Genomic DNA, 56,130 nt, shown 5'->3' with positions numbered 1-56,130 from the left:
TCCGCCGGCACCCCGGCCATCATCAGGCCGAGCACCTCGCGCGAGGTGTCCGGCTCGACGATGCCGACGACCCGGCCGCGATACATGACCGCGATCCGGTCGGCCAGCGCCGCCACTTCGTCCAGCTCGCTGGAGACGATGATCACCGCGGTGCCGCGGTCCCGTTCGGCGACCAGCCGCTGGTGCAGGAACTCGATCGCGCCGACGTCGACGCCACGGGTCGGCTGGGACGCGATCAGCACCGACAGCGGCCGGGACAATTCGCGCGCCAGCACCAGCTTCTGCTGGTTGCCGCCGGACAGCGATGCCACCGACTCCTTGATCGACTGGGTCCTGATGTCGAACTCGCCGACCCGTTCGGTGGCGTTCTCGTCGATCCGTTTCAGGTTCAGCGACAGGCCGTTGGCGTACGGCGGCTCGTCGAAGCTGTTCAGGACCAGGTTCTCGGCGACGCTGAACGTACCGACGAAGCCGTCGTGCTGCCGGTCCTCCGGGACGTAGCCGAGGCCGGCGTCGATCCGCCGCCGCGGCGACAACTGCTGGATCGGCTTGCCGTCCAAGATCACCGTGCCGCCGGCCAGCGGCGCGACGCCGATCAGGGCCTCGACCAGTTCGCTCTGCCCGTTGCCCTGGACGCCGGCGATGCAGAGGATCTCGCCGCCGCGGGCGGCCAGCGCAAGATCATCGACGACGACTGTGCCGTTCGGCGCGACGACCGTGGCGCCTTCGATGACCAGCCGGTCCGGCCCGACCTCGGGCTCCTCCTTGGCCACCTGCAGGCTGACCGCGCGGCCGACCATCAGCTCGGCCAGCCGGGCCTCGGACTCGGTCGGGTCGGCCTGGCCGACCACCTTGCCGCGCCGGATCACGGTGATCTTGTCCGCGATCGCCCGTACCTCGCGCAGCTTGTGGGTGATGAACACGATCGCCTTGCCCTCGTCCCGGAGCGACCGCATCACGGTGATCAACTCGTCGGTCTCCTGCGGGGTGAGCACCGCGGTCGGTTCGTCGAAGATCAGGAACCGGGCGTCGTTGGCGAGCGCCTTGAGGATCTCGACCCGCTGCTGGATCCCGACCGGCAGGTCCTCCACCTTGGCGTCCGGGTCGACGTCGAGGCCGTACCGGTCGGACAGCTGCCGGACCAGGCGGCGGGCTCGCCCGAGATCGAGCAGGGCCGACCGTTCCCGGCCCAGGATCAGGTTCTCGGCGACCGAGAACACGTCGACCAGCATGAAGTGCTGATGCACCATGCCGATCCCGGCGGCCATCGCCTGCTTCGGGTTGCGCGAGACCAGCGGTACGCCGTCGACCTCGATCGAACCCCCGTCGGGCTGCAGCAGCCCGTACAGGACGTTCATCAGGGTCGACTTCCCGGCCCCGTTCTCGCCCAGCAGGCAATGGATCTCACCCGGAACGATGTCCAGGCTGATCGCGTCGTTGGCCACCAGCGAACCGAACCGCTTGGTGATCTCGATCAGCCGGAGCCCGTGACCGGGCTCCGGCACGGCAGTGCTCGTCATCTGCCCTCCGGCTGGGACGGGAACGCGACTACTGCTTCGGCTGGGCCTTGGATTCGATCTTGATCGTGCCGGCCTGGATGTCCGCCTTGAGCTTGTCCAGTTCGGCCTTCAGCTCGGCCGGCACCTTGCCGTCGAACTCGTGGAACGGGGACAGCCCGGTGCCGTCGTTGGCCAGCGTTCCGACGTACGGCTCGTTGTTGAAGGAACCGTCGGCGGCCGCGGCGATCGAATCCTTCACCGCGACGTCCATCGCCTTGTAGACGCTGGAGAGCAGGTTCGGGCAGTAGGCCTCGGCGCTGATGCAGCCGTCGGTGTCGACCCAGATCGCGTTCACCTTGCCGCCGCTGGCCTTGGCCACCTGCAGCGCGCCCTCACCGGACGGGCCGGCGACCGGGAAGACGATGTCGGCACCCTGGCTGGACAGGTTCTCGGCGATCTGCTTGCCGCCGGCGACGTTCTCGAACGGCTTGTCGCCGGGCACGAACTGGCCGTCCTGCTTGGCCGCGTCCCAGCCGATCACCTGGACCGACGCCTTCTTCTGCTCGTTGTAGTAGGCCACGCCCTGGGCGTAGCCGTCCATGAAGATCGTCACGGTCGGGATGTTGGCGCCGCCGAACGTCCCGACCTTCTTGGTCTGGGACATCCCGGCCGCCAGGTAGCCGGCCAGGAAGCTCGACTCGGCCGTGTTGAACTCGAGCGGCTTCAGGTTCTTCACCTCGGCGAACTTGGCCGGGTCGTTGAAGTCGACGATGGCGAACTCGACGTCGGGGTTCTGCTTGGCCGCGGCCAGAGTGGCATCGCCGAGCAGGAAGCCGACGGTGACGACCATGTTGCAGTCGGCGTCGACCATCGACTGGATGTTCTTGGCGAAGTCGGCCGTGTTGGTCGACTCGACCTGGCCGGTCTCGATGCCCAGCTCGGTCTTCGCGTCGGTCAGCCCCTTGTACGAGGTCTGGTTGAACGACTTGTCGTCGAAGCCTCCGGCGTCGGACACCATGCAGGCCTTGAACCCGCTGGCGCCCGCCGAGCTGGACGTACCGCCACCCGGTGCCGCGGATGAGGGCGTCGCCCCCGGCGGCTCGGCGCAGCCGGCGATCGTCAGGATGACCGCCGCCGCAAGGGCGGGACCGGCAATGAGAGACTTCTTCACGTACTGCCTCCTCGGCGCGCTGAAACGTCCTCCCGAGCTCAGGATCAACGCCTCATCCTTGCCCTGGCAATCGGGTCATTCCGCACTGTAATGGCAGATCGGTGGGGCCGAGAAACCCGCACGGGGTGGATACCCAGTTGTAACCATGTGCCGGATGATCAGCGATCGACCCCTGCGGCGAGGCCGGTCAGCAGCTTGACGCCGGCATTGATGCAGTCCTCGTCCACGTCGAACAGCGGGGTGTGGATGTCGGGTACCCGACCGCGCCCGACCGGCCGGACCCCGAGCCGGGCCAGCGCGCCGGGCACCTCACGGAGCATCCAGGCGAAGTCCTCGCCGCCGAGCGACTGCTCGGTCGGCTGCACGCTGTCCGGGCCGAGCAGGGACCGGGCCACTGCGGCCATCCGGCTCACCTGTTCGGTGTGGTTCACCGTCGGCGGCACTCCCTGGCTGATCACGATCTCGCTGGAGACGCCGAACGGTTCGACGATCTGGGCCAGCAGCGCCGGCAGCAGCCCCTCCGCCTCCTGCCAGGCGGCCAGCTGCAGCGCCCGCAGCGTGCCCTCGATCTGACCGGACTGCGGGATCGCGTTCGCCGCGCTGCCCGCGTGGATCCGGCCCCAGACCAGTGACACGCCGCCGCGCGGGTCGATCCGGCGGGACAGCAGCAGCGGCGCCTGGGTGGCCAGGGCTCCGATGGCGCCGACCAGATCCGCGGTCAGGTGCGGCCGCGACGTGTGGCCGCCGGAACCGGTCAGGGTGACCTGGACCTTGTCCACGGCCGAGGTGATCGGGCCCGGCGACAGGCCGACCTGGCCGACGTCGGTGCGCGGGTCACAATGCAGCGCGTACACCTCGCTCAGGTCCTTGCAGGCGCCGTCCGCGATCGCGTCCAGGGCGCCGCCGGGCGTCGTTTCCTCGGCGGGCTGGAAGATCAGGCGGACCCCGTGCCGGAGCAGGCCGTCGCGGCGCAGCCGGGCCAGCACCAGCGCGGTGCCGAGCAGCACCGTGGTGTGCACGTCGTGGCCGCAGGCGTGGCAGGCGCCGGGAACGGTCGACGCGTAGGGCGTCTGCTTGCCGTCCGAGATCGGCAGCGCGTCGATGTCGGCGCGGAGCCCGATCACCGGGGCGTCGCCGATCGGCTCGAGGTCGCAGATCCCGCCGGTGCCGACCGCGAGCACCCGGAAGTCGAGGCCGGCCTCGGCCAGCACTGCGCCGATCTTGGCCGTCGTCCGGTGCTCGGCCCGGCCGATCTCGGGGTGCGCGTGCAGGTCCCGCCGGATCTCGACCAGCCGATCCCGCAGAGCATCGGCAGCCGCACTGATGGTTTGTTCCACCGGCCCAGTCTGGCATGACCGAAATCGACGGCGATCCCACGAAATGCCTCGCCATCGGGCCAATTTGGCTCAATCCGCGTCGATTTCGGTCACTATCCCCAACCACCGACCGCCGAATCGCGCTATCCACAGATTTTCCGCGCCCCGGCTGAACGCACGCCTCCTGCCGCATAACCCAGGTGTGAACCCGATCGAAGACTCGGCCGACGGGCTGCTCGCGCCCCGAACCCCGGCCCTGCAGCGACGGCTGCGACGCCTGACCGAGCGTGGCGAGGTGGTCCGGCTGTTCCCGGGCGTCTACTGTCATCCGGCCCTCGAGGCGGACGTCCCGACCCGGATTCGCGGCGCCGCGTTGTGGTCCGGTGCCGGAGTCCTGCTCGGTGCGGCGGCGGCACGACTCACCTTCTGGCCGGAGCTCGAGGTCAGGACCATCGCACTCGCGCTCGGGTCCAAACGGAGGCAACCGCGCGGCCTGCGGATCTCCGAACAACGGCTCCCGACCGAGTTGATCATGGAGCATCGCGGCGTACGGCTCACCGTGCCGTCGCTGACTGCGCTGGACCTCGGCGGCCCGGGCATCGATCGGGCCTTGCTCCGGCGGGCCGCCAATTTGGACGAGATGCGGGAGGCCTTGGCACGGTGTCCGGGCCGAGCCGGCAACCGGGCACGGAGGCTGCTCCTGGACGACTCGCGGGACGAGCCATGGTCGGAGGCAGAACGCCTGCTGCACCGGCAGCTGCGCGGCGCGAAGATCACCGGGTGGCGGACCAACGTCGAGGTCTGGTGCGGCCCGCAGCAGTACTTCATCGACGCGGCGTTCGCCCGGCTCCTGATCGGGATCGAGGTGGACGGCTACGCGGTGCATGGCCAGCGGGGCCAGTTCGAGCGCGATCGGCAGAAGTGGAGCGACCTCACCGCCGCCGGCTGGACCCTGCTCCACTTCACCTGGCGCCAGCTCGACGAACGACCGGACTGGGTGATCGCGACGATCCAGCAGACCCTGCGCCGTAAGTCCCGCTGACCGAAAGACAGCGCACTTGGGCCAGAAGGAGCGAATCCGAACGGATTCCGCCCGAGTGCGCTGGATTTCGGTCATCGAAAGCCCGTTGCCCCGCCGAGAGGGCCCGATTAGCGTCGCCTGCATGGCCGCACTTCGCGAGATCGTCTTCGACTGCCGGCACGCCCCGTCGCTGGCCCGGTTCTGGGCGGAGGTGCTGGACGGCTACGCGGTGCTGCCGTACGACGACGCGGAGATCGCTCGGCTGGCCGGCCTGGGCCTGACCCCGGAGACCGACCCGACGGTCGGAGTCGGCGGGCCGGGCCCGACGCTCTTCTTCCAGCAGGTGCCGGACCCCAAGACCACCAAGAACCGGGTCCATCTGGATGTCGAGGCGCCGGACCGGTCCGCGGAGGTGGACCGGCTGCTCGGACTCGGCGCCCGCGTGCATCAGGTGCAGGAGCACTTGACCACCCTGCTCGACCCGGAGGGCAACGAGTTCTGCGTGGCCGATCCGGACTGATCAGCGGTACGCCCGCGACTGCAGCTCGTAGAGCTCGGCGTAGAGATCACCGTGCTTGATCAGCGTTTCATGATCACCGATCTCGCGGATCCGGCCCTGGTCGAGGACGATGATCAGGTCGGCCATCCGTACCGTGGAGAAGCGGTGCGAGACGAGCAGGGTCACCCCGCCCCGGCTCCGGGCGTCGCCGGCCGCCGCGGTGAAGCGCTCGAAGAGGGCGTGCTCGGTCTGCGGGTCGAGAGCGGCGGTCGGCTCGTCCAAGATCACCAACAGCGGATCGGGCCGGATCAGGCCGCGGGCCAGGGCCAGCCGCTGCCATTGCCCGCCGGACAGGTCGATGCCACCCCAGGCCGTGCCGAGCTGGGTGTCCAGCCGGTCCGGCAAATCGGCCACGACCGGTCCGGCGGCGGCCCGGGCGACGGCCTCCGCGACGGCGTCCCGGTCGTCGATCCGGTCCAGATCGCCGATGCCGACGGCCTCCCGGGCCAGGAACTCGAAGGCCACGAAGTCCTGGAAGGTCGCGCTGACCCGGCGCCGCCACCCGGCCGGGTCGATCGCGTCCAGGTCCGTGTCGTCGATCCTGATCTTGCCGGCATCCGGCCGGTAGAAGCCGGACAGCAGCTTGACCAGCGTCGTCTTCCCGGCGCCGTTCTCGCCGACCAGCGCGACCACGGCGCCGGCGGGCAGCCGGAGCGACACCCGGTCCAGGACACCCCGACCGCCCGGTGCGCCCGGGTAGCCGAACGACACGTCGGTCAGGGTGATCCCGTCGCCTAGCCGGTCCGGCACCGGCACCGGATCGGCCGGCCGGTGCCGGGCCGTCGCGGCGTAGTCCTCCAACCAGAGCAGGCGATCCGCCGTCTTCAGGCCGCGTACGAGACTCGTCCCGTACGCCACGCCGACCATCACCATCCCGCCCAACTGGGTGGCCAGCCCGACGGCGAGGACGACGTCGCCCGGCGTGGCCCGGCCGGCCAGCGCGAGCATGATCACGACCGTCACCGCGGCGACGTAGCCGAGCGCCGAGATCGCCGCGTCGAGCAGCCGGAGCCTGGTCGCCCGCCAGCCGGCGGCGTTGCGGATCCCGTTCACCTGGGCCGCGGCCGCCCGGTGCCGCCGGACCAGATCGTCCACCGAGCCGAAGATCCGCAGTTCCTTGCCGGTCTCGGACTCGGTGCCGACGGCGAACAGGTGCCGGCGCCGGCGCTCCGGCTCGCTGGTCAGCTCGTCGGCGGCGATCTCCAGGTCCGTACTGCGCCGGCCGACCAGCACCGACACCACCGCGATGATCAACAACCCGAGCAGCACCGGATGGATCGCGGCGAGCAGGATCGCCGACGCGACCAGGCTGGTCAGCGCGCGGACGATGCCGGTGGTGGCGTTGACCATCGTGCCGAGGCCGTCCCGGTCCTCCCGGATCCGCTGCATCTGGTCCAGGTAGTCGGACCGCTCGTAGTGGGCGATCCCGTCGGTGCCGCCGGCCAGCTCCATCAGGCGCCGGTCGGCGAGTTCGCGGGCCCGTTCCAGGACGACGAAGACGAAGCTCACGTACACGAAGACGTTGAGCAGCGACAGGCCGATCAGCACCGCGAGCACCAGGCCGGTGATCAGGCCGAGCCAGAGGTTGGCGGCCGCCACGGCGTCGATGATCAACTTCCCGCCGTACGCCAGCACCGGCCCCTCCACCGCCATCAGCACGCCGGTGATCAACTGCCCGGCCGCGGCACCCGGAGCGGCCCGGAAGCCGAACCCCAGCGAGATCCGGTACGCCCGCCACATCCGCCGGGCCTTGCTGCCCCATTCCTTGATCATGATCAACTCCGTTCGGCGAAGCGTTCGGCCTGCAGCGTGAACATCCGGGCGTAAGCGCCGCCGGCGGCGAGCAGCTGGTCGTGATCACCGTCCTCGACGATCCCGGATCCGCCCGCATCGGGATCGAGCACGACGATCCGGTCGGCCCGGCGGACGGTGGAGAACCGGTGTGAGATGAGCCAGGTGGTGAGGCCCTCGGTCAGTTCCAGGAACCGGTCGTAGAGCGCCGCCTCGGCCCGGACGTCCAGCGCCGCGGTGGGCTCGTCGAGCACCAGCACCCGCGCGCCGGCCTGCACCGCGAACATGGCCCGGGCCAGTGCGACCCGCTGCCACTGGCCGCCGGACAGGTCGATGCCGCCGGTGTACTCGCGGGACAGCACGGTGTCCCAGCCGTCCGGCAGCACCTCGATCACCGACTCCAGCCCGGCCCGTTGCGCCGCCAGCTCCAGCCGATCCCGGTCGCCGGCGAACTGCGGCGCTCCGAGGGCGATGTTGTCGGCGATGGTCAGGTGGTAGCGCGCGAAGTCCTGGAACAGCACCGCCAGCCGGGACCGCCACCCGTCCGGATCCAGGTCGGCGAGATCGGTCCCGTCCACCGTGATCCGGCCCGCGGTCGGCCGGTAGAGCCCGCAGAGCAGCTTCACCAGCGAGGTCTTGCCGGCCCCGTTGCGCCCGACCACGGCGAGCGAGCGGCCGGCCGGGACCACCAGGTCGAGCCCGTCGATCGCCGCCTTCTCCGCGTTCGGGTAACGGAAGGTCAGGCCCTCGAACCGCAGTTCCTCGCGGGGCAGCTCCGGCGGCACCTCCCGGCGCCGGGTCAGTGCCGGCGCCCGGCCCGCCGCGGGCAGCGCGTCGGCGGCGTCCAGCCGGTCCGACATCGCCAGCACCTTCGGCACCAGCAGCGCGCCGGCAGCCAGGTGGGCGTTGTCGTCGTCGAAGGCCATGAACGAGTTCACGCCGGCGAGCGCCTGGACGAAGACCGCGACGGCCGCCAGGGACAGTTGGGCCGGTCCGGGCCCGACGCCGAGGCCGGCCGCCACCAGCAGCCCGAACGAGAACGTGTCGAGGACGATGATCGCGAGTACGGAGCCGCCGACGGACACCGGGTCCGGCCGCCGGGACCGCCAGACCGGACGCATCGCGGCCAGCCAGGACTCCTCGAACCGGCCGATCAGCCAGTCCCGCAGCCCGAAGATCCGCAGCTCCTTCGCCGGGCCCGCCTCGAGCGCGAGATCCCGCAGGTACTCGGAACGCCGCAGCGCGCTGCTCTGGCCGTAGACGACGGCGCCGATCTTGACGTACTCGCGCTGCATCAGCACCAGCGTCAGCGGCCAGACGATCAGCCAGATCACCCCGAGCCACCAGTGCAGCGCGAACAGCACACCGGCCGAGCCGAGCGCCCGGAGCCAGGACGGCAGGGCCCGCGGCAGCGCCTCGACCGCGCGGCCGGCCCGGTTCAGGTCGCTGCCGAGGCCGCGGGCGATCCGGATCTCGTCCAGCGTCTCCGGGTCCTCGAGATGGGCGATGCCCTCCGGCCGGCCGACCGCCACCATCACCCGTTCGGCGAGATGGCTGTCCAGTTCGCGCCCGAGCGCCCGGCCCGCGGTGGTCGCGACCGGCGCCACCATCCGGTCGACCAGCACCAGGACGCCGACCACGACCAGCAGTCGAAGGGTCTCGGTCATCGCGGCGGAGCCGGACCCGCCGGCGATCGCCGCCGGGATCGACCCGATCAGCAGGCCGGTCAGCACCGCCGCCGCGACCGGCAGGGCCGCGGTCACGAGCACGGAGCCGGCCAGGATCGCCGCCAGCCGGCGGTCCAGCCGGGGCAGCAGCCGGAGCAGGGTGAGCACGCCGCGGCTGGACGAGGCCAGCCGCTCCAGCCGAGTTCGCACCATCATGGCGCCATGATGACATCATTATGACGCCGCTGACAAGCCTTCTATGCGTCAGCATCTCCGACCCGGGTCAGCCAGTCGACCAGTGCGCGACGGACCGGAGTGGCCGTCGCGCCCAGAGCGGCGATGGCCGATCCGTCGACGACGAAGTCCTCGGCGAACTCGTACTCCATCTCCACCAGTTCCCGCGCTGTCCGGTCGACCAAACCGGCCGCCCGGACCATGATCATCGGGATCCGGCGGATCCGCGGCCGGTGCCCGGCCAGCCGGAACAGCTCAGTCACCATGGCCCGCGTGGTCCACGGCTCCGGGTCGGCCGGCAGGTGCCAGACCCGACCGGGCGCAGCCGGATGATCACCGAGCAGCACCAGGCCGGCGGCCAGGTCGGGCAGGTAGCCGAAGCTGTGCCGGGTGTCCGGATCACCAAGCAGTCTTGCCGTCCGGCCCGAACGTACGGCCGTGATCACCGGATCGCCGAGCACCGTTCCGAGGCCGGCGTCCGGACCGAAGTAGTCGGCGGCCCGGCCGGCCACGGCCTCCACCCGGCCGGCCCGGTGAGCCGCCCAGAGCTCGCTGTTCATGATCATCCGGGCCCGGCCCTTGCGGGTGTGCGGCCGCTCCGGCGTCGCCTCGGTCAACGGCCGGCCGTACGACCGGCCGTAGGCATAGACGTTGTCCACGACCACCAGCCGGGCACCGGCCCGTTCGGCGATCCGGATCGCTGCCCGCTGCAGGCCCGGGAAGTCCTCGGCCCACCGGTGGTAGGCCGGATTGAGCGCCTGGAACACGACCCGGACGCCGTCGATGAGCCGTCGGTCCGTGACGTCGCGGGTGACATCAATTGCGATCGACTCGGCCCCTTGCGGCAGCCCGACCGGACCGGAGCGGCTGACCACGCGCCCCGGTCGCCCCGTTCGACGAGGCGGCGCGCGAGCGCCCGGCCGACCGGACCGCTGCCGAGCACCAGGGCGGTCACCGCCCCGGCTCCCGCCGGACCAGACCGAAGAGCAACAACCCGTGACCGGCGGTGGCCAGCAGCGCCCCGGCGGCCCCGAAGGTGGCGTACTGCCGCTCGACGTCGACGCCGATCGCGCTGGTGACCAGCCAGCCGGCCGCCATGATCACCGCGCTCGCACCGACCCAGACCGCCCGGACCCTGACCGGCGCGGGCAGCGCGAGAGCCTGGGCCACGCCGAGCACGGCACCGGTGATCGCGCCCTGGCCGACCAGCTCGGCGATCGAGGTCCGGTAGCCGATGGCCGCCGACCCGAGGACGAGCCCGGTCGCGGTGCCGATCATGGTGGCGAGCGGCCAGCGCAGCAAGGGCAGCCGGTCGCGCACCGCCAGAGCCTGCGCGGCGCCGACCAGCAGCCCGACGACCGCACCGCCGACGACCGCACGCCCCGGCCCGTCGACGGGCCCGATCAGGCCGGCCACCAGCGCCCCGCCGACCGGATAGCCGAGGAAGGTGGCGCCCCAGCCGGCCACCCGGGCCAGCCTGCGCCGCAGTGGAGAGTTTTTCATGATCGTTCCCCCGTGAGATAACTCTGCACACCGTGCAGAGTAAGCATCACTGTACAGTGTGCAGCAATAGCGAACAGCAAGGAGAGGACAGCACCGTGCCGGGACCCCGACGAGCCTTGACCGAGCCCGAAGTGCTGGCGGCTGCGTTCGAGGTGCTCTCGTCCGGCGGGCCGGCAGCGGTCTCGATCCGGTCGGTGGCGGCCGGCCTCGGCATCTCTCCGAACTCCGTGTACACGTACTTCCCGAGCAAGGCAGCCCTGCTCCAAGGCATGGCCGAGGAGCTCCTGGCCGAGCTCCGGCCACCGCAGCGGGGCCGGCCGGCGGCGCCGCGGCAACAGCTGATCACCCTCGCCGACCGGGTCCGCCGGCGGCTGCTGGCCCGGCCCGGCGCGATCGCGGTGATCATGAGCGCGCCGCTGACCGGACCGAACGCCCTCCGACTCGGCGAGGACCTGATCGCGATCTTCGTCGAGGCCGGACTGAGCGTCGCCGACGCGGCGCGGGCGAGTTACGCCTTCCAGGTGCAGGTGCTGGGCTCGATCGCGCTGGCCGAGGCCGGTCCGGCCGAGCGCTCCGTACCCGAGCTGACCGGGTTCCCGCTCACCGAGCAGGGCTGGCCGGTGATCGCGGGCTACGACTCGGCGGCCCAGTTCCGCTGGACCGTACGACAGCTGCTGAACGGGCTGATCGGACCGGCGGCCGGCGCTACCGTGGCGTCATGACGACCTGGAAGGACTTCGCCGAGGAAGCGCCGAGGGTGTCCGGGCTGTTCGCCCGCCGGCAGGCCGCGACCGGCCAGTTGTGCCTGCTCGGCACGCTGCGCTCGGACGGCTACCCGCGGATCAGCCCGGTCGAGCCGCGGATCTTCGAAGATCATCTCGTGATCGTCGGGATGCCGGGGACCACGAAGTTCCGTGACCTCGGCCGCGATCCGCGGTTCACCCTGCACACGGCCACGGTCGATCCGCAGGTAGCCGAGGGCGACGCCAAGCTGTGGGGCGTGGTGCACGACCTGCAGGACGAGGCGCTGCACCGGCGGTTCGCCGACTGGCTGTTCGCCGACAGCGGTTTCGACCTGCGCGGTCGGCGGTTCGAACCCTTCTACGTGGCCGACATCGAGGGCGCGTCCTCGGTCGAGCTCGACGACGAAGGGCTGTTGATCACGGTCTGGCGGCCCGGACAGCCCGAGCGGGCGGTCCGGAAATGAGCCTGCCCGCGGCCTACCAGTTCCGGATCGGCGTTCCGCCGGTGCCCGACTATCTGCGCCTGCGCAGCGAATCCGGCCTCACCCCGCGCACCCAGGAGCAGGCCGAGCTGGCCCTGCCCGGCAGCTGGCGCGCCTGCCACGTCGTCCACGACGGCGGCGAGACGGTCGGCATGGGGCGCGTGATCGGCGACGGCGGCTGGTATTTCCACATCGTCGACATGGCCGTCCTGCCCGGCCACCAGCGCCAGGGCATCGGCGACACCGTGCTGACCTGGCTGGTCGACGAGATCCGTACCGCGGCGCCGCCGAAGGCGTTCGTCTCCCTGATGGCCGACCCACCCGGCCGTCGCCTGTACGCCAAGCACGGCTTCACCGAGGACCGCGACCGCTCCATCGGCATGGCCCTCTGGACCTAGGGCCCTCGCCGGAGTTCAGCCGATGCTGCGGATCAGCCGCTCGGCGGCGTCGATGATCATGGTCGTCTCGTGCTCCCAGGCCGGCTCCTGCCCGCGGTACGGGCCGGTGGCCAGCGAGATCGCGACGGCGGCGGCGCGCAGCCGCAGCTCGACCGGGTCGACCCGGGTGTCGAAGACGGGTACCCAGTCCCGGATCAGCCGGCTCACCCGCGCGGCCTGCTCGGCGTTCATCCGCTGCACCGAGGACAGGTGGGCCAGCAGGCAGGCCAGGTCGTCGGCGCGCCGGCCCGGGCCGATCGTGTCGATGTCGAGGATGCCGCTCACCCCGTTGCCGGAAACGAACAGCTGGCCCTCGTGGAAGTCGCCGTGGGTGGGCTCGGTGCCGAGCGGGATCCCGGCCAGACCGGTCCGGATCTGCTCGGTCAGCCAGTCCAGCCGCGGCCGCAGCGAGGGCAGCGCGGCGGCAACCATGGTCGCGTACTGCTCCACCGCGTCGGACCACGGGTTGCGCCGGCTCAGCGCCGCCACCTCGACCGGCATCGCGTCGAGCACGCCGATCAGCTGCTCGGCGGTGCACGGCGGTTCGGCGTCGAAGATCGCCTGGGCCAGCGGCCGGCCGGGCAGCTGCCGCAGCACCAGCAGGAAGTCCGGCGTCACGGCGGCGATCGGCGGCGCCGGCACCCCGGCCGCGAGCAGCAGCTGGTGCCGCCGCACGGTCGGCTCGAACAGCCGCTCCCGGAGCACCTTGATGAAGAACGTCTCCGGCCCGGCCGTCGTGGTCACGGTCGCCCGCAGCACGGCCCGCCGGCGCGGCCGGTACCCGATCATCTCCAGCTCGACCTGGCCCGGCAGCACCGGCGCCGACAGCACCTGGTGCGCGGTCAGCAGCTCGGCGACATCGTCGGCGAACGCGGCCCGGACCAGGCCGGGCAGCTCCGGATCCCGCGGATAGAGCCAGACCGCGACCTCGCGCTCGCCGTCGGCGAAGATCACCGCGTTCTCGTCGCTGGTGGAACGGCCGCCGGCCCGGGCGCTGGCCCCGAGCAGCTCGGTCCGCCGGCCGAACGGCCAGTCCACCGTCGCCGTGTACGTGGCCGTGGTCGACCGGCGCGGGTTGGCGTCGACGTGATCCAGCTGCCAGGAGACCAGCCGGCCGCCACCGTGCGCGACCGCGGCGGTCAACAGGTCGGCGACCTCGGGCGAGGTGAGCAGGCTCGAGCCGTCGGGGTCGCGGGTGACGCTACTCATCACGGATCGATCTTTGCATGCCGGTGCGGGAGCGGGGCGCCTCAGCGAGGCAGCAGGCCGACCTTGTCGTAGACCTCGGCCACGGTGGCGGCCGCGATGGACCGGGCGCGCTCCGCGCCGGCGGCCAGGATGCCCTCCAGTTCGGTGCGCTCCTCGACCAGTCCGAGCGTCCGTTCCCGGTACGCCCCGCCGACCTCGCCCACGACGTCGGCCACGGCACCCTTCAGGTCCCCGTACCCCTTGCCGGCGAAGGATTCCACCAGCTCGTCGATCGGCGTACCGGTCAGTGCGGAGAGGATCGTCAGCAGGTTGGCCACGCCGGGCTTGGCCTCGAGGTCGTAGCGGATCTCCCGCTCCGAGTCGGTGACCGCCGACTTGATCTTCTTGATGTTGATCTTGGGCTCGTCGAGCAGTTCGATCAGGCCGGCCGGCGAGGAGGCGGACTTGCTCATCTTCCCGGCCGGGTCGGACAGGTCGGCGATCCGGCCGACGGACGCGACGATGTGCGGTTCCGGCACCACGAAGGTCCGGCCGTAGCGGTGGTTGAACCGCGCCGCCAGGTCCCGGGTCAGCTCCAGGTGCTGCCGCTGATCTTCGCCGACCGGAACCCGATCGGCCTTGTAGATCAGGATGTCCGCCGCCATCAGGATCGGGTACGTGAACAGGCCGACGCTCGCCTGATCACCCAGACCACGGGCCGACTTGTCCTTGAACTGGGTCATCCGGTTGGCCTGGCCGAAGCCGGTCAGGCAGCCGAGGATCCAGCTCAGCTGGGTGTGCTCGGGCACGTGCGACTGGATGAAGATCGTCGACTTCTCGGGATCGACGCCGGCCGCGATCAACTGCGCCGCGCTGCGCAGCGTCCGCTCCCGCAGCTCCTTGGGGTCCTGCTCGACGGTCAGCGCGTGCAGGTCGGCGACCCCGTAGAACGCGTCATGATCATCTTGCAGCGGCACCCACTGGCGCAGCGCGCCCAGGTAGTTGCCGAGGTGCAGCGAGGCCGCGGTCGGCTGGACCAGCGAGAGCACCCGTGGCTTCGTGGTCCGGCTGTCCCGGCCCTGCGCGCCGGCCGTCGCGGCCGGATCTGCGGTCGTCGTGTCTGCAGACATGGGCGACATTGTTACGCACCCGCCGCCGGACCCGGAGCACCGGGCTCGGACCCGTCCGGCTCGGCGGGTTCGCCCGGCTCCCGGTCCGCACCCGGCTGGAGCTCGGTGGCGAGCTCCGGCGCGTCGAGTCGGCGCACCCCGACCGCCGTCACCCGGCGGCCGCTCAGCTCGGCGACCCGGAGCTCGAACCGGACCGGGACCACGTCCTCGTCCTCCGACTCGACCGGCCCGACCACCTCGATCAGCTGGTCGCCGACCTTGGCCAGCCGGCCGAGCCGGGCCACCACGAACCCGGCCACCGTGTTGTACGGACCGTCGGGCAGGGGCAGCCCGAACCGGTCGGCGAAGTCGTCCAGCGTGGTCAGCCCGTCCATGATCACCTCGCCGCCGTTGTCGGCCGGGCGTTCGGTGACGATGTCGTACTCGTCGGTGATGTCGCCGACCAGCTCCTCGACCAGGTCCTCCATCGTGACGATGCCGGCGGTGCCGCCGTACTCGTCGGCGACGATCGCCAGATGCGCCGACTCCCGCCGCATCATGGTCAGCGCGTGCAGCACCCGTACCGTCTCCGGCAGCGAGAGCACCGGCCGGACCAGTTCCCGGACCGGCACCGTGCTGCGCGACGGATCGGTGTGGAACAGGTCGCGGACGTGGATGAAGCCGAGGATGTCGTCGGCCGACCGGCCGGTCACCGGATAGCGGGACCGCGGCGCGTCGGCGGTCTCCCGGACCGCGCGGTGCACCGGCATCTCGCCGGGCAGGAAGTCCACCTCGGTCCGCGGCACCATCACCTCGCGCAGCCCGCGGTCACCGGCGGCGAAGACGTCCTCGACGATCTGCCGCTCCTCCGCGCCGAGCGTCGAGGAGGTGCTGACCAGGGACCGGATCTCCTCGTCGCTGACCTCTTCGCGGGAGGCCTTCGGGTCGCCGCCGAGCAACCGGACCAGGCCGTCGGTGGAGACGCCGAGCAGCCAGATCACCGGCCGGGCCAGCCGGGCGATGAAGTCGACCAGCGGCCCGAGCGCCAGCGCGAACGACTCCGCCCGCTGCAGGGCCAGCCGCTTCGCGGTCAGCTCGCCGACCACGATCGAGACGTACGAGATGATGATCGTCACCACGACCAGGGCGATCGTGCTCCCGACGCTCTCCGAGATCGGCAGCACCTGGGCCAGCAGCGGCCCGAGGTCGTCGGCCAGCGTCGCGCCGCCGAACGCCGCGGACAGGAAGCCGGCCAGGGTGACGCCGATCTGCACCGCGGAGAGGAACCGGTTCGGGTTCTCGCTCAGCCGGGCGACGGTGCGGCCGCTCTTGCTCCGCTGGGCGAGTTGTTTGACCTGGCTGTCCCGCAACGAGACCAGGGCCATCTCGGCGGCGGCGAAGACGCCGCCGATCGTGATGAAGACGAAGATGACGAGGATGTTCAGCAGGGTGTCGTTCACGAACACTCCTGCTTCGTACTGTGACTTTCCCCGTCGTCGGCCGGCGCGGCCTCGGAGTCCGGGACCAGGCCCGGATCCGGCGCGTGTTCGCTGATCACCGGCCACACTTTAGTGGTGTTGGATGGGCGCATGGCGACCGATCGACCGAGTGCCGGTGACCGGCGCGGCCGCGTGTTCCCCGACGAGGTTCCGATCCTGACCGACCCGTCCGGCCGGGTACGGCTGCGGGCCCACACCGAGGCCGACCTGCCGGCGATCGTCGAGCAGAGCAACGACCCGGACGCGCAGCGCTGGACCCCGGTACCGATCCCCGCCGGCGGGTACGGGCTCGCCGAGGCCCGGGACTTCGCGCTCGGCATCATCCCGGCCGGCTGGCGGGACGGCACCGGGTTCGGCTGGGCGATCGACGCCGACCTCGGCCACGGCCACCGCTACGCCGGGGCGATCGACCTCGGGCTGCGCCACGACGGCAGCGCCGAGATTGGGTTCAGCCTGCATCCGGCCGCCCGCGGGCACGGCGTGATGAGCACCGCGGTCCGGCTGGTCCGTGATCACGGCTTCGACCAACTCGGGGTACGGGTGCTCCGCTGGCGCGCCCGGGTCGGCAACTGGCCGTCCCGCCGGGTCGCCGCCGCGGCCGGGTTCCGGTACGACGGCCGGATCCGGCGGTCGCTGGAGATCCGCGGCGAACTGGTCGACGGCTGGGTCGCCACGATCGCCTCCGACGATCCGCGGCAGCCGATCCGGCTGCCGGAGAACCCGGTGCTGACGGGTGAGCGTTCCGCGTCCGATCCCGCGGTCCAGGTGCGCCCGTACACCGAGGACGACGCGGAGCGGCTGGTCCAGATCTGCTCCGACCCGGCCACCCGCCGGTACGCGCCCCGGCTGCCGTACCCGTACACGACGCGGGATGCGGTGGAGTTCGTCGAGTCGCTGCGCGAGGCCGCCGCGACCGGCCGCGGCTTCGGCTGGTGCTACACGGATCCGGCGGACGGCGTCGCCGCCGGCACGATCACGGTCGGGCTGTCCGACGCCGGCCGCGCCGAACTCGGCTACTCGGCCCATCCGGACTCGCGGGGCCGCGGGCTGACCACCGCCGCCGTCCGGACGGTGGCCGAGTTCCTCGGCGGCCGCTCGACAGGGCTGCCGGTCCCGGTCCGCTCGGTGCTGATCCGGTGCGCGGCGAGCAACGCCGGCTCCCGCCGCGTCGCCGAGCGAGCCGGCTTCGTCCTGATCGGGACCCAGCCGGCCGCCGAGGTGCTGGCCGACGGCACGGTGGACGATCTCCTGTTGTTCCATCGCGTGTGCCACACTCGCTGAGTGACTTTGCGGATCAGCGTCATCGGGACGGGCTATCTGGGCTCGACGCTCGCCGCCGGGCTCGCCGAGTTCGGCCACGAGGTGTTCGGCGTCGACGTCGTGCCCGAGGTGGTGAAGAAGCTCAACGCCGGCCAGCCGCACATCTTCGAGAACGGCCTGGAACACCTGCTGGAGCAGCACACCAGGTCCGGCCGGCTCCGCTTCACCCTCGATTACGACGACATCGCCGACTGGGCCGACGTGCACTTCCTGGCGCTCGGCACTCCCGAGCTGCCGGACGGTTCGGCCGACCTGAGCCAGTTGCACGCGACGATCGACGCGCTGGCGCCCAAGCTCACCAAGCCGGCCCTGGTGGTCGGCCGGTCGACGGTCCCGGTCGGCACCGCGCCGGCCCTGCAGGAACGGCTCCGCCGGCTGGCCCCGGCGGGCGACGGGATCGAACTGGCCTGGCAGCCGGAGTTCCTCCGCGAGGGCTTCGCGGTGGGCGACACGCTGCGCCCGGACCGGCTGGTCTTCGGCGTCCAGTCCGACCACGCGCTGCGGCTGTTGGAACAGGTGTACGCGATCCCGCTGTCCGAGGAGACGCCGGTGATCACCTGCGACCTGGCGACCGCGGAGTTGATCAAGCAGGCGGCGAACACGTTCCTGGCGACCAAGATCAGCTTCATCAACGCGATGGCCCAGCTGTGCCAGGTGGCCGGCGGTGACGTGACCGTGCTGGCGGACGCGCTCGGCCTGGACGCGCGGATCGGCCGCGGCCACCTGAGCCCGGGCCTCGGGTTCGGCGGCGGCTGTTTCCCCAAGGACATCAGGGCTCTGGCGGTACGGGCCGACGAGCTCGGGGTGAACGTGCTCAGCGATCTGATCAAGAGCGTCGAGGTGATCAACTCCGCCCAGCGGATCGAGCTGGCCGAGCTGGCGATCGACCAGGTCGGCGGCGACGTCGCAGGGAAGAAGGTCGCCGTGCTCGGCGCCGCCTTCAAGGAGGGCACCGACGACACCCGGGACTCCCCCTCGCTCACCGTGGCCGACTATCTCCATGATCGCGGCGCGTTCGTCGAGGTGTACGACCCGCAGGCCCACCTCGCGCCGCGGGACGGGTTCACCCAGGTCGGCAGCGTCACCGAGGCGGTCCGGGATGCCGACATCGTGCTGCACCTGACCGCCTGGCCCGAGTTCCGCTACCTCGACCCGGCCGAGCTGGCCCCACTGGTCAAGTCCAAGATCATCATCGACGGCCGGCTCAAGCTGCACGCCCCCACCTGGCGGGACGCCGGCTGGAAGCTGGTCCAGATCGGCCGCGCCGCCACCCTCTGACCCGCAGTCCGGTCACCACCGCTCGACTCCCGCTCCGCTGCCGTCGACCGCTGCCCCCTGCCCGGAGCGGCCGGTCCGGCCGCGATGATCAACACGGCGAGCAAGATCATTCCGTACGGCCCGAGCCGCGATCCGGCCCCGATTCGCTTCCGCGCGCCGACGTGTTCTACGGTCGTCGGATCGCCACCAGGGAAGGAGAAACGGTTCAATCGCCGCGGCGCGGAAACCTGAGCCGAGTCCGCTCACCACGTCGTGGGTGTGGACCGCCGACGCGTCCCCGGACCCCCGAACACCCGGTCAGTTCCTCGCCTCCGCCGCACCGCGGGGAAGATCAACGAGGCAGCCGCCCGCCGGACATTCGACCCACGCGAAATCGGTTAAACGACTGCTGCAAAGCTGTGCCGCGGCGCCGTGTTGCGATCCCGTATCAGCCTGGTCAATGATCGGATACGGTTGCTGCGGTTCGTCAGCGAACACGAATGCGCAGGGTTACTCTTCCGGCGAACGAAAGCCAGAAGCCGGCGCCCGGCCCGACTCAGACAAGGATGTGATGTGACGACCACAGTCGCTGCCCCAGCCGCTGCCGGTCGCCAGTCCGATCGCACCACTCCACTGCTGCAACGGATCTGGCACAACTACGTACTCCGCCGCGTGCTGCGCGCGATCTTCGTCATCTGGATCGTCGCGACCGGCGTCTTCTTCCTGGTCCGGCTGTTGCCGGGCAACCCGGTCGACGTCTACATCAACACCCAGATCGCGATGTACGGCCTCTCCTACGAGGCGGCCGCGGCCCAGGCCGCCGCGCTCTTCACGTTCGACCCGAACACCCCGCTGCCGCTGCAGTACCTGAACTACCTGGCCGGCATCCTGCGCGGCGACTTCGGGATGTCGATCCTGTCCCCCGGCACGACGGTGCTGGACAAGATCGCGCTGCACCTGCCGTGGACGCTGTTCAGCGTCGGCCTGGCCCTGCTGATCTCGGTCGCGGGCGGCCTGCTGCTCGGCATGGTGATGGCGTACCGGCGCAGCGGTGTGATCGACCACACGGTGAGCACCCTGGGCAGCGTCTTCCACGCGATCCCCAACTACCTGCTGGCGATCATGATCGTGCTGGTTCTGGTGGCCATCCAGCCGGAAGACCCCCGCTCCCCGCTGAACTTCGCCCGGATGCGCGGACACAGCTCACCCGGCGTCGAGCCGCAGTTCACCCTCGCGTTCTTCTCCGACGCGATGTATCACGCGACGCTGCCGATGCTGACCTACATCCTCACCACGGTCGGCACCTGGGCCCTGGTGATGAAGTCCTCGACCACCCAGATCCTCGGCGAGGACTACGTCATGGTGGCCCGGGCCCGCGGCCTGTCCGGCTTCCGGATCGGCAGCCAGTACGTGGGCCGCAACGCCGTGCTGCCGCTGGTCGCGCAGATCGCGACCCAGGCCGGCTTCGTCGTCGGCGGCGCGATCTTCGTCGAGAAGACGTTCCAGTACGACGGCATCGGCGTCACCCTGTTCGAGTCGGTGAACTCCCGCGACTATCCCGTGATCCAAGGGATCCTGCTCGTGGTGACGATCACCGTGGTGCTGGCCAACCTGGCCGCCGACCTGATCTACAGCGTGCTCGACCCACGCATCCGTACCGGCGAAGAAGGGGGGAACTGATGTCGGCCGCGACCACGCCCGTTGCGCTGCCGCGCGCCAACGCGGCCAAGGGCTTCCTCCGCGAACTGACCCGGAGCAAGGCCGGCTTCGCCGGCTTCGTCCTGGTCGCGCTGATCGTCGGCATGACGATCGTCGCGCCGTTCGTGGTGAGCCCGGACAACCCGACGGATCTGGAACGGATCTGGGGGCTGCCGTCACCGGAGCATCCGCTCGGCACCGACGCCAGCGGCAAGGACACCCTCAAGCAGATCCTGCTCGGCGGCCAGACGGTGATCTTCGTCGGCTTCGCGGCGGCGGCGATCACCACGGTGATCGCGGTCGTGGTCGGTGCCCTGGCCGCCTACTTCCGCGGGCGGTTCGACGCGGTCATGCTGCAGATCACCGACATCGTCATGACGATCCCGCAGATCGTCCTGCTGGCGGTGATGGGGGCGTTCTTCCGGCTCGATTCGCCGGCCGCGCTCGCGGTGCTGATCGGCGTGCTGTCCTGGCCGGTGCTGATGCGCTCGATCCGCGCCCAGGTGCTGACCCTGAAGGAACGCGAGTTCGTCGAGGCGGCCCGGCTGCTCGACCTCGGCACGCTCCGGGTCGTGTTCGTCGAGATCGTGCCCAACATGGCCTCGTACATCCTGATCAACTTCATCATCGCCGTGACCAACGCGATCTACGCCCTGGTCGGCCTCTACCTGCTCGGCCTGGCGCCGCTGGCCGGGGCCAACTGGGGAATCATGATCAACAGCGCCTGGATCCAGGGGGCCATGTTCAACCAGGACGCGGTCCTCTACATCGTGGCGCCGGTGACGATGATCGTGCTGCTGCAGCTCGGGTTGATCATGCTGACCCGCTCCCTTGAGGAGATCCTCAACCCCAGGCTGAGAGACCGGTGATCACCTTGTCCGAACCCGTACAGGACGACGCACCGATCCTGTCCGTCCGTGATCTCGTGGTCCGCTACCGGACCGGTGCCGGGACCGAGGTGGACGCGGTCCGCGGGGTCTCGTTCGACCTCTACCCGGACCAGTCGCTGGCCCTGGTCGGCGAGTCCGGCTGCGGCAAGACGACGCTCGGCCTCGGCCTGCTCCGGCTGCTGCCCCGGCTCGGCACCATCCCCTCCGGCAGCGTGATCTACCGGACCGCCGAGGGTCGCGAGATCGACGTGGTGAAGCTTGACCGCGGGCCGTTGCGGCGCTGGCGCTGGCGGCAGGCCGCGATGGTCTTCCAGGGCGCGATGAACTCGTTCAACCCGGTGCTCCGGATCGTCGAGCAGATCGGCGACACGCTCCGGGCCCACGCCGACGGCGCCAAGCCGAGCCGGAACGAGATCGTCGAGCGTGGCTCGGAGCTGCTCCGGGCCGTCCGGCTGGAGCCGGCCCGGGTGCTGTCCAGCTACCCGCACGAGCTGTCCGGCGGCATGCGGCAGCGGGTGTTGATCGCGATGAGCCTGCTGCTGGAGCCGCGGCTGCTGGTGCTGGACGAGCCGACGACGGCGCTGGACATCCTGACCCAGCGCTCGATCGTCGACGTGCTGGCCGAGCTCCGGGAACGGCACAAGTTCGCGATGATCTTCATCTCGCACGACCTCGGTGTCGCCGCGGAGCTGGCGGACCGGGTGGCCACCATGTACGCCGGCCAGATCATCGAGACCGGGACCAGCCGGGACATCTTCTACACCCCGCGGCATCCGTACACCTCGGGCTTGATCAACGCGGTCCCGCCGGTGGCCGGCGACCTGCCCGAGCTGGCGTCGATCGGCGGCTCGCCGCCGAGCCTCACCTCGCTGCCGGCCGGCTGTTCGTTCCAGCCCCGCTGCAGCTACGCAGTGGAGCAGTGCGAACTCGCCCAGCCGCCGCTGCTGTCGATCGAGGCCCGCGGTCGCGGACGTGATCATGAGGCGGCCTGCATCCGCTGGCAGGACGTCACGCACGAGCGAAAGGTGGTCGGCCGTGTCTGAGCCCCGTGAAGGGGGACGACCCCCTTCAGATCCCCCGACCGCTCCGCGAACGGACCGGACTGTTCTCTCCGGGTCGGCCCCGTTGATCAAGCTCAACGAGGCCTCCCAGGTCTTCAAGACCAAGCGCGGCGACGTGCCCGCGGTGGACCAGATCAGCTTCCAGGTCAACCCGGGCGAGGTGCTCTGCCTGGTCGGCGAGTCCGGCTGCGGCAAGACCACCAGCGCCCGGATGGCGGCCGGGTTGAACCGGCCGACCGGCGGCACGGTCGAGTTCGGCGGCAAGGACATCTGGTCCATGGACAAGGCGGAGTTCGTCGCCTTCCGGCGCGCCGTCCAGTACGTCCACCAGGATCCGTACGCCTCGCTCAACCCGATCCGGTCGATCGGCAAGACGCTGACCGCCCCGCTGCTCAAGCACAAGATCGCCAAGAATGCGGCCCACGCCGTGCAACTGGCCAGTGAGCTGCTGGAACGGGTCGATCTGAATCCCGCGGACTCCTACCTGGGCAAGTTCCCGCACCAGTTGTCCGGCGGCCAGCGGCAGCGGGTCGCGGTGGCGCGGGCGCTCACCCTCGACCCGAAGTTGATCATCGCCGACGAGTCGACCTCGATGCTCGACGTGTCCATCCGGGTCGGCATGCTCAACATGCTGGGCCGGCTCCGCGACGACCTGGACGTCGGCTTCCTGTTCATCACCCACGATCTCGCGATCGCCAAGTATTTCGGGTGGTCCGGCCGGATCGCCGTCATGTACCTGGGCCGGATCGTCGAGTTCGGCCGGACCCCGGACGTGATCAACAACCCGCGGCACCCATACACCAAGGCGCTGCTCAACGCGGTGCCGGAGCCGGACCCCGAGCTGGCCCGGACCAAGCTGCCCGATGGCGGGCTGCGGTCCGCCGACATCCCGAGCCTGCGTGATCTTCCCGCCGGCTGCCCGTTCCACCCGCGCTGTCCCCAGTTCGAGCCGGGCACCTGCGACACCGACCGGCCGGAACTGCTGCTCACCGAGGGCGTGTCGACTGCAGGGGGGCGCAGCGTCGCCTGCATCGTCGAGCAGCGGGAACGAGCCGGGCATGCCTGAACTCAGCAGAGCGATTCTCGTGATCGCCTGCTTCATCACCATCGGCGCGTTGCTGATGCTGCTCGTCGTGCGGCCCGGTACCGGGGCGTTCGTGATCAGCGTGGCGACCGTCGGCGTCGGGGTCGGCATCGGGGCCGTCGCCGTCGTCCTGCATTCCCTGACCCATCGCAATGCGACGAAACAGAGCAGTGTTCGTCCCGAGGAGGATAAGAAATGACCGAACCAAAGCGATCGCTGTCGCGGCGGACGCTGCTGCAGGCAACCGGCCTGGGCACCGTCGTCGCCGGCACCGGTGGCCTGGCCACGGCTTGCGCACCGGCCGAGCCGAACACGCCCGAGGGTTCCGGCCCCGCCGGCGCCGGCGGCGAGTTCCACGGCGGCTGGCCGTACAAGCAGCCGCCGGAAGGCAACTACAACAATGCGGGCGTCCCGTTCGCCGGCCTTCCGTACCGGGTCCTGACCGACTCCCCCTACGGCGACCTGATCTGCCTCCCGTCCGGCATGTACTACTGGGCCGACAAGAAGTGGGAGCTCTATCTGGCGGAGTCCTTCGATCTCGACGAGAAGGCCGGGACGTTCACGGTCAAGATCAAGCCGAACCTCAAGTGGAGCGACGGCAGCGCGGTCAGCTCGAAGGACTACCTGACGACGTTCTGGTGCCAGTTCATCCAGCGCACGTCGCTGTGGAACTACGTCAGCAAGCTGGACGCCCCGGACGACCAGACGTTCGTGATCACGATGAACCAGCCGTCGACGGTGGTGGAGCGCTACATCCTGCGCAGCAACATCATCGCCACCTCCGTGTTCGGCGAGTGGGCCGACAAGGCCGCCGCGCTGCACGCCGCCGGCAAGGACATGACGTCGCCCGAGGGCGAGAAGCTGGGCACCGAGTTCCAGAAGTTCCTGCCCAAGGAGTACGTGGCCAGCGGCCCGTTCAACATCGACTACAAGGCCGTGTCGAACACCCAGATCAACATGGCCAAGAACCCGACCGGGTTCGCCGCCGACGCGGTCAAGTTCGACAAGATCGTGATCTACAACGGTGAGACCCCGGAGATCACGCCGCTGCTGCAGCAGAAGGAGGTCGACTACGCGACCCACGGCTTCCCGACCGCGTCGGAGAAGTCCTTCCAGTCGTCCGGCTTCCGGATCCTCCGGCCGCCGGTCTACTCCGGCCCGGCGCTGCTGTTCAACCTGGACAAGCTGAAGGAGTTCAGCGATCCCCGGGCCCGGCAGGCGGTCGCCCACATCATCGACCGCAAGGCCAACGGCACGGTCGCGCTCGGCGAGTCGGGCAAGGGCGTCGAGTTCATGGCCGGCTTCTCCGACAACCAGGTCCCGGACTGGCTGTCCACCGAGGACCAGGGCAAGCTCAACAAGTACGAGCTCGACCTGGACAAGGCGGCCCAGTTGCTCACCGAGGCGGGCTGGAAGAAGAACGGCAACGCCTGGAACACCCCGCAGGGCAAGGCGGCCGAGTACGAGATCCAGTTCCCGCAGACCTACGCCGACTGGTCGGCGGCCGCCACCAACGCGGCCGAGCAGCTGTCCGCGTTCGGGATCAAGGTGGTGCCGCGCGGCGTCGACGACAAGCAGGCCCCGGTCGACATCGACAAGGGCGCCTTCCAGCTGGCCATCCAGTCCTGGGGCGCGTCCAACCACCCGCACCCGCACTTCGCCTTCGTCCAGGACCTCTTCACCCACAACATCCCGATCGCCAAGAACCAGGGCGGCAAGGGGATGGCGTTCGAACTGAAGACGACCACCAAGGCGTTCGGTGCGATCGATCTCCAGGCGGCCGTGACCGAGGCCGGTTCCGGCCTGGACGAGGCGGCTCAGAAGGCGAACGTGACCAAGATCGCGATCGCGTTCAACGAACTGCTGCCGATGATCCCGCTGTTCGAGCGGTACGGCAACAACCCTGCCCTGGAAGGGACCCGGATCAAGGCGTTCCCGCCGGACGGCGACCCGATCCTGGAGAACGCCCCGTACGCGGACAACTTCGTGATCATGTGGATGCTGGCCGGCAAGCTGGAGCCCGGCGCCTGATCAGGGAACGCGCTAGCGGTTGATCAACAACGGCGCGACGGCGGCTTCCAGCCGATCGGTCATCCGGAAGAATCCGAGATCGGTCGGGTGGGAGCCGTCGACCGTGTCGTCACGGTCCTCGCCGAGCAGCGTCTCGCCCTCGACATAGTGCAGGTCCGGCGTCCCGTCGGCGATCAACTTCTCGTAGCCGGTCCGGAACGCGGCCCGCTTCGCCGCGGACATGTCGGCCTGGGAGGACTTGGCCCAGGAACCGGTCCAGGTACGGTCCTCGACCAGCACGATCGGTCCCTCCGGGCGCTTCGCCCGCAACTCCTGCACGAACGGGACGGCCCGCTCGGCGACCAGGTCGGCATCCATGTTCGGCAGGCAGTCGACGATCCACAGGGCCGCGTCGATCTCGCCGATCAGCTCGGCCAGCTCGAGCTCCATCTTGCCCCGGCCGGAGAAGCCGAGCCCGATCACCGGGCGGCCCAGCCGGCGGCCGAGCTGCGCCGGCAGCGTCATCCCCGCCCGCGACGCGGCGGCGCCGTGCACGATCGAGGTGCCGTAGTAGACCACCGGCGGCGTCGGGTCGGCCGGCACCAGCTCGAAGGTCGCCCCCTCCGGTACGCCGATCTCGATGTCCTCGAGCCGGTTGAACAGGCCGAAATAGACCGTATAGCGGCGATCCGCCGGGTCCAGGCCGGTCACCAGCACGTTCTCCGACTCCGGGTATCCGGTGGCGGCCGCGCAGCCGACCCAGCGCCAGGAGCCGGGGCTCTGCTCGCCGTAGAGGTCGAGTCCGCTGACCGCGACGTTCGCCATGTGCCACATGGCCAGCGTCTCGAGGCCGAGCCGCCAGCGGGCCCGGATCTCCGTCGCGTCGGTACGGAAGCGCGAGTAGAGCGAGCTGGAATGCCGGCTCAACCCCCAGACCTCCTCCGGCACCCGTCCCTCGGCATGCCGCGGCAGCCGGTCGTATCTGCGTTCCGTTGCCTCGTCGGGCCAGCCCTTGCCCTCCGGCGTCGCGAGCGGATGCCATGCGAACGCTGCGTCGTCCACGCTCCCCAGTCCTCCCCTGTGAACCCAGGCCTCCCCTGGAACCGCCTCCCCGCTGTCCGCGGAAACGGCCGGGGCATAGCCTACGGTCAGTCAGCAGTTCGTCGAGAAGGAGACCACCGTGCCCGCCAGCTCCCCCGTCAAGATCGCCGTCACCGGTGCCGCCGGTCAGATCGGCTACAGCCTGTTGTTCCGGATCGCCAGCGGTGCGATCTTCGGTCCCGACCGGCCGGTCGAGCTGCGTCTGCTGGAGATCACGCCGGCGCTGAAGGCGTTGGAGGGCGTCGTGATGGAGCTGGAGGACTGCGCGTTCGACCTGCTCAGCGACGTCCAGACCGGCGACGACCCGGCCAAGATCTTCGACGGCGTGAACCTGGCCCTGCTGGTCGGCGCCCGGCCGCGCTCGAAGGGCATGGAGCGGGGCGACCTGCTGGAGGCCAACGGCGCGATCTTCAGCGCCCAGGGCAAGGCCCTCAATGATCATGCGGCCGACGACGTACGGGTGTTGATCACCGGCAACCCGGCGAACACCAACGCCTTGATCGCCCGGCACAACGCCCCGGACATCCCGGCCGAGCGGTTCAACGCGCTGACCCGCCTCGACCACAACCGGGCCAAGGCGCAGGTCGCGGCCAAGGCCGGCGTCGCCGTCAGCGATGTCAGCCACCTGACCATCTGGGGCAACCACTCGGCGACCCAGTACCCGGACCTCTACAACACCCTGATCGCCGGCCAGAACGCGGCGAAGGTGATCAACGACCAGGACTGGCTGGAGCAGGACTTCCTGCCCACCGTGCAGAAGCGCGGCGCGGCGATCATCGAGGCCCGCGGCGCCAGCTCGGCGGCCAGCGCGGCCAACGCCACCGTCGAGCACGCCCGCGACTGGCTGCTCGGAACGCCGTCCGGCGACTGGGTCTCCCAGGCGGTCCCCTCGGACGGTTCGTACGGCGTGCCGGAGGGCCTGATCAGCTCCTTCCCGGTGACCACCTCCGGCGGCGAGTACACGATCGTCCCCGGCCTCGAGATCAACGAGTTCTCCCGCGCCAAGATCGACGCCAGCGTGGCCGAGCTGGCCGAGGAACGCGACGCCGTGAAGGCGCTCGGCCTGATCGGCTGACCCCGAGCCGCGACTCCCGTACGCCCTAAGCTGGGGCCCATGAGTCAGCAGTATTCCGGGGGTCCCGACGACGAGTCGGGCCGGCCGCCCGCACCGGGTGCCGCGCCGAACCCGTTCAGCCGTGAGGCGGCCGGGGACGGTGCGGGGCTCGGGTCGGACGGCCCGGCCCCGAACTCGGTCCCGGAGGACGACACCGAGCCGGACGGCATCGTCGGTGCGCCCGGCGGGCCGTCGGGCTACCCGTCCCCGGACCCGTACGGCGGCCCGGGTGGCTACTCGGCGAACACCGGCTACCCGCCGGAGCAGACCCAGCCGTACCCCTCGAGCCAGCCCTACCCGCAGGACTCGACCTATCCTTCGCAGCCGTCCTCGCCGGCCCCGGACGCGCCCTACGCATCGCCGGCCGGCGCGGCCGCCCCGACCGACCCGTACTCGGCGCCCTCCGCGTCCGAGCCGGCACCGTCCGGCTACGGCGCCAGCTACGGCCAGTCCACCGGCTACCCGCCGAACCCGTACGACACCGGCGGCTATCAGTACAGCACCGTGAATCCGTACGGCTACTCCCAGCAGCAGCACCCGAAGGGCACGACGGCCCTGGTGCTCGGGATCCTCGGCATCGTGCTCTGCCCGTTCGTCGGCGTGGTCGGCTTCACCATCTCGTCCAGGGCCCGCAAGGAGGTCCAGGCCGAGCCGATGCGCTACAGCAACGGCGGGATGATCACGGCCGGTTGGGTGCTCGGCATCGTCTCGATCGTGTACGCCTCGTTCGCCGCGATCTACCTCGTGATCGTCATGATCGCGGTCATTTCCGAGCTGTGAACGGGCTCAGCAAAGACCTAAGGCGAGCCTAAGACCGACCTCCGTGGCCAACCTGGCCCCGTTTACGCAAGAATGTCCGCCATGAGCAACCCATACGACCAGAATCCCTACGGTGGTGGGGGCGGCGCCGTGCCGCAGCCCCACCCCAAGGGCACCATGATCCTCGTCCTCGGCATCCTCTCGATCGTGCTCGGCTGTGGCGTGGTCGGCCTCGTTCTCGGCATCGTCACGATGGTGCAGTCGAAGCCGGTCCTGGCCGAGATCGACGCCAACCCGGCGGCGTACAACAACCGTCAGCAGGTCAACATCGGCCGCATCTGCGGCATCGTCGGCCTGATCATCGGCATCGTCGCGATCGTCTTCTGGATCATCTACATCATCGCGATCGCCGCCGCTGTCGGCTCGGGCGCTTTGAACTGACCTTCCTGCCGAGGGGAACCGAGGCGCGACTGGGGACGTCCGGATTACCGGACGTCCCCATTGACCTTTTCCGGCCGAAACGGAGCCCTCGATGAGCCAGCCCCAGTACCACCAGCCGTATGGCTACGGGCAGCAGAGCCCGTACCCGCCGCAGCCGTACCCGTACCAGCAGCCGTCCCCCTACGGCTACCTGCCCGCGGAGCACCCGCAGGGCACCACCATCCTCGTCCTCGGCATCGTCGGCTTCTTCGTGTTCCCCTGCGGGATCGTCGCCTGGTACATGGGCAACAAGGCGATGAAGGAGATCCAGGCGAGCGGCATCCGATACGGCAACGAGTCGAACGTCAACATCGGCAGGATCTTGGGCATGGTGACGACAATCCTGGGTATTGTCGGAGTGGCGCTCGCCCTCGCCTACGTCGTCTTCTGGTTCGTCCTGATGTTCGGCATGATGGCGTCCGTCACCGCCACCTACTGAGCACCGGGACCCCGGACTCCACGCGAATGGAAGAACAGTGACCCAGAACCCGCCACCGTACGGCCAGGAACCCTACGGTCAGTCCGAACCACAGGGTCAGCCGCCCCAGTACGGGCAGCAGCCTTACGGGCAGCAGCCGCAATACGGCCAGCAGCCCCAATACGGACAGCAGCAGCCCTACGGCCAGCCCGCTCCGTACCAGCAGCCGTCGCCGTACGCGCAGCAGCCGTACCAGATGATGCAGGAACACCCGCAGGGCACGGTCATCCTGGTGCTCGGCATCCTCGGCTTCGTGACCGGCATCTGCGGGGCGATCGCCTGGTACATGGGCAACAAGGCGCAGAAGGAGATGCAGGCCAGCGGGGTCCGCTACTCCAACGAGTCGAACATCAACATCGGCAAGATCCTCGGCATGGTCACCACGATCCTGATGGGCATCGGCCTCATCTTCCTGGTGATCTACATCATCTTCATCGTCGTGATGATCGCCTCGGTCGGCGCGGCGTCCTACTGAAGCAGCACCGCTGAGCGCGCCCCGACCGTGATCGGTCGGGGCGTGATCAGTTTCGCCTCCCGCCAGACCGAGGTCTCGATCGGGTACGGGGCGACGTTGATCAACTGCACCAGCTCGTCGGTGCCCTCGGGATTGATCATGCCGGCGACCACGAGCCCCGGATCCTCGGCGTCGGTACGGTAACGAGGGCGGACGCCGAGCCGCTCCAGCAGAGCCTGGTAGACGGCGAGGTCGCACGGATAGTCCGTGGTCAGCAGGATCGCCGTACCGGCCCCGTGCCGCACCTCCAGCCCCACCGCGTCGCCGCCGGTGGTCCGCACCAGCACCGTCGCGTCGGGATGCCGCAACGGCTGCGCGAACCCGACCCGCACCTCCGGCCGGATCAGCCCGGTCGAGTCCGGGTCGAGCCGGACCGTCGGATGGTTGCTCCGGGACCGGCCCAGCCGATCGACGACCTGATCCGGCAGCGGCTCCCCCACCATGATCGCGAACGCGTCCGCCAGCAGCCGGCAGTCCCGGCCAAGCTCGTCCTGGACGGGGACCGCGCCGGCCAGCAACAGCCGGCCGCCGGCGGCCACGTAGTCGGCCAGCAGCCGCTGGGTGGCGGCGGCCAGCGAACGCCCGGAAGCCAACGCCAGAACGGGATGCGCGGCCGGGTCGAGGGTCGCCGGCAGTTCGGATCGGTCGATCGGGCGCGGGTCGGTCCGGTCAAGATCATCGTGCGGGCTCAGGTCGACGCCGGCGAGGCCGTACCCGCCGAGAACGAGGGCCCGGGCCAGGATCTGCCGCGGCCCGAAGCCGCGGAACCGGGCCAGCTCGTCGTGCAGTTCCCGGGTGGCCGGGTCGTCCGGCACCGCGTACTCGGTGAGGTAGTGATCGGCGACGAAGCCGTACGCCAGGTCGGTGTGCGGGATCATCCCGGCGGCCCGCTGTTCGACCCGGTTCAGGTCGGTGATCACCTCGGTCAGAACCGGCCAGGTACGGTTCGGGCGGCCGGTCGGGCCGAGCGGGGCGGCGAAGCCGTGTTCCTCGCCGGTGAAGGCGATCCGGTCGATCCCGTCGCCGCCGGGCAGCTCGGGATCGGCGTCCAGCGGCGGGTTGATCCCGCCGGCCAGCAGATAGAAGTTGATCATGCGGTTGCCGAGCGCGTGCGCCAGGCGGGTCTTCAGCGCGGTCGCCTCGGGCGGCACCAGGGCGCCCAGATCCTGGCCGTAGTTGCCGTCGCCGGCCTCGAACTCGAGCGCCGTCAGCGGCTGGTTCGGGCCGGCGGTCGCGGCCGCGAACACGTTGCCCAGAACGAAATCCGCGACGTTGCCGACCGTGAGATCGCCCAGGTACATGTCGGAGCCGGCCACCGTGCCGGGCCGGTTCCGCCAGGTGCCGAGCAGCTGCGAGATCCCGATCGGGTAGGTCAGCCCGCGGCCGCCGCCGGTGCCGTGGATGTTGATCAAGAGCGGCAGCGTGCCGAGGCCGTGCTCGGCCACCCAGCCGGCCAGCGTGTCGGTGTAGCGACGGAACCGGGCCCGGCAGAACCGCATCAGGTCGTCGGCGACCGCCACCGCGGCGTCGGCCGGCGGGTCGGCCAGGTAGCGCCGCACCTGTGCGGGCTCCGACCCTTCGAGTCCGGGATGCCGGTCCAGCCGGTCCTGGGCGGTCAGCCAGTCCCGCCAGTCGGCGGCGACCGCCTCGGTCAGCGCCGGGCTGTTGGAGACCCAGGCCAGCATGCCGATCTCGTTGTCCAGCTGGACCGCGATCACCGGGCCACCGTGATCATGGTGCCGCTGGGCCAGCACCGGCAGCACCGCGTCGTACCAGCGGCGGGTCTCGGCCAGGAACGCCGGCGCCAGGTAGTCCAGGTCCCGGGTCGGCGGCGGGGCGCCGCGCCAGCCGGGGGCGACCACGCCGGGCAACCCGTACACCCGGTGCGGGATGCCCTCGTTCTTCAGCTCCGCCATGCAGAACGGGCCGGGACGTGCGACGACCAGCAGTCCCAGTTCGGCGGCCAGGTCGCAGAACGCGCCGAGGTCGCGCCAGTCCGCGGTCTCGCCGGTGACGTCGATCCGGCCGTCCGGCAGCTCGTGGACGACCCACGGGATGTACGTCGCGACGGCCTGTGCCCCGGTGTCCCGCAGCGCGACCAGCCGGTCCCGCCACTGATCCCGGGCCAGCCGGAAGTAGTGCACCTCGCCCGCGAAGATCACCCGCGGTTCCCCGTCGATGATCAACTGCCGACCCCGTGTGGTGATCATGCCTACACCCTAGGCCTCAGGGCACGGAGGTCAGCGACCGCCCGGGATGACCAGGGACAGGACGACGACGGCGGCGCCGGCCAGGATCAGCATGGTCACGTCGAAGCCGCGGGCCCGGACGGCGAGCAGGCCGGCGCTCGCCTTCGGCAGGAACAGCCGGAGCAGGCCGCCGACGCCGAGGGCGGCACCGATGATCATGCAGCCGATCCGCCAGCCGCCGGCCCCGCCGATCACGGCGTAGCCGAGACCGGCCAGCACTCCGGCCAGCACGACCAGCAGGGCCCACGGGCTCAGGCCCCGGTCCGGCGACAGCCGGCGCTCCGGTTCCGGCTCCGGCTGGTCCATGATCAACTCACCCGTCATGTCGCATCAGTGGAAGAAGTGCCGGGCCCCGGTGAGATACATGGTCACCCCGGCCGCCTTCGCCGCTTCGATCACCTCGGCGTCGCGGACCGAGCCGCCCGGCTGGACGATCGCCGAGACGCCTGCGTCGATGAGGATCTGCGCCCCGTCCGCGAACGGGAAGAAGGCGTCCGACGCCGCCACCGAGCCGGCGGCCCGGTCGCCCGCCCGGCTGACCGCCAGCCGGGCCGAGTCGACCCGGTTCACCTGGCCCATGCCGACGCCGACCGAGGCGCCGTCCTTGGCCAGCAGGATCGCGTTCGACTTGACCGACCGGGACGCCTTCCAGGCGAACTCCAGGTCGGCCAGCACGGCCTCGTCGGCGGGCTCGCCGGTCGCCAGCTGCCAGTTCGCCGCGTGATCATGGTCGGCGTCGGTGACGTCGACGGTCTGCATCAGCAGACCGCCGGAGACCGGCCTGATCTCCGCCCCGCCGGACGGCACCGGCTCGACGATCAGGATCCGGATGTTCTTCTTGCCCTGCAGCACTTCCACGGCGCCGTCGTCGTACCCGGGGGCCATGATCACCTCGGTGAAGACCTCGGCCACCTGCCGCGCCATCTCGACGCTGACCGGACGGTTCGCGGCGATCACGCCGCCGAACGCCGAGACCGGATCGCAGGCGTGCGCCTTCCGGTGCGCCTCCGCGATGTCCGTACCGACCGCGATGCCACACGGGTTGGTGTGCTTGATGATCGCGACCGCCGGAGCCTCGAAGTCGGCCGCAGCACGACGGGCCGCGTCCGCGTCGACGTAGTTGTTGTACGACATCTCCTTGCCGTGCAGCTGGGTCGCTCCGGCCAGCCCGGCCGGCCCGTGCCCACTGCGGTAGAGCGCCGCCTTCTGGTGCGGGTTCTCGCCGTAGCGCAGCGTCGCCTGCTTGGTCCAGGTGGCGCCGACCCAGGCCGGGAAGCCGGTGCCCTCGCTGGTGTCGGTGAGCACGTTGCCCAGCCAGCTCGCCACCGCCACGTCGTAGGTCGCCGTGTGGGTGAACGCGGCGGCGGCCAGGGCCTGCCGCTCGGCCAGCGTGAACCCGCCGGCGGTCAGGGCCGCGGCGAGCTGCTCGTACTGGGCGGGCGAGGTGATCACCGCGACCGACGGGTGGTTCTTGGCCGCGGCCCGGACCATCGCCGGACCGCCGATGTCGATCTGCTCGATGCACTCGTCCGGGGTCGCGCCGGCCGCGACGGTCTCGGTGAACGGGTACAGGTTGCTGATCAACAACTGGAACGGCGCCACCCCGAGCTCGTCCAGCTGGCTGCGGTGATCATCGAGCCGGAGGTCGGCCAGCAGGCCGGCGTGGATCTTCGGGTGCAGCGTCTTCACCCGGCCGTCCAGGCACTCCGGGAAGCCGGTCAGCTGTTCGACCTGGGTGACCGGCAGGCCCGCGTCGGCGATCCGGCCCGCCGTCGAGCCGGTGGAGACGAGCTCCACGCCGGCGTCGACGAGTTGCTGCGCGATCACCAGCAGGTCGGTCTTGTCGTAGACCGAGATCAGCGCGCGCTTGATCTGGATCCGGTCGGGGTTCTGTTCGGTCATCGGTCCCAGCAGACCTTTCTGTCGATCACTTGCCACGATTGGGTGACGAGCCGGTGGGTCGTCTCGACGAGCAGTGTGCGCTCGGTGATCTTGATGCGTTCGTGCAGGGTTTCCTCGGTGTCGTCGTCGAGCACCGGTACGGCGTCCTGGGCGATGATCACGCCGTCGTCGACACCGTGGTCGACCAGGAAGATCGTCGCCCCGGTCACCTTCACCCCGTACGCCAGCGCGTCCCGCGGCCCGTGCATCCCCGGGAAGGAGGGCAGCAGCGCCGGATGGGTGTTGATCATGCGACCGGCGAACGCGTCCAGGAAGGCCGGCCCGACCAGCTTCATGAAGCCGGCGCTGATCACCAGGTCCGGCCGGAAGGCGGCCACCCGCTCGGTCAGCTCGCGGTCCCAGGCGGACCGGTCCGAGCCCTTCTTGTACGGCAGCGCGAACGTCTCGATCCCGGCGGTGCGGGCCCGGTCGAGTCCGGCGATCTTGGACCGGTCGGCGCCGACGCCGACCACCTCCGCACCGAACTCCGGGTCGGCCGAGGCGTCGATCAGGGACTGCAGCAGGGTGCCGCTGCCGGAGATCAGCACGACAAGGCGTTTCCGGTCGGGTCGGTCACCTTCAAGGGGGGCGACCCCCTTGAGATCCCCTGCCACGCTCCGCGGACGGACAGGTTCTGTGTCACTCACGGGCGCAGCCTACCGGCGTAGTTGCCGGACCAGCCCGTACCCCAGCCCGACCAGCAGGCCGGACAGGCCGAGCGTGCTCACCGCGAGCACGGCGAGCTCCGGCAACCGCGGGCCGATCCCGGACAGCCGGGCCTGGCCGAGGTCGCCGCTGCAGGCCCAGGCGATCGCGACGAAGACCAGCCCGGCCAGGGCTCCGGCCAGCCCGCCGACCAGGCAGGTCTGGTCCGGTCGTGCCTCCGGCCGGGCCCGGTTGACCAGCCAGGCGGCGACGGCGCCCGCGACGATCCCGACGGCGAGCCAGGCCAGCTGCTCCGGCCGGCCCGGACCCTCGTCCGGCAGCCCGGCCAGCACCGGGATCGCCGGCAGCAGGCCGAGGTCGGTGTCGGCCGGCGAGACCACCGTGCCGGGGCCGAAGCTGAAGCCGGCGCCGAGCGCGAAGGACGCGGCCCAGACGATCAGGTTCGGCGCGAACGCCAGTTGCAGCACCAGCAGCGCGATGTTGCCCGGAACCCCGGGCGCGAGGGCGTCGATCAGGCCGCCGACCTGGCCCCAGGCCAAGGCCAGCGAGGAGACCAGCAGCCCGGCACCGCCGATCAGCAGGGTCAGTTGGGCCGCGATCACGGCCCGCGGCAGCGGTCGGGCCCAGTCCGGCCAGCGCTCCGCCGGATCGAGCCCGAGGGCGTGCGCGGCACCGGCAGCGGCCGGCAGCCCGGCGATCAGGGCCGAGAGCACGGCGGCCCGAAGGAGTTGGGCGGGGTCTCCGGCCAGCAGAGTCGTCGCGGTCACCGCGAGGACGTACCCGCCGACCATGACGCCGGTCACGCTGAACACCGCCGCCAGGTCGGTCTCGGCCCGACTGCGGCGGGCCGCGTAGCCGGCGACCTGGAAGTGCAGCAGCGCGAAGATCGCGGTCAGGCCCCACGGGATCAACGTGATTCTCGTCGCACCGAGCGTCGCACCGGCGCCGTTGCCGAGCAGCCAGAGCTGGGTCCCGACGCCGAGGGCGTCCAGCAGGGTGCCCGGGACCGAGGTCAGCCAGCCCACCACGGCGAAGCCGGCGGCGAGCACCCAACCGGCCGCCGCGGTCACCGCCACGCCGATCGCCGCAACCGGCCAGCCACCGACCAACGGGTGGTCCGGGCCAGGCGAGGGATTGGCTGAACCGGCTGCACGTGGCACAGTCGTGGACAGTTCGATCGTCTCGCCCGGCCGGCGCGCAGTCGTCCGGGAGGACACGTTTCCGGGGGACGGGGAGGCCATGGTGATCCCATGGTTGCCCAGTCGATCGGCGAAAATCGCCCGGACACGCCCTGAGCGAGTAAAGTTTGCAGGTCCGCGCCCACGTCGGGGGTGTGGCGACCCATAGTCGAGGAGTACGAAGGAAACGATGGTCGGCAAGGATTCCTCCGATTACCGCCCACGGCGCGCGCTACCCGCCGACGATGAGGTCGACCTCCCCGAGCAGCAGCCGGTCCCTCCCCAGCCACCGGCTCAGCAGCCGTCAACCCCGGCCGATGATCTTACCGACGCAGGCTCCGCGGACGACGACGACACGGCGTTCGGTTTCCCGGCATATTCGGAGGCCGAGCCCGACGAACCGAAGCCCCTCTACCGCGACGAGGTGCCGGGTCAGAGCAGCTTCGACGACCGGACCCGGATCCAGCAGCCGGCCGCGACCCCGCGGGTCCGGCTGCCGGACAGCCGGCACCCCGACGAGGACGTCCTGGACGACCTCGGCGACATCGACGAGGACGGCCCGCGGATCAGCCAGCGGGGCCGGATGGCGCTGCTGATCGGCGCCGTCGCAGCGGTGGTCGTGCTCGGCCTGGCCATCGGCTACGCCGTGATCGGCCGGCCGAACGGCCCGAGCGCCAACCCGCCCAGCCCGGGCAACTCGCCGTCCGCCTCCGAGACCAGCACCACCGGCACGCCCGAGCAGCCGCGCGGCGAGCTGCTGACGACCGAGATGCTGGTCGCCGCCGCCGACGCGAAGCCGATCGACGGCGCCCGGGACTGGAAGGTCTCCCGCACCCTGACCAAGACCGACAACAACTCGCCGAAGGCGGTCTGCCTCGGCACCGCGATCGAGGGCCTGCCGACGGCGCGCGAGGCGATGATCCAGACGCTGGAGAGCAACGGCAAGGAGCCGCCCGCGATCCTGCACCTGGCCAGCGCGTACGGCTCGCCGGAGGAGGCCGCACAGGCCTACGCCCTGATCGCGAAGGCGATCGGCAACTGCACCGTGAAGGACCGTGGCGCCTGGCTGTACACGGCCCGCACGGTGACCGGCCTCGGCGACCAGTCGCTCGGGGTCGTGATCAAGTTGGCCGGTGGCGAGCAGCCCGAGTACCGCAGCCTGATCCTGAGCCGGACCGGCCGGGTGCTGAACGTGGTCGACGTGGCCAAGCAGTCCGATGACGTACCGGTCGACAAGGCGGTCCGGACCACCGCCGCGGCCGTCAACCGGCAGTGCACCACCGCCGGCGGGGCCTGCGCCAAGCAGACCGCCGACAAGGCCGGCCCGCCGCCGGTCGGCGACCAGCCGGGCTACCTCTCCGGTGGCGACCTGCCGACGCCGGGCGACCAGGCCGGCCCGTGGTTCGCCGACGAGCCGCGCAACCTCACCGGGACCCAGCACGACAGCACCTGCGAGACAGCCGACCTGTCCAAGGTCGCCGGCGGCCGCGCCGTGTCCCGGACCTTCCTGGTGGACGGCGACTCCGGCGACTTCGGGCTCGACGAATACATGGTCACGCTGAAGTCCGAGGCGGAGGCCAAGAAGCTGGCCAAGAAGTTCGTCGACGACTGGGAGTCGTGCGAGAAGCGCAAGATCACGCCGAAGGTCGAGGACCCGGTGAAGGTCAAGGGCACCGGGGCGAAGGACGCCAAGATCAACGGGTGGGTGACCGAGATCAAGGTGCCGACCAGCGACGCCAACGCGCGGACCTTCCGGGTCGGCGTGGCCTGGGTCGGGCCGAAGGTCGTCTACACCTTCCTCAGCCCGACCAAGAACCTCGACATCAATGACGGCGACTGGAAGCGGGTCACCGTCCGGGCCGCCGAGCGGGCCACTCAGGTCAACTGAGGGACCGTTCGACCTCCGGGGTCCGCGGCCGGAGTCCGCGGACCATCAGGTAGCAGCCGAGGAAGAGTTCGCCGGCGATGATCGGCAGGACCAGGACCGGCCGCAGCGCCGGCGCGGTCACGAACACGTTCGCCGTGACGGCGAGCGCGCCGACCAGGCCCCAGACGGCGAGGTAGCGCGGCACCAGCGCGGACCGGTAGAGCATCAGGTAGAGCAGCAGCGCGCCGGCGCCGAAGAGCACCGGCACCCCGGTGCCGACCAGGCCGTCGCGGACCGCGGTGAGCAGTGCCAGATCGTCCGGCGCGGTCAGCCTGAGCTGGATCACCGGGATCAGCGCGGCGGTCGCACACACGGTCGCCTCGACGATCCGGATCCCGAGGTAGCCGGCGGCCAGGCCCGGCTGACTGCGGCCCAGCGGTACGGACAGCGCGGCGGCGATGCCGATCACCGCCAGCGCGTTGATCAACTCGAGGCCGACGCCCAAGATCACGATCGGCCCGCCGCCCGGCAGCCGATCCGCCGCGTCCGGCCCGCCGAGCACGGTCTGGATCAGCGTGCCGCCGGCCAGGCTGGCCACGATCGCGATCACGAACAGGGCTCCGGCGAGCCGCGCCCTGGCGGCGTTTCCCTTCATCGTTCCCCCTCCGATGGCTGCTCTGCTTGACGTTCGAACACCTCGCCGATCGGGACGCCGAACGCGTCGGCGATCCGGAAGGCGAGCTCCAGCGACGGCGTGTACTTGCCGGCCTCGACGTTCATGATCGTCTGGCGGGAGGCGCCGACCCGTTCGGCGAGCTCCAGCTGGGTCATCTCGCCGGCGAAGAATCGGAGCCGGCGGATGTTGTTGGTGATGATCAACTTCTCAGCCATGGCCGAGCCCCCACTCCAGGCGGTAGACGGTGACCACCCCGCCGGCGAGCGAGCCGACCACGAACGCGCCGAGCACGACATGCAGGACCACGACGGCGGAGGCCCCCAGGGCCGCGGCGGCCAGGGCGGCGATGAAGCCGAGGCCGACGACCAGGTAGCCGAGCTGGCCCGACCGCAGCCGGATCGTCCGGTCCATCTCGTCCGGCAGCAGCGAGGACGTCATGACCCGCTCGGCCGCCTCCCCGTCCGTGACGGACAGCCGGGCTGCGAGCACGACGTGGAACAGGATCTGCACCACAACCAGCACCACGACGGTCACCCCGACGAAGCCCAGCATCGCCACCGCCCAGGACCGCAGCGCGCCCGGCTCGGCCGCCGCCGGACCGGACCGGCCGACGGCGTAGATCAGGTAGCCGATCGCGAGCAGGGCGCCCGTGATCATCGTGGTGAGAACCCGCTTGCTCTTGTACGACATCGAGGCACCTCGTCGAATCACTTGGACTTGATGTCAAATATCTTAGACATCAAGTCCAAATGTTTCTACCTCGGGATCAGGCGCCGCGCACCCGATCCAGCGCAACCAGGGCGAGCAGCAGCGCGGCCAGCGTCTCGTTGTCGGTCACTTCTCCGCGCCCGATCCGGGCGAGCAGTTCGGCGAACGGCAGCGCGACGACGGCGGAGATGCCCTCGACCTCGCGCTCGTCGCCGCCGACCGAGGTCAGGTCGGTGGCCAGGAAGACCCGGCCGGGTGCGTCGGCGACACCGTTCAGGCTGTACACCGGGCCCAGGTCGCGCCAGCTGCCGGCGGCATAGCCTGTCTCCTCGCGCAGCTCCCGTTCCGCCGCCACCCGCGGCTCGTCGTCGTCCACCCCGCCGCCGGGCACCTCGAGCGAGTCGACCCCGGTGGTGTAGCGGCGTTGCCGGATCATGATCACTTCACCGGCCTCGGTGACCGGGACGACGAAGACGGCGGGCCGGTTCACCGTGACCACACCGTACGTTCCGGGCACCCCGTCCGGCCGGACCACCGCGTCCTCCCGGACACTGATCCAGGCGTTGCGATAGATCTCCCGACTCGATCGCTGCTGCCAGCTCATCGGCGCCTTCCCTTCCCGGCAACGGATCCGGACATGATCACGCCCCGCCCTCCATGATCAGGAGAGCGGGGCGTGAACGGAGATGATCAGGAGCCGGCGAGGCCGGTCATGATCTCCCGCATCAGCTGCGCGGTCTCGCTCGGCGTCTTGCCGACCTTGACCCCGGCGGCCTCGAGGGCCTCCTGCTTGGCCGCGGCGGTGCCCGACGAGCCGGAGACGATCGCGCCGGCGTGGCCCATCGTCTTGCCCTCCGGCGCGGTGAACCCGGCCACGTAGCCGACCACCGGCTTGGTCACGTTCGCCTTGATGAACTCGGCCGCCCGCTCCTCGGCGTCGCCGCCGATCTCGCCGATCATCACCACGGCGTCGGTGTCCGGATCGTCCTGGAACGCCTGCAGGGCGTCGATGTGGGTGCTGCCGATCACCGGGTCGCCGCCGATCCCGATCGCGGTGGAGAACCCGAAGTCCCGCAGCTCGTACATCATCTGGTACGTCAGCGTGCCCGACTTCGAGACCAGCCCGATCCGGCCCGCCTTGGTGATGTCGGCCGGGATGATGCCGGCATTGGAGACCCCGGGAGTGATCAACCCGGGGCAGTTCGGGCCGATCAGCTGGGTCTTGGAACCCTTGGCCAGGGTGAAGAACTCGGCCGTGTCCTTGACCGGTACGCCCTCGGTGATCACCACGACCAGCGGCACTTCGGCCTCGATCGCCTCGACGACCGCGCCCTTGGTGAACTTCGCCGGAACGAAGATCACGCTGACGTTCGCGCCGGTGGCAGCGACGGCCTCGCCGACCGATCCGTAGACCGGCACGTCGGTGCCGTCGAAGTCGACCGACTGGCCGCCCTTGCCCGGCGTGACGCCGCCGACGATCTTCGTACCGGACTTGATCATCCGGGCGGTGTGCTTGCGGCCCTCAGAGCCGGTCATGCCCTGGACGATGACCTTCGAATCCGCGTTCAACCAAACTGCCATGACTCGACGCTCCCTCAGCTCGCTGCCAGCTCGGCGGCGCGGCGAGCCGCACCGTCCATGGTGTCCACCTGTTCCAGGCCGGGCAGCTTCGCCTCGGTCAGGATCGACCGGCCCAGTTCGGCGTTGTTGCCGTCCAACCGGACCACCAGCGGCTTGGTCACCGCCTCGCCACGCGACTCGAGCAGCTGGAACGCCTGCACGATGCCGTTGGCCACCTCGTCACAGGCGGTGATGCCGCCGAAGACGTTCACGAAGACGCTCTTCACCTGTTGATCACCGAGGATGATCTCCAGCCCGGACGCCATCACCTCGGCGTTCGCGCCGCCGCCGATGTCCAGGAAGTTGGCCGGCTTCGGCTTCGCGGTGAACTCCTCGCCCGCGTACGCGACGACGTCAAGGGTGCTCATCACGAGGCCGGCGCCGTTGCCGATGATGCCGACCGCGCCGTCCAGCTTGACGTAGTTGAGGTCCTTGGCCTTCGCCGCCGCCTCCAGCGGATCCTCGGCCGACTTGTCCGCCAGCGCCGCGTGGTCCGGGTGCCGGAAGGAGGCGTTCTCGTCCAGCGTCACCTTGCCGTCCAGCGCGATGATCTTGCCGTCGCCGGTCTTCACCAGCGGGTTGACCTCGACCAGAGTGGTGTCCTCGGCGCCGTACACCCCACCGAGGAGCTGCAGCACCCGGGCGATCTCGGCCCGGTCGGCCTCGTCGAAGCCCGCAGCCGCGACGATCTCGTCCGCCTTGGCCTGGTCGATCCCGACGTTCGGGTCGACCGGGATCCGGGCCAGCGCCTCGGGCCGCTCGACGGCGAGCGTCTCGATGTCGACGCCGCCCTCCTTCGAGCACATCGCCAGGTATTCGCGGTTCGCCCGGTCCAACAGCAGAGAGAAGTAGTACTCCTCGGCGATGTCGGCGCCCTCGGCGATCATCACCGTCCGTACCGTGTGGCCCTTGATGTCCATCCCGAGGATCTCCTCGGCGCGGGCCGCGGCCTCCTCCGGGCTCTTGGCGATCTTGACCCCGCCCGCCTTGCCCCGGCCACCGGTCTTCACCTGCGCCTTCACCACGACCACCGGCGTGCCCAGCTGCTCCGCAGCGGCCTTGGCCTCCGCCGGTGTCGTCGCAGTGATCCCGCGCAGGACCGGGACCCCGTGCGCCTCGAAGAGATCGCGCGCCTGGTACTCGTACAGATCCACGACGGCTCCATCCAGAATTCGTAATGTCTGTTTGCTTGCTTCAGTGCGATCGGAGCCTAACGTCTCCGCCGCACGCAGGGCACAATCGGGGCCCCGTCGCCGGGGATGGTCACCCGGACCGGCCGACGTTGGCGCGGACCCAGTCGACGATCTCGGCCATCGACGCGCCCGGAGTGAAGATCCCGGCGACGCCGAGTTCGGCCAGCCGCTCCCGATCCGCGTCCGGGATGATCCCGCCGCCGAACACGACGATGTCGCCGGCGTCCGCCTCCCGGAGCAGTTCGACGACCCGGGCGAAGAGTGTGAGATGGGCGCCGGACAACACAGAGAGGCCGATCCCGTCGGCGTCCTCGGCGATCGCGGTCCGGACGATCTGTTCCGGACTCTGGTGCAGCCCGGTGTAGATGACCTCCATGCCGGCGTCGCGGAGCGCCCGGGCGACCACCTTGACGCCCCGGTCGTGACCGTCCAGGCCCGGTTTGGCGACCACGATGCGCAGCCGGCCCGAACTCGCCGATTCCGACGAAACGGTATTCACTCGGGCAGATTACTACCGCAATCCCTCGCGAATTAACGAACACCTGTTCGAAATCCGTGTCGGTACGAATAACGCTGCCGAACACCGGAATTCTTGTACGACAAGGACGGCCTTCCCGAAGCCGCGAGAACTCGGTTTCCCACCCTGCGAGACGGGGACTTCCCGCCACAACGCCAGCAACCACTAGGCTCGGCGCTCGCCAGGATGCGACACGCGACGGGAAAACCGGCCCGGGGTTTGTGGACCAGTTATCTTTCCGTTATCTTCTTTCAGTGGTCGCTCGACCGAGCGATACGCGGCAGGGACTATGCGGGGTCACCTACCCCAGAGTGAAGGGATGAACGTTGACGGTTGAGGAAGCGACAACCGGGGGCGTTCGCCGTACGTGGAACGACGAGGAGATCCGTAGGTGATTCCCGAACCGCTCCGGCGCAAGTCGCGCCGGGCGCTTTCTTCCATCGAGCCCCAAGAACGACGCGGTTGGTTGACCCATGGCATCGCCGCGCTGACGGTCTCGGCACTAGGCCTCGCGGTCGCCGGATCTGTCGCGCTGAGCACCTCCGCCGCCGAGGGTGGCGGCCAGGTCGCGATCACCCGACCGAACGTCTCCCAGGCCGAAGGCGCCCAGCCGCAGAACCAGGGCGACCGGCGCGAGGCCGCAGCCGAGGACCCGAGCCGCAGCCAGGATCGTGAGCTGCAGGCCAAGGAACTCGCCGCCTACCGCGAAGAGGCGCTGGCCCGCGATGCCGAGGCAGCCCTCAAGGCCGCGCACGAAGAGAACCTGAAGCAGCGCTCCGAGGACCTCAGCGAATCGGAGAAGGAAAGCTACGAGAACGCCGCGCGGATCGCCAAGGAGCGTCGCGAGGCCGCCGCCCGGAAGGCCTCCGAAGAGCGCGGCCAGGACGACTACAGCGACGACAGCTCCGACGACGGCTCGTACGACGACTCCGGTGACGACGAAGAGCCGCCGCCCTCGTCCGGTGGCGGTGCGGCCTCGCCCGTGCCGGGTGCGGTGATCGGCGCCTACTTCGGCCAGACCGGACTCTGGGCCCGCTACCACACCGGCCTCGACTTCCGGGCCGGCTCCGGTACGCCGATCAAGTCCGTCCAGTCGGGCACCGTGCTGCACGCCGGCTACGGCGGCAACGCCGGCAGCTGGGCCGGCAACTACGTCGCGGTCAAGCACCCGGACGGCAACACGACGCTCTACGCGCACATGTCGAGCAACTCGGTCAGCGCCGGCCAGCGGGTCAGCGCCGGCCAGGTGATCGGCCACGTCGGCTCCACCGGCCGCGCGTTCGGTGCGCACCTGCACTTCGAGCTCTACAAGGGCGGGGCCCGCTACGGCGACGTGTACAGCGCGTCGAACCCGCAGCCCTGGCTGAACTCGCTCGGCGTCAACACCAACTGACGCCACCTGTTCCTGCAGAAGTACGTGGAACCTCCGCCGGGTCGACCCGGCGGAGGTTTTCCCGTTGTGGGGCGCTTCCGGCTCAGGACTCGGTGAGCTTCTTGAGCTCGTCGACCAGGTGTTCCAGGGCCGGCAGCGCCGCGGAGATCGCGTCCCGGTCCGGGGCATCGAGCTGATCCAGGCAGACCTTGACGACCTGCCCCCGGTTGTCCCGGATGCGGTCGGTCATCGCCCGGCCGTCCGGCGTGATCTCGACCCAGGCGGCGCGCAGGTCATCGGGGTTCTGCCGCCGCCGGATCAGCCCGAGCTCGTCCAGCCGGCCGACGATCCGCGACACCATCGTCGGGTTCAGGCTCTCCAGCCGGGCCAGCTCGGCCAGGCTCAGCGGGCCGCGCCCGCCGATCAGGCCGAGCGCCGATGCCTGACTCGGGGTCAGGCCCTCATGGGTGGCCGAAGCGTTGAGCTGGCGCGACAGCCGGCCGATCACCGCCCGCAATCGAGCCACAGCGTCCGTGTCCATCCCCTGGCCTTCCAGTTACTTGCTTGCCGGCACGCAATGTAATATCCCCAACGAGAACAGCAAAGCCCGAGAACAGCCCGATCCCGGAAGGAGGGTCTGCGCTCGGATGTCACGCCTACCGCCCAGCTCATCGGTCCCGATCGTCGAGGACGCGCACGATACCAAGCTGCCGGAGGCTTCCCCGCGACGCTGGCTGATCTTCGCCGTGGTCTCGATGGCGCTGTTCATGTCGTCGATCGACCACACCGTCGTCGCGATCGCGCTGCCCTCGATCCAGGCCGACCTCGGCACCGGGCTCGAGTGGGCCGGCTGGACGGTGACGATCTACTCGCTCGGCGCGGTCCTGGTGATGCCGCTGGCCGGCAAGCTGAGCGACCAGTACGGGCGCAAGCGTATCTTCGTCGTCGCGGCCGCCGTGTTCACGGTGGCTTCGCTGGCCTGCGCGCTGGTCGACAACATCTATCTGCTGGTCCTGCTGCGCGGCATCCAGGCGATCGGCGGCGGCGCGTTCATGCCGGCGGCGACCGGCATCGTCGCGGACAACTTCGGGCCGAACCGGGACCGGGCGGTCGGCATGTTCACCAGCGTGTTCCCGATCGGCGGCATCGTCGGCCCGATCATCGGCGGCATCCTGCTGACGTACTGGGACTGGCGGGCGATCTTCATCGTCAACGTCCCGGTCGGCATCCTGCTGCTGGTGCTGGCACTGCTGGTGATCCCGGAGAGCCGACAACCCGTGAGCCGGCGCCTCGACGTCTACGGCGTGGTGCTGCTCGGCGTCCTGATCCTCGGCGTGATGCTCGGCGTCACCTCGCTCGGCAGCAAGGACGGCACCCCGCTCAGCCCCCAGTTCATCGTGCCGGAGGCGATCGCCGTCGTCGCCCTGGTGCTGTTCCTCCGGCACGCCGCCCGCGGCACCGCGCCGTTCATCCCGATCCGGCTGCTCCGCGGCCACGGATTCGGCGTGATGAACGTGATCAACTTCCTGCAGGGTGCCGCGGCGATCGGCTTCGGCGCGCTGGTCCCGCTGTTCGCCCAGGCCCGGTTCGGCATCCCGATCCTCGAGTCGGGCACGCTGATGACGGCCCGGGCGATCGGGATGATCTGCATCGCCGGCGTGGCCGTGATGACGCTGCGCCGGACCGGCTACCGGCTGCCCATGATCGTCGGCTTCACCGTGCTCGCGGCCGGCATGGTCGCCATCTGCTTCCCGCCGCCCGGGGTGTCCCAGGTGCTCTGGCTGGCCATCGCGGCCGGCGTGACCGGTCTCGGCATGGGCCTGTCCATCCCGGCCGGCAACAACGCCGTGCTCCAGCTGGCACCCGACGAGGCCGCGGGCGTGGCCGGGCTGCGCGGCATGTTCCGGCAGTCGGGTTCGATCATCGCGATCTCGATCGCGACCGCGGTGATGGCCCGCAGCGACGATCCCGGCGCCACCCTGTCGGTGGTGTTCCTGATCTTCGCCGGCCTGATCGTGCTGACCCTGCCGCTGGTGTTCCGGGTACCCGAGCACAAAGGCCAGTGGTGAACAATGGCGGCATGCTCGTCGCCTTCAGCATCGCCCCCGCCACCGCCGACCCGGACGGCTCGGTGGCCGCCGCCGTCGCCGATGCGGTACGGATCGTCCGCGCCTCGGGCCTGCCCTCGGAGACCAACGCCATGTTCACCAACGTCGAGGGTGAATGGGACGAGGTCATGGCGGTGATCAAGCAGGCCACCGACGCCGTGCTCGCCCACGCCGACCGGGTCAGCCTGGTGATCAAGGCCGACATCCGGCCGGGCCACACCGGCCAGCTCACCGCCAAGGTCCAGCGCGTCGAAGACCTGCTGGACTGACCGACTCTCCTGTGGGTGCGGTTGTCGACAAACCCACGCGTTGAAGTCGAACTGACGTCGGGATGTCGACAAACCCGCGCAGTTGGCCGGGGACGGGAGCGTCTCGGCGGGCGGACACGTGGTCCAGACCGTCCCGAGTATGCCTATATTCCCCGGTATGTCGACAGACAATACCGACCGAGTCGGAATCATTCGGGGGCGGCGCGCAGGACGTGGCGCCGTGGTCCTGCTCGCCGGCGTTGTCGCCGCCCTGCTCGCACTGACCGGCTGCGTCGGCGGCGCGGTCGGGTCCGGGGCGGACGGCACCACGCTGCACCTGGTCGGGTTCGCGGTCCCGGCCGAGGCGAACAAGGCGGCCCAGGAGGCCTGGGGCAAGACGCCCGAAGGCGCGGAAGTCACCTGGGAGCAGTCCTACGGGGCCTCCGGTGATCAGAGCCGCGCCGTGGTCAACGGGCTGAAGGCCGACTACGTGAACTTCTCGCTCGAGGGCGACGTGACCCGACTGGTCGAGGCCGGCCTGGTCGAGCCGACCTGGAAGGAAGGCCCGACGAAGGGCATCGTTTCGGATTCGGTCGTGGTGCTCGTGGTGGCCCAGGGCAACCCGAAGAAGATCAACGGCTGGGACGACCTGATCAAGCCCGGGGTACGGATCGTGACGCCGAACCCGGCCTCGTCCGGCTCGGCGCGCTGGAACGTCCTCGCCGCGTACCAGCAGGTGATCTCCGCCGGCGGCACCGAGGCCGAGGCGGAGGAGTACCTGCGCAAGTTCTTCGGCAACGTGGTCGCGCTGCCCGGCAGCGGCCGCGACGCCACGACCGCCTTCCTGCAGGGCACGGCCGACGTCCTGATCTCGTACGAGAACGAGGCGATCCTGGCCCGGCAGTCCGGCGAGACCTTCGACTACCTGGTGCCGGACGACACGCTCAAGATCGAGAACCCGGGCGCCGTGCTCAAGGACGCCGACCCGAAGGCCAAGGCGTACCTGGACTTCGTGCTCAGCCCGGAGGGCCAGCAGGCCTTTGCCGGCAAGGGATTCCGGCCGGTCGTCGAGGGCGTAACGGTCGGCGAGGTGGCCGGCGCCAACGACCCGGCGAACCCGTTCCCGGTACCGAAGCGGCTGTTCACGATCAACGACGATCTGGGCGGCTGGAAGAGCGTGAACGAAAAGTTCTTCGCCGACCAGACCGGCCTGGTGCCGCGGATCCAGGCCGAGACCGACAAGCAGAAATGAGCACCGCCGTCGCCGCGCAGCGGGTCAGCACGCTGACCCGTGGGTCCGGCCTCGGGCTCGGGGTCGCGCTGCTCTGGTTCAGCTTGCTGGTGCTGATCCCGCTGCTGGCGATCCTGGTCCAGGCCTCGGCCGGCGGCTGGGCCGGCTACTGGGCCGCGCTGAGCAACCCGCAGACCTTCGCCGCGCTGGCCCTCACCGTCGGCGAGGCGGCCGGCGTGACCGCGGTCAACGTCGTGATCGGCACCATGATCGCCTGGGTGCTGGTCCGGGACCGGTTCTGGGGCCAGCGGGTCCTCGAGGTCGTGATCGACATCCCGTTCGCGCTGCCCACGATCGTCGCCGGTCTGGTGCTGCTCACCCTGTACGGGCCGGGCAGCCCGCTCGGCGTGAACTGGGCGAACACCCGGACCGCGGTCTTCCTCGCCCTGCTCTTCGTCACCGTGCCGTTCGTGGTCCGCACCGTGCAGCCGGTCCTGCTGGAACTGGAGCCGGAGGTCGAGGAGGCCGCGGCGTCGCTCGGCGCGAGCCGGTTCACCACGTTCCGGCTGATCGTACTGCCGGCCCTGGCGCCGGCGATCGCGTCCGGTGCGGCGCTGTCGTTCGCGCGCGGGATCAGCGAGTACGGGTCCCTGGTGCTGCTGTCCGGCAACCTCCCGTACGACACCGAGGTCGCCTCGGTCCGGATCCTGTCCTACGTCGAAGGCGATCAGCTCACCAACGCCGCCGCCGTCGCATCGCTACTGCTGGTGATCGCGCTCGCGGTGATCATCGCGCTCGACGTGATCTCCCGACGGGTGGCCCGCCGTGACTGACACCGTGACCACCGACCCGCCCGTGACCACCGACCCGCCGGTGACGAGCCGGCCGGATCGACCGCCGCGCAAGAGATCCGGCGGTCCGGTCCGGTGGGCGCTGCGCCTGATCGTGATCGGCTACCTGTTCCTGTTGATCATCTGGCCGACCGCACTGGTGGCCCAGGCGACGTTCGCCCGCGGGGTGGGTCCGGTGCTGGACGCGCTGTCCCAGCCGGAGGTGATCTTCGCCTTCCAGCTCAGCGTCTCGGTCTCGTTCTGGGCGGTGTTGATCAACACCGTGTTCGGGGTCGGCATCTCGCTGCTGCTGGTCCGGACCCGGTTCCCCGGGCGGCGCCTGCTGTCGGCACTGATCGATCTGCCGCTGTCGGTGTCCCCGGTCGTGGTCGGGCTCGCCCTGCTGCTGGCGTACGGCGGGCGGACCGGCTGGTTCGGGCCGCTGCTGGAGAACGTCGGGATCCAGGTGATCTACGCGCCGCTCGGCATCATCCTGGCCACCACGTTCATCAGCCTGCCGCTGGTGGTCCGGGAGATCGTCCCCGTGCTGACCGAGCTCGGTACCGATTCCGAGCAGGCCGCGCGCAGCCTCGGTGCCTCGCCGCTGCAGACCTTCGCCCGGATCACGCTGCCGGCGATCCGCTGGGCCCTGCTGTACGGGATCGTGCTCAGCTTGGCCCGGTCGCTGGGCGAGTTCGGCGCGGTCAAGATCGTTTCGGGCGGCGTCGCGCTGCGCACCCAGACCGCGACGCTGCTGGTCGAGGAGCGCTACCAGCAGTTCGGCGTGGCCAACACCACGACCGCCTACACGGCCGCCTTCGTGCTGGCCCTCACCGCGGTGGTCGCCTTGATCATCGTCGCCCTGCTCCGCCCGAGTCACGGAAGTGAAAGATCATGAGCATCCGAGCCAGCAACATCAGTCGCCGGTTCGGCGACTTCGTGGCCCTGAACGACGTCTCGGTGGACATCCCGAGCGGCGGCCTGACCGCGCTGCTCGGGCCGAGCGGCGGCGGCAAGTCGACGCTGCTGCGGATCATCGCCGGGCTGGAGGAGGCGGACACGGGCACCGTGGAGATCAACGGTGCCGACGCCACCCGGCTGCCGGCGCAGCGCCGCAACGTCGGCTTCGTGTTCCAGCACTACGCGGCGTTCCGGCACCTGACCGTCGCCGGCAACGTCGGCTTCGGGCTCAAGATCAGGCACCGGCCGAAGGCGGAGATCGCGGCCCGGGTCGACGAGCTGCTCGCGCTGGTGCACCTGTCCCAGTTCGCCGACCGGCTGCCGGCCCAGCTGTCCGGCGGGCAGCGGCAGCGGATGGCGCTGGCCCGGGCGCTGGCGATCGAGCCCGCGGTGCTGCTGCTCGACGAACCGTTCGGCGCCCTGGACGCCAAGGTACGCAAGGAACTCCGGGACTGGCTGCGCCGGCTGCACGACGAGGTGCACGTGACGACGGTCTTCGTCACCCATGATCAGGAGGAGGCGCTGGAGATCGCCGACCAGATCGTGGTGATCAACAACGGCACCGTCGAGCAGGTCGGCACCCCGGACGAGCTGTACGACCGGCCGGCCAACCCGTTCGTGATGAGCTTCCTCGGCCCGGTCACCACGCTGGCCGGCCGGCTGGTCCGGCCGCACGACCTGGAGCTGTCCACCGAGCGGCTGGACGGCGGGGTACCGGGCCGGGTCACCCGCTACACCCGGGTCGGCTTCGAGGTACGGCTCGAGGTCGCCCTCGGCTCCGGCGGAGCGGACCCGGTCACGGTCTTCCTGACCAGGGCCGAGGCCTCCGGGCACCGGGTCGAGACGGGGACCGACGTCTGGCTCCGCCACGTGCCGGGCGCCCCGAGCCTGCCGGTGGACGGCGCTGTCGTACCGGAGCGGGAGCTCGATCTTGCCGTGACCGGATCCTGAGCCGGGACGGTCCACCGGCTGTCCAGTTGATCATGGTGACGGTCGCGAGCCGGCAGCCCGGACGGTAGCCTGGATCGATGTCGACTGCGGGCTGGTATCCGGATCCGGACGGTACGTCCGGCCGTTACCGCTACTGGGACGGCCAGTCCTGGTCCGCGACGACCACCACCGACCCGCGCACCGATCCCCCGGCGGCCGGGGTCCCGCGACGGGCCTCGGGGATGGCCGCGGTCGGCAGCACCGCGGAGCCGTCCCGGGCGATCGACCCCGGCTACCAGCCGGCCCGGGCCGCGGCCGCGCCGCCCCGACGCGGCCGCCGGATCCTGGTGATCGGCGCCGCACTGCTGCTGTTGATCATCGTCGCCGCGAGCGGCCTGCTCGTCTGGCGCGGCCCCGACCTCGGTCTGACCGGCCCGAACCCACCGGCCGCCTCGGTCTGGGACGACAGCAGTCCCACCGCCGCGCCGACACCGCGACCGACGCCGGTGCCGACCACGCTGGCCTCCCGCCGGCCGTCCACGCCGAACCCTTCCGAGGGCCGGCTGCGCTGCCCGGAGGGGAGTCCGACCCGCGGACCGGCCAAGCCGGCCGACCGACGAGTGCACGGCGGTCGGCTGTCGTACGCGATGATCGCCGGGTACGCCGCGCCGCAGCCGCGGCCGCGGCTCTCCTGGTTCTACGACACCGCCTCCCAGTTCCAGGTCACCGAGCCGGGCTGGGCCTCGTCGTTCACCGTGGGCGAGGTGCAGCGGGCCGGGATGTTCGGCCAGCAGCAGCAGGCGGCCGAGCACACCCTGCAGTGCATGATCACCGGCGACGGCTTCGACCACTTCGCCAGCCGGAAGGACCTGCAGAGCAAGGCGATCACGGTGGACGGGCGGCCGGCCTGGATGATCATGACCGAGATCCGGGTGGACCGGACCGACCTCTCGATCGAGGGCGACCGGGTCGCGGTGATCTTCGTCGACGACGGCCGGCGGGACCGGCTGTCCGGATTCGTCGGACTGGTGCCGATCGGTGACAGCAAACGGATAGCGCTGATGGACACCGTGATCAAGGGCCTCCGGGTCCATTGATCGCCGCAGCGGGCCGGGAGTAACGTGCCCTCCGTGAATCTGGTGCGGCAGTTCGCAGACATCGGTAGGAACGACCTGGAAACGGCCGGCGGCAAGGGCGCCAACCTCGGCGAGCTGACCGGCGCCGCTTTCCCTGTGCCACCAGGCTTCGTGGTGATCACGGACGCCTATCGGACGTTCGTCAGGGTCACCGGCATCGGACCGGCGATCATCGAAGCGGCCGGAACCGACACCGACGATCCGGTCCGGCTGCAGTCGGCGGCCGAGACGATCGCCGGCCTCTTCGCCCGGTCGCCGGTGCCGGACGCGATGGCGGCCGAGATCCTCGCCGCGTACCGGGGACTGGCCCCCGACCACGCGCAGCACAGCCGGGCCCGGGTCGCCGTCCGGTCCTCCGCGACCGCCGAGGATCTGGCCGACGCCAGCTTCGCCGGGCAGCAGGACACGTACCTCAATATCCGTGGCGACGACGAACTGCTCGACGCGGTACGGCGCTGCTGGGCTTCGCTGTGGACCGCCCGGGCGATCGGCTACCGGGCCCGGCAGGGCATTGCACCGGACCAGGTCAGCCTCGCCGTCGTGGTGCAGCAGATGGTCGAGTCCGAGGCCTCCGGGGTCATGTTCACGGCGAACCCGACCAACGGGCGCCGGGACCAGACGGTGATCGCCGCCGCCTGGGGCCTCGGCGAGGCGATCGTCAGCGGCGCGGTCAACACCGACGACCTGGTGGTCGACGGCACCGGCCGGGTGGTCGAGCGGCGCACCGCGGACAAGGCGGTGCAGACCCGCTACGTCGACCACGGGACCGCCGAGCTTCCCGTACCAGAGGATCGGCGGCGGCTGGCCGTCCTCGACGACGCGGCCGCGGCCGAACTGGCCACCCTCGGCAGCCGGGTCAGCGCTCACTACAGTGCGCCGCAGGACATCGAGTGGGCCCGCCGGGACGGCGAGTTCTTCCTCGTCCAGGCCCGCCCGATCACCGCGCTGCCGGAGGAGACCGGCGAGGTGCCGAGCCGCTGGGAGGTGCCGCGCGCCAACAGCTGGTACTTCCGGGCCAGCATCGTCGAGCAGCTGCCGGATCCGCTGACGCCGCTGTTCGGCGACCTGATCAACGGCGCCGTGTCGCGCTCGCTGACCGGGATCTTCGCCGAACTGCTCGGTGCTGAGGCGCTGCCGCCCGGCGCGATGACCTTCCCCATGATCAACGGCTACGCCTACTACGCGTACGAGATCTCCGCCTTCGGCCGGGTCCTGACCGCGCTGCCGTCGGCGATGAAGGCGATCACCGGCCAGGCCGGGTTCGTCGAGCGCTGGCGCGACGACGCGCATCCGGCGTACCAGCGGATCGTGGCCGACTGGACCGCCCGCGACCTGAGCCGGCTGGCGTCGGCCGACCTCTACGACGGCGTCGCGGAACTGCTGGAGGCCGGCGCCACCTACTACACGGTGGTGCAGACGATCATCCCGCCCGCGGCCAGCAGCGAGACCGCGCTGGCCTCGTTCTACGACCGGGTCGTCCGGCGGGAGGGCGACCCGCCCGCGTCGACGCTGCTGCTCGGCTACGACTCGCTGCCGATCCTGGCCGAGAAGTCGCTGTACGACCTCGCCTCCTGGGCCGCCGAACGGCCGGAGCTCAAGGAATGGCTGCTGAACGACCAGGCCACTCACGAGCCGGCCGACGCGGACGAGTTCCGGACCCGGTTCCATGATCATCTGGCCCGGTTCGGGCACACCACGTACAACCTCGACTTCGCGTCCCCGGTCCCGGCCGACGACCCCGACCCGGTGCTGGACGCCCTGCGGTTCTTCCTCACCGGCCGAGGCACCGACCCGCACCGGCGGCAGGCCGACGCGGCGGCCCGGCGGGACCGGCTGGTCCGCGAGATCGGTGACCGGCTCGACCCGGTGCGCCGGTCGGTGTTCAACCGGCTGGTGTCCCAGGCGCAGCGGTTCGCTCCGATCCGGGAGGACGCGCTGGCCGACGTCGGGCTGGCCTGGCCGCGGCTGCGCCAGCTGCTCGCCGAGCTGGGCCGGCGGCTGGTCCGCGACGGCGTGATCGACGGGACGGACCAGGTCTACTGGCTGCGCGATGTCGAGCTGAAGGACTGGCTGTCCGGGGTCGCGCTGGGCTCCCGTACCGACGAGATCGCGAAGCGGAAGGCGGTCTGGCGCGGGCAGCGGCTGGCGACGCCGCCGCAGATGCTGCCCGACAACGGCTGGGCGAAGCTGTTCGCCCGCTGGATGCCGGCCGTGTCCGGCAACGAGACCGGTCCGGTACTGCGCGGCATCGGAGCCAGCGCCGGTTCGGTCACGGCCCAGGCCCGGGTGCTCGGCGGACCGGCCGACTTCGGTCAGCTGGAACCCGGCGACGTGCTCGTCGCCAGCATCACGACGCCGGCCTGGACCCCCTTGTTCGCCAAGGCTTCCGCGGTGGTGACCGACATCGGCGGGCCGCTCAGCCACAGTTCGATCGTCGCCCGCGAGTACGGCATCCCGGCAGTCCTCGGCACCGGCTCCGCGACCCGACGGATCCGCAGCGGCGAACGGATCACCGTCGACGGCGACGCGGGGCAGGTGACGCTGATCGAGCAGGCCGACCCGGCAACCCCGGCGACGGCCGAACGACGCCGCTCGCTGGTGCCGGTGATCGCCGGCGTTGCGGCCGCGGTCGGCGTCGGTGCCCTGGTGTTCCGCCGGCTGCGCCGCCGCAAGGCCGCCCGAGGGTGACCGACCGTACGGTGCTGGTGGTCCAGCACGTGCCGTGGGAGCGGCCGGCCCGGCTCGGCGCGGTGCTGTCGGAGCACGGCATCGACTGGACCCTGACCACGCTGACCGGCGCCCGGGACGAGGCTCCGGCGGTCGAGACGCTGGCCGGGCTGGTGCTGCTCGGCGGGCCGATGGGCGCCCTGGACGTCGAGGCGCATCCCGGGCTGGCCGTGGAGGCGGAACTGGTCCGCGAGTGCGCGGCCGCCGGGGTACCGATGTTCGGCGTCTGCCTCGGCCATCAACTGATCGCTACCGCGCTGGGCGCGGCGCTCTATCCCGGCGCCGACCGGGAGGCCGGGATCGGCACCGTCGAGGTGGTCGCGGACGGGCCGCTCGGCCGGCCGGGCACCGTTCAGCCGGTGGTCCACTGGCACGGCGACGTCGTCGACCCGCCGCCGGGGGCGACCGTCCTGGCCCGGTCCCCCGGCACCCCGAACCAGGCGTACCGGATCGGCAACACGGTCTTCGCGACCCAGTTCCATCTCGAGGCCGACCGGGCGCTGCTGGCCGACTGGCTCGAGGTGCCCGAGATGTCCGCAGACCTCACCGAGGACGGCCGGCGCCGGCTGCTGTCCGACTACGACGCGGTCGCCGAGCCGATCGCCGCCGCGGGCAGACGGATGTTCACCGCCTTCGCCGAGGCGATCACCGGGCGTTGACGCCGGCGAGGGTCAGTCCTCGTCGTCGTTCCACTTGGGGTCGTGTTCCCAGTTCTCGTTGCGCTCGGCGACCCGCTCCATCGCCTGCTCGGCCTCCTCGCGGCTGGCGTAGGGGCCCAGCCGGTCGACGGCCTTGCCCAGCTTCCGGCCGCGGACCACCTGCTTCGACGTGAGGTCGTACCACCACTGCTCTTCCGGGTCGGTCATGACCACGAAATTACCCCAGCTCGGCGGCCGCCGGGCGGAGCTGATGCTCGAGTGCCCACGGCACCGAGTAGATGCTCGGGCTGGCCAGCGCGGAGGCCGTGGTGTCGTCGACGATCACGTACGAGCCGCGACGGACGGCCGCCAGGTCCGCCCAACCGACCACGTCCTTGAGCACTTCCTCACCGCCGGTCAACGGCCACATGATCACCAGATCGGCGTCGAGCACCTCGACCTTCTCCAGCGACACCAGTACCCGGGCCGACCCCTTGCCCTCCTTCTTGGACTTGGGGTCGAGGGTCAGTCCGAGCTCGGCGAGGACCCGCGCGGCCGGATCGGTGTCGGCCGCGACCAGCCCGAACTGATCACCGGTGAACTGCCCGTAGCTGAACGTCTTTCCTTGTCCGGCAGGAAAGTCGGCCTTGAACTTCTCGATCTTGGTCGCCAGGTCGGTGATCAGCGCGTCCGCCTCGGCCTGCTTGCCGAAGATCTTCCCGGCGGTCGCGGTGACGTCCTGCCAGGAGTCGAGTACGGCGCTGGAGTCCATCACCGGGATCGTCGGGGCGATCGCGGACAGCCGGTCGTACGTCTCCTCGGTCTGGTAGCCCGCCAAGATCAACTCGGGCTGGAGCGCGGCCAGCTTCTCGTAGTCGATGTCGGCATTGTCGGCGCCGACGACCTTCTCCGACTCGTGCGGCGGGGTCCAGGGGAAGGCACCGTTGTCACCGGAGTAGTTCCGGGTGATGAACTCGGCCGTGATCGGTACGTCGAGCGCGATCAGCGCGTCGGTCCACGGTGCGCTGAAGGTGACCACCCGCTGCGGGTTCGCCGGGAACGTCGACGTACCGAAGGTGTGCTCGATCGTGACCTCCGGCCGCTCCTCCGCCGGCGCCGCTCCCGCACCCTGCCCGCAGGCGGAGGCCAGCAGCGCGACCACCGCCACCACGATCATGATCGGAACCCCTCGCCGGCGCGCACCGGTCAGCCCTTCGGCCACAGCCTTCCCCTCTCCCTAGGTAAGGAAAGGCTAACCTAGAAGTCGGTTGGCGTCGCGAGGGCTACCATGTCCGTGGACGAGCCGGTCAGACGATCGCGGCGCCGCTTCGGCAGCACCGAGGAAAGTCC

The 56,130-nt window shown here is 70.5% G+C and carries 55 protein-coding genes and 1 other RNA gene (2 of these 56 only partly in view); 30 read left to right on the top strand and 26 right to left on the bottom strand.

What is annotated here, in order from left to right; translation table 11 throughout:
• The 3 genes from ACFQU4_RS09355 to ACFQU4_RS09345 all read right to left on the bottom strand — a co-directional run.
• On the bottom strand, window positions 1-1,520 hold the 5' portion of the coding sequence (locus tag ACFQU4_RS09355; RefSeq protein WP_377490040.1) for an ABC transporter ATP-binding protein. It extends 106 nt beyond the left edge of the window; only the first 1,520 of its 1,626 coding nucleotides appear in the window; it begins with the start codon at window positions 1,518-1,520; its stop codon lies beyond the left edge, outside the window.
• Window positions 1,521-1,548: 28 nt separating this feature from the next.
• On the bottom strand, window positions 1,549-2,670 hold the full coding sequence (locus ACFQU4_RS09350) for a BMP family protein (protein ID WP_377490037.1): 1,122 nt from the start codon (window positions 2,668-2,670) through the stop codon (window positions 1,549-1,551).
• 158 nt (window positions 2,671-2,828) lie between these two features.
• Complete coding sequence (locus ACFQU4_RS09345) at window positions 2,829-4,007, bottom strand: amidohydrolase (protein ID WP_377490034.1); 1,179 nt, start codon at window positions 4,005-4,007, stop codon at window positions 2,829-2,831.
• 181 nt (window positions 4,008-4,188) lie between these two features.
• Between ACFQU4_RS09345 and ACFQU4_RS09340 the strand changes: the two genes are divergently transcribed.
• Both ACFQU4_RS09340 and ACFQU4_RS09335 read left to right on the top strand, forming a co-directional pair.
• Window positions 4,189-5,028, top strand: coding sequence for an endonuclease domain-containing protein (locus tag ACFQU4_RS09340; protein WP_377490031.1), 840 nt, complete (start codon window positions 4,189-4,191; stop codon window positions 5,026-5,028).
• 121 nt (window positions 5,029-5,149) lie between these two features.
• Entirely contained in the window at window positions 5,150-5,527 is a 378-nt protein-coding gene (locus ACFQU4_RS09335; protein WP_377490028.1) for a VOC family protein, read from the top strand.
• On the opposite strand, the gene ACFQU4_RS09330 is transcribed toward ACFQU4_RS09335, so the two are convergent.
• The 4 genes from ACFQU4_RS09330 to ACFQU4_RS09315 all read right to left on the bottom strand — a co-directional run bounded on the left by ACFQU4_RS09330 (window position 5,528) and on the right by ACFQU4_RS09315 (window position 10,761).
• A complete protein-coding gene (locus tag ACFQU4_RS09330; protein WP_377490025.1) occupies window positions 5,528-7,339 on the bottom strand; it encodes an ABC transporter ATP-binding protein in 1,812 nt (603 codons plus the stop codon).
• Window positions 7,340-7,341: 2 nt separating this feature from the next.
• Window positions 7,342-9,240, bottom strand: a complete 1,899-nt coding sequence (locus tag ACFQU4_RS09325) for an ABC transporter ATP-binding protein (protein WP_377490022.1) — start codon at window positions 9,238-9,240, stop codon at window positions 7,342-7,344.
• A 41-nt stretch (window positions 9,241-9,281) separates the two neighbouring features.
• The gene (locus tag ACFQU4_RS09320) at window positions 9,282-10,133 is read right to left on the bottom strand and encodes an NAD-dependent epimerase/dehydratase family protein (RefSeq protein WP_377490019.1); all 852 of its coding nucleotides are present in this window, start codon (window positions 10,131-10,133) and stop codon (window positions 9,282-9,284) included.
• Between the two features lie 76 nt (window positions 10,134-10,209).
• A complete protein-coding gene (locus tag ACFQU4_RS09315; protein ID WP_377490016.1) occupies window positions 10,210-10,761 on the bottom strand; it encodes a hypothetical protein in 552 nt (183 codons plus the stop codon).
• Between the two features lie 116 nt (window positions 10,762-10,877).
• On the opposite strand from ACFQU4_RS09315, the gene ACFQU4_RS09310 reads away from it, so the two are divergent.
• From ACFQU4_RS09310 to ACFQU4_RS09300, 3 genes are read left to right on the top strand one after another with little or no spacing between them, the layout of a single operon-like run.
• Entirely contained in the window at window positions 10,878-11,483 is a 606-nt protein-coding gene (locus ACFQU4_RS09310; RefSeq protein ID WP_377490013.1) for a TetR/AcrR family transcriptional regulator, read from the top strand.
• Complete coding sequence (locus tag ACFQU4_RS09305) at window positions 11,480-11,968, top strand: pyridoxamine 5'-phosphate oxidase family protein (RefSeq protein WP_377490009.1); 489 nt, start codon at window positions 11,480-11,482, stop codon at window positions 11,966-11,968. Before ACFQU4_RS09310 ends, ACFQU4_RS09305 begins: the two co-directional genes overlap by 4 nt.
• Window positions 11,965-12,384, top strand: a complete 420-nt coding sequence (locus tag ACFQU4_RS09300) for a GNAT family N-acetyltransferase (RefSeq protein WP_377490005.1) — start codon at window positions 11,965-11,967, stop codon at window positions 12,382-12,384. The genes ACFQU4_RS09305 and ACFQU4_RS09300 overlap by 4 nt, the downstream gene beginning before the upstream one ends.
• 15 nt (window positions 12,385-12,399) lie before the next feature.
• Here the strand turns inward: ACFQU4_RS09300 and ACFQU4_RS09295 are convergent, their stop codons facing one another.
• Genes ACFQU4_RS09295 through ACFQU4_RS09285 form a run of 3 tightly spaced genes read right to left on the bottom strand, consistent with a single transcriptional unit; the run spans window position 12,400 to window position 16,180 of the window.
• Entirely contained in the window at window positions 12,400-13,632 is a 1,233-nt protein-coding gene (locus tag ACFQU4_RS09295; RefSeq protein ID WP_377490002.1) for a phosphotransferase, read from the bottom strand.
• Between the two features lie 41 nt (window positions 13,633-13,673).
• Window positions 13,674-14,741 carry a tryptophan--tRNA ligase gene (trpS, locus tag ACFQU4_RS09290; RefSeq protein WP_377489999.1) on the bottom strand — a complete coding sequence of 356 codons (1,068 nt, stop codon included), beginning with the start codon at window positions 14,739-14,741 and terminating at the stop codon, window positions 13,674-13,676.
• Window positions 14,742-14,752: 11 nt separating this feature from the next.
• Complete coding sequence (locus ACFQU4_RS09285) at window positions 14,753-16,180, bottom strand: hemolysin family protein (protein WP_377489996.1); 1,428 nt, start codon at window positions 16,178-16,180, stop codon at window positions 14,753-14,755.
• 129 nt (window positions 16,181-16,309) lie between these two features.
• Between ACFQU4_RS09285 and ACFQU4_RS09280 the strand changes: the two genes are divergently transcribed.
• From ACFQU4_RS09280 to ACFQU4_RS09245, 8 genes are all read left to right on the top strand, one after another.
• A complete protein-coding gene (locus ACFQU4_RS09280) occupies window positions 16,310-17,500 on the top strand; it encodes a GNAT family N-acetyltransferase (RefSeq protein ID WP_377489993.1) in 1,191 nt (396 codons plus the stop codon).
• Entirely contained in the window at window positions 17,501-18,817 is a 1,317-nt protein-coding gene (locus tag ACFQU4_RS09275) for a UDP-glucose dehydrogenase family protein (protein WP_377489990.1), read from the top strand.
• Window positions 18,818-19,369: 552 nt separating this feature from the next.
• On the top strand, window positions 19,370-20,476 hold the full coding sequence (locus tag ACFQU4_RS09270) for an ABC transporter permease (protein ID WP_377489987.1): 1,107 nt from the start codon (window positions 19,370-19,372) through the stop codon (window positions 20,474-20,476).
• Window positions 20,476-21,363 carry an ABC transporter permease gene (locus ACFQU4_RS09265; RefSeq protein WP_377489984.1) on the top strand — a complete coding sequence of 296 codons (888 nt, stop codon included), beginning with the start codon at window positions 20,476-20,478 and terminating at the stop codon, window positions 21,361-21,363. Before ACFQU4_RS09270 ends, ACFQU4_RS09265 begins: the two co-directional genes overlap by 1 nt.
• Window positions 21,360-22,427 (top strand): ABC transporter ATP-binding protein, encoded by a 1,068-nt coding sequence (locus ACFQU4_RS09260; RefSeq protein ID WP_377489981.1) that lies wholly within the window; start codon window positions 21,360-21,362, stop codon window positions 22,425-22,427. Before ACFQU4_RS09265 ends, ACFQU4_RS09260 begins: the two co-directional genes overlap by 4 nt.
• A gap of 82 nt (window positions 22,428-22,509) precedes the next feature.
• Window positions 22,510-23,511, top strand: a complete 1,002-nt coding sequence (locus tag ACFQU4_RS09255) for an ABC transporter ATP-binding protein (protein WP_377489978.1) — start codon at window positions 22,510-22,512, stop codon at window positions 23,509-23,511.
• A complete protein-coding gene (locus ACFQU4_RS09250) occupies window positions 23,504-23,728 on the top strand; it encodes a hypothetical protein (RefSeq protein ID WP_377489975.1) in 225 nt (74 codons plus the stop codon). The genes ACFQU4_RS09255 and ACFQU4_RS09250 overlap by 8 nt, the downstream gene beginning before the upstream one ends.
• Window positions 23,725-25,560, top strand: coding sequence for an ABC transporter substrate-binding protein (locus tag ACFQU4_RS09245; RefSeq protein ID WP_377489972.1), 1,836 nt, complete (start codon window positions 23,725-23,727; stop codon window positions 25,558-25,560). The genes ACFQU4_RS09250 and ACFQU4_RS09245 overlap by 4 nt, the downstream gene beginning before the upstream one ends.
• A gap of 12 nt (window positions 25,561-25,572) precedes the next feature.
• On the opposite strand, the gene ACFQU4_RS09240 is transcribed toward ACFQU4_RS09245, so the two are convergent.
• Entirely contained in the window at window positions 25,573-26,601 is a 1,029-nt protein-coding gene (locus ACFQU4_RS09240) for an SGNH/GDSL hydrolase family protein (protein ID WP_377489969.1), read from the bottom strand.
• A gap of 118 nt (window positions 26,602-26,719) precedes the next feature.
• Between ACFQU4_RS09240 and ACFQU4_RS09235 the strand changes: the two genes are divergently transcribed.
• The 5 genes from ACFQU4_RS09235 to ACFQU4_RS09215 all read left to right on the top strand — a co-directional run bounded on the left by ACFQU4_RS09235 (window position 26,720) and on the right by ACFQU4_RS09215 (window position 29,946).
• Window positions 26,720-27,715: a malate dehydrogenase gene (locus tag ACFQU4_RS09235; RefSeq protein WP_377489966.1), complete on the top strand. Its 996-nt coding sequence runs from the start codon at window positions 26,720-26,722 to the stop codon at window positions 27,713-27,715.
• 39 nt (window positions 27,716-27,754) lie between these two features.
• Entirely contained in the window at window positions 27,755-28,534 is a 780-nt protein-coding gene (locus ACFQU4_RS09230; RefSeq protein ID WP_377489963.1) for a hypothetical protein, read from the top strand.
• Between the two features lie 72 nt (window positions 28,535-28,606).
• Window positions 28,607-28,954, top strand: coding sequence for a hypothetical protein (locus ACFQU4_RS09225; protein ID WP_377489960.1), 348 nt, complete (start codon window positions 28,607-28,609; stop codon window positions 28,952-28,954).
• Window positions 28,955-29,045: 91 nt separating this feature from the next.
• On the top strand, window positions 29,046-29,432 hold the full coding sequence (locus ACFQU4_RS09220; RefSeq protein ID WP_377489957.1) for a hypothetical protein: 387 nt from the start codon (window positions 29,046-29,048) through the stop codon (window positions 29,430-29,432).
• A gap of 37 nt (window positions 29,433-29,469) precedes the next feature.
• Window positions 29,470-29,946 (top strand): hypothetical protein, encoded by a 477-nt coding sequence (locus ACFQU4_RS09215; RefSeq protein WP_377489954.1) that lies wholly within the window; start codon window positions 29,470-29,472, stop codon window positions 29,944-29,946.
• Here ACFQU4_RS09215 and ACFQU4_RS09210 read toward each other — a convergent pair.
• From ACFQU4_RS09210 to ACFQU4_RS09190, 5 genes are all read right to left on the bottom strand, one after another.
• The gene (locus tag ACFQU4_RS09210) at window positions 29,940-32,195 is read right to left on the bottom strand and encodes a beta-galactosidase (RefSeq protein ID WP_377489952.1); all 2,256 of its coding nucleotides are present in this window, start codon (window positions 32,193-32,195) and stop codon (window positions 29,940-29,942) included. The genes ACFQU4_RS09215 and ACFQU4_RS09210 overlap by 7 nt on opposite strands.
• 30 nt (window positions 32,196-32,225) lie before the next feature.
• Window positions 32,226-32,558 carry a DUF3017 domain-containing protein gene (locus tag ACFQU4_RS09205; RefSeq protein WP_377489949.1) on the bottom strand — a complete coding sequence of 111 codons (333 nt, stop codon included), beginning with the start codon at window positions 32,556-32,558 and terminating at the stop codon, window positions 32,226-32,228.
• A gap of 6 nt (window positions 32,559-32,564) precedes the next feature.
• On the bottom strand, window positions 32,565-34,136 hold the full coding sequence (gene purH / locus ACFQU4_RS09200; RefSeq protein ID WP_377489946.1) for a bifunctional phosphoribosylaminoimidazolecarboxamide formyltransferase/IMP cyclohydrolase: 1,572 nt from the start codon (window positions 34,134-34,136) through the stop codon (window positions 32,565-32,567).
• A complete protein-coding gene (gene purN / locus ACFQU4_RS09195) occupies window positions 34,133-34,723 on the bottom strand; it encodes a phosphoribosylglycinamide formyltransferase (protein WP_377489943.1) in 591 nt (196 codons plus the stop codon). The genes purH and purN overlap by 4 nt, the downstream gene beginning before the upstream one ends.
• A 108-nt stretch (window positions 34,724-34,831) precedes the next feature.
• Window positions 34,832-35,917, bottom strand: a complete 1,086-nt coding sequence (locus tag ACFQU4_RS09190; protein WP_377489940.1) for a DUF6350 family protein — start codon at window positions 35,915-35,917, stop codon at window positions 34,832-34,834.
• Between the two features lie 292 nt (window positions 35,918-36,209).
• On the opposite strand from ACFQU4_RS09190, the gene ACFQU4_RS09185 reads away from it, so the two are divergent.
• A complete protein-coding gene (locus ACFQU4_RS09185) occupies window positions 36,210-37,907 on the top strand; it encodes a hypothetical protein (RefSeq protein ID WP_377489937.1) in 1,698 nt (565 codons plus the stop codon).
• Here the strand turns inward: ACFQU4_RS09185 and ACFQU4_RS09180 are convergent.
• The 7 genes from ACFQU4_RS09180 to ACFQU4_RS09150 all read right to left on the bottom strand — a co-directional run bounded on the left by ACFQU4_RS09180 (window position 37,900) and on the right by ACFQU4_RS09150 (window position 42,582).
• The gene (locus ACFQU4_RS09180; RefSeq protein WP_377489934.1) at window positions 37,900-38,541 is read right to left on the bottom strand and encodes a DUF4386 domain-containing protein; all 642 of its coding nucleotides are present in this window, start codon (window positions 38,539-38,541) and stop codon (window positions 37,900-37,902) included. The genes ACFQU4_RS09185 and ACFQU4_RS09180 overlap by 8 nt on opposite strands.
• On the bottom strand, window positions 38,538-38,777 hold the full coding sequence (locus ACFQU4_RS09175; protein ID WP_377489931.1) for a helix-turn-helix transcriptional regulator: 240 nt from the start codon (window positions 38,775-38,777) through the stop codon (window positions 38,538-38,540). Before ACFQU4_RS09175 ends, ACFQU4_RS09180 begins: the two co-directional genes overlap by 4 nt.
• Window positions 38,770-39,252 (bottom strand): hypothetical protein, encoded by a 483-nt coding sequence (locus ACFQU4_RS09170; protein ID WP_377489928.1) that lies wholly within the window; start codon window positions 39,250-39,252, stop codon window positions 38,770-38,772. The genes ACFQU4_RS09175 and ACFQU4_RS09170 overlap by 8 nt, the downstream gene beginning before the upstream one ends.
• Window positions 39,253-39,328: 76 nt before the next feature.
• On the bottom strand, window positions 39,329-39,874 hold the full coding sequence (locus ACFQU4_RS09165) for an NUDIX domain-containing protein (protein WP_377489925.1): 546 nt from the start codon (window positions 39,872-39,874) through the stop codon (window positions 39,329-39,331).
• Window positions 39,875-39,960: 86 nt separating this feature from the next.
• On the bottom strand, window positions 39,961-40,851 hold the full coding sequence (sucD, locus tag ACFQU4_RS09160; protein ID WP_377489922.1) for a succinate--CoA ligase subunit alpha: 891 nt from the start codon (window positions 40,849-40,851) through the stop codon (window positions 39,961-39,963).
• A gap of 14 nt (window positions 40,852-40,865) precedes the next feature.
• Window positions 40,866-42,044 (bottom strand): ADP-forming succinate--CoA ligase subunit beta, encoded by a 1,179-nt coding sequence (gene sucC / locus ACFQU4_RS09155; RefSeq protein ID WP_377489919.1) that lies wholly within the window; start codon window positions 42,042-42,044, stop codon window positions 40,866-40,868.
• Between the two features lie 109 nt (window positions 42,045-42,153).
• Window positions 42,154-42,582, bottom strand: coding sequence for a cobalamin B12-binding domain-containing protein (locus ACFQU4_RS09150; RefSeq protein WP_377489916.1), 429 nt, complete (start codon window positions 42,580-42,582; stop codon window positions 42,154-42,156).
• Between the two features lie 484 nt (window positions 42,583-43,066).
• On the opposite strand from ACFQU4_RS09150, the gene ACFQU4_RS09145 reads away from it, so the two are divergent.
• Window positions 43,067-43,993, top strand: a complete 927-nt coding sequence (locus tag ACFQU4_RS09145) for a peptidoglycan DD-metalloendopeptidase family protein (protein WP_377489913.1) — start codon at window positions 43,067-43,069, stop codon at window positions 43,991-43,993.
• Between the two features lie 82 nt (window positions 43,994-44,075).
• Here the strand turns inward: ACFQU4_RS09145 and ACFQU4_RS09140 are convergent, their stop codons facing one another.
• Entirely contained in the window at window positions 44,076-44,513 is a 438-nt protein-coding gene (locus ACFQU4_RS09140) for a MarR family winged helix-turn-helix transcriptional regulator (protein ID WP_377489910.1), read from the bottom strand.
• A gap of 106 nt (window positions 44,514-44,619) precedes the next feature.
• Here ACFQU4_RS09140 and ACFQU4_RS09135 point away from each other — a divergent pair, with 106 nt between their 5' ends.
• The 9 genes from ACFQU4_RS09135 (at window position 44,620) to ACFQU4_RS09095 (ending at window position 54,801) form a co-directional block, all read left to right on the top strand.
• Window positions 44,620-46,041, top strand: coding sequence for an MFS transporter (locus tag ACFQU4_RS09135; protein ID WP_377489907.1), 1,422 nt, complete (start codon window positions 44,620-44,622; stop codon window positions 46,039-46,041).
• 11 nt (window positions 46,042-46,052) lie between these two features.
• Window positions 46,053-46,349: an MTH1187 family thiamine-binding protein gene (locus ACFQU4_RS09130; protein ID WP_377489904.1), complete on the top strand. Its 297-nt coding sequence runs from the start codon at window positions 46,053-46,055 to the stop codon at window positions 46,347-46,349.
• Between the two features lie 220 nt (window positions 46,350-46,569).
• Window positions 46,570-47,580, top strand: coding sequence for a sulfate ABC transporter substrate-binding protein (locus ACFQU4_RS09125; protein WP_377489901.1), 1,011 nt, complete (start codon window positions 46,570-46,572; stop codon window positions 47,578-47,580).
• The gene (gene cysT, locus ACFQU4_RS09120) at window positions 47,577-48,392 is read left to right on the top strand and encodes a sulfate ABC transporter permease subunit CysT (protein ID WP_377489898.1); all 816 of its coding nucleotides are present in this window, start codon (window positions 47,577-47,579) and stop codon (window positions 48,390-48,392) included. The genes ACFQU4_RS09125 and cysT overlap by 4 nt, the downstream gene beginning before the upstream one ends.
• The gene (locus ACFQU4_RS09115; protein ID WP_377489895.1) at window positions 48,385-49,287 is read left to right on the top strand and encodes a sulfate ABC transporter permease; all 903 of its coding nucleotides are present in this window, start codon (window positions 48,385-48,387) and stop codon (window positions 49,285-49,287) included. Before cysT ends, ACFQU4_RS09115 begins: the two co-directional genes overlap by 8 nt.
• The gene (locus ACFQU4_RS09110) at window positions 49,284-50,300 is read left to right on the top strand and encodes a sulfate/molybdate ABC transporter ATP-binding protein (protein ID WP_377489892.1); all 1,017 of its coding nucleotides are present in this window, start codon (window positions 49,284-49,286) and stop codon (window positions 50,298-50,300) included. The genes ACFQU4_RS09115 and ACFQU4_RS09110 overlap by 4 nt, the downstream gene beginning before the upstream one ends.
• 77 nt (window positions 50,301-50,377) lie before the next feature.
• Entirely contained in the window at window positions 50,378-51,376 is a 999-nt protein-coding gene (locus tag ACFQU4_RS09105; protein WP_377489889.1) for a DUF2510 domain-containing protein, read from the top strand.
• 33 nt (window positions 51,377-51,409) lie between these two features.
• A complete protein-coding gene (locus tag ACFQU4_RS09100; protein ID WP_377489886.1) occupies window positions 51,410-54,103 on the top strand; it encodes a PEP/pyruvate-binding domain-containing protein in 2,694 nt (897 codons plus the stop codon).
• A complete protein-coding gene (locus tag ACFQU4_RS09095; protein WP_377489883.1) occupies window positions 54,100-54,801 on the top strand; it encodes a type 1 glutamine amidotransferase in 702 nt (233 codons plus the stop codon). The genes ACFQU4_RS09100 and ACFQU4_RS09095 overlap by 4 nt, the downstream gene beginning before the upstream one ends.
• Window positions 54,802-54,813: 12 nt before the next feature.
• Here the strand turns inward: ACFQU4_RS09095 and ACFQU4_RS09090 are convergent, their stop codons facing one another.
• Together ACFQU4_RS09090 and ACFQU4_RS09085 are read right to left on the bottom strand one after the other, a co-directional pair.
• Entirely contained in the window at window positions 54,814-55,008 is a 195-nt protein-coding gene (locus tag ACFQU4_RS09090) for an SPOR domain-containing protein (RefSeq protein ID WP_377489880.1), read from the bottom strand.
• 10 nt (window positions 55,009-55,018) lie between these two features.
• Window positions 55,019-55,957 (bottom strand): ABC transporter substrate-binding protein, encoded by a 939-nt coding sequence (locus ACFQU4_RS09085; protein WP_377489877.1) that lies wholly within the window; start codon window positions 55,955-55,957, stop codon window positions 55,019-55,021.
• Window positions 55,958-56,079: 122 nt separating this feature from the next.
• On the opposite strand from ACFQU4_RS09085, the gene rnpB reads away from it, so the two are divergent.
• An RNA gene (rnpB, locus tag ACFQU4_RS09080) (RNase P RNA component class A) lies at window positions 56,080-56,130 on the top strand; it runs 346 nt beyond the window's last position.

It is taken from the genome of Microlunatus sp. GCM10028923 (genome assembly GCF_042666975.1).
Taxonomy (GTDB): domain Bacteria; phylum Actinomycetota; class Actinomycetes; order Propionibacteriales; family Propionibacteriaceae; genus Microlunatus.
This window is presented reverse-complemented; position numbering and strand designations above follow the sequence as displayed.

What these genes read in the sequence shown, in the direction of transcription:
- ACFQU4_RS09315 (WP_377490016.1), bottom strand. Translation starts at nt 10,761, where the DNA reads ATGAAAAACTCTCCACTGCGGCGCAGGCTGGCCCGGGTGGCCGGCTGG.
- ACFQU4_RS09250 (WP_377489975.1), top strand. Translation starts at nt 23,504, where the DNA reads ATGCCTGAACTCAGCAGAGCGATTCTCGTGATCGCCTGCTTCATCACC.
- ACFQU4_RS09265 (WP_377489984.1), top strand. Translation starts at nt 20,476, where the DNA reads ATGTCGGCCGCGACCACGCCCGTTGCGCTGCCGCGCGCCAACGCGGCC.
- ACFQU4_RS09105 (WP_377489889.1), top strand. Translation starts at nt 50,378, where the DNA reads ATGTCGACTGCGGGCTGGTATCCGGATCCGGACGGTACGTCCGGCCGT.
- ACFQU4_RS09090 (WP_377489880.1), bottom strand. Translation starts at nt 55,008, where the DNA reads ATGACCGACCCGGAAGAGCAGTGGTGGTACGACCTCACGTCGAAGCAG.
- ACFQU4_RS09280 (WP_377489993.1), top strand. Translation starts at nt 16,310, where the DNA reads ATGGCGACCGATCGACCGAGTGCCGGTGACCGGCGCGGCCGCGTGTTC.
- ACFQU4_RS09135 (WP_377489907.1), top strand. Translation starts at nt 44,620, where the DNA reads ATGTCACGCCTACCGCCCAGCTCATCGGTCCCGATCGTCGAGGACGCG.
- ACFQU4_RS09325 (WP_377490022.1), bottom strand. Translation starts at nt 9,240, where the DNA reads ATGATGGTGCGAACTCGGCTGGAGCGGCTGGCCTCGTCCAGCCGCGGC.
- ACFQU4_RS09245 (WP_377489972.1), top strand. Translation starts at nt 23,725, where the DNA reads ATGACCGAACCAAAGCGATCGCTGTCGCGGCGGACGCTGCTGCAGGCA.
- ACFQU4_RS09140 (WP_377489910.1), bottom strand. Translation starts at nt 44,513, where the DNA reads ATGGACACGGACGCTGTGGCTCGATTGCGGGCGGTGATCGGCCGGCTG.
- ACFQU4_RS09225 (WP_377489960.1), top strand. Translation starts at nt 28,607, where the DNA reads ATGTCCGCCATGAGCAACCCATACGACCAGAATCCCTACGGTGGTGGG.
- ACFQU4_RS09300 (WP_377490005.1), top strand. Translation starts at nt 11,965, where the DNA reads ATGAGCCTGCCCGCGGCCTACCAGTTCCGGATCGGCGTTCCGCCGGTG.
- ACFQU4_RS09295 (WP_377490002.1), bottom strand. Translation starts at nt 13,632, where the DNA reads ATGAGTAGCGTCACCCGCGACCCCGACGGCTCGAGCCTGCTCACCTCG.
- cysT (WP_377489898.1), top strand. Translation starts at nt 47,577, where the DNA reads ATGAGCACCGCCGTCGCCGCGCAGCGGGTCAGCACGCTGACCCGTGGG.
- trpS (WP_377489999.1), bottom strand. Translation starts at nt 14,741, where the DNA reads ATGTCTGCAGACACGACGACCGCAGATCCGGCCGCGACGGCCGGCGCG.
- purH (WP_377489946.1), bottom strand. Translation starts at nt 34,136, where the DNA reads ATGACCGAACAGAACCCCGACCGGATCCAGATCAAGCGCGCGCTGATC.
- ACFQU4_RS09130 (WP_377489904.1), top strand. Translation starts at nt 46,053, where the DNA reads ATGCTCGTCGCCTTCAGCATCGCCCCCGCCACCGCCGACCCGGACGGC.
- ACFQU4_RS09085 (WP_377489877.1), bottom strand. Translation starts at nt 55,957, where the DNA reads ATGATCGTGGTGGCGGTGGTCGCGCTGCTGGCCTCCGCCTGCGGGCAG.
- ACFQU4_RS09330 (WP_377490025.1), bottom strand. Translation starts at nt 7,339, where the DNA reads ATGATCAAGGAATGGGGCAGCAAGGCCCGGCGGATGTGGCGGGCGTAC.
- sucD (WP_377489922.1), bottom strand. Translation starts at nt 40,851, where the DNA reads ATGGCAGTTTGGTTGAACGCGGATTCGAAGGTCATCGTCCAGGGCATG.
- ACFQU4_RS09335 (WP_377490028.1), top strand. Translation starts at nt 5,150, where the DNA reads ATGGCCGCACTTCGCGAGATCGTCTTCGACTGCCGGCACGCCCCGTCG.
- ACFQU4_RS09305 (WP_377490009.1), top strand. Translation starts at nt 11,480, where the DNA reads ATGACGACCTGGAAGGACTTCGCCGAGGAAGCGCCGAGGGTGTCCGGG.
- ACFQU4_RS09220 (WP_377489957.1), top strand. Translation starts at nt 29,046, where the DNA reads ATGAGCCAGCCCCAGTACCACCAGCCGTATGGCTACGGGCAGCAGAGC.
- ACFQU4_RS09165 (WP_377489925.1), bottom strand. Translation starts at nt 39,874, where the DNA reads ATGAGCTGGCAGCAGCGATCGAGTCGGGAGATCTATCGCAACGCCTGG.
- ACFQU4_RS09110 (WP_377489892.1), top strand. Translation starts at nt 49,284, where the DNA reads ATGAGCATCCGAGCCAGCAACATCAGTCGCCGGTTCGGCGACTTCGTG.
- ACFQU4_RS09230 (WP_377489963.1), top strand. Translation starts at nt 27,755, where the DNA reads ATGAGTCAGCAGTATTCCGGGGGTCCCGACGACGAGTCGGGCCGGCCG.
- ACFQU4_RS09170 (WP_377489928.1), bottom strand. Translation starts at nt 39,252, where the DNA reads ATGTCGTACAAGAGCAAGCGGGTTCTCACCACGATGATCACGGGCGCC.
- ACFQU4_RS09175 (WP_377489931.1), bottom strand. Translation starts at nt 38,777, where the DNA reads ATGGCTGAGAAGTTGATCATCACCAACAACATCCGCCGGCTCCGATTC.
- ACFQU4_RS09210 (WP_377489952.1), bottom strand. Translation starts at nt 32,195, where the DNA reads ATGATCACCACACGGGGTCGGCAGTTGATCATCGACGGGGAACCGCGG.
- ACFQU4_RS09205 (WP_377489949.1), bottom strand. Translation starts at nt 32,558, where the DNA reads ATGACGGGTGAGTTGATCATGGACCAGCCGGAGCCGGAACCGGAGCGC.
- ACFQU4_RS09180 (WP_377489934.1), bottom strand. Translation starts at nt 38,541, where the DNA reads ATGAAGGGAAACGCCGCCAGGGCGCGGCTCGCCGGAGCCCTGTTCGTG.
- ACFQU4_RS09185 (WP_377489937.1), top strand. Translation starts at nt 36,210, where the DNA reads ATGGTCGGCAAGGATTCCTCCGATTACCGCCCACGGCGCGCGCTACCC.